This window comes from Streptomyces sp. NPDC017991 (assembly GCF_044328075.1).
Taxonomy (GTDB): Bacteria; Actinomycetota; Actinomycetes; order Streptomycetales; family Streptomycetaceae; genus Streptomyces.
The window spans coordinates 281895-338235 of the sequence record NZ_JBIRGP010000013.1 but is presented as its reverse complement, the minus strand read 5'-3'; the positions used below and the strand labels follow the sequence as shown (position 1 = coordinate 338235).

Annotated in this window: 53 protein-coding genes (2 of these 53 only partly in view); 25 read left to right on the top strand and 28 right to left on the bottom strand. The window is 70.0% G+C overall.

The features are described 5' to 3' along the window. Together ACH4DZ_RS33855 and ACH4DZ_RS33850 are read right to left on the bottom strand one after the other, a co-directional pair. A protein-coding gene (locus ACH4DZ_RS33855; protein WP_398291608.1) for a glycosyltransferase crosses the window boundary here: on the bottom strand, positions 1 to 2515 show its 5' portion. 1274 nt of this gene lie to the left of the window's left edge; the window shows 2515 of its 3789 coding nt (coding positions 1-2515); the start codon lies at positions 2513 to 2515; its stop codon lies off the left edge, out of view. A gap of 257 nt (positions 2516 to 2772) precedes the next feature. Further along, positions 2773 to 3036, bottom strand: coding sequence for a WhiB family transcriptional regulator (locus ACH4DZ_RS33850; RefSeq protein WP_107022476.1), 264 nt, complete (start codon positions 3034 to 3036; stop codon positions 2773 to 2775). A 750-nt stretch (positions 3037 to 3786) separates the two neighbouring features. Here ACH4DZ_RS33850 and ACH4DZ_RS33845 point away from each other — a divergent pair. From ACH4DZ_RS33845 to ACH4DZ_RS33830, 4 genes are all read left to right on the top strand, one after another. Then, on the top strand, positions 3787 to 4311 hold the full coding sequence (locus ACH4DZ_RS33845) for a cysteine dioxygenase (protein ID WP_398291606.1): 525 nt from the start codon (positions 3787 to 3789) through the stop codon (positions 4309 to 4311). A gap of 42 nt (positions 4312 to 4353) precedes the next feature. After that, positions 4354 to 5313, top strand: coding sequence for a 2-phospho-L-lactate transferase (cofD, locus tag ACH4DZ_RS33840; protein WP_398291604.1), 960 nt, complete (start codon positions 4354 to 4356; stop codon positions 5311 to 5313). Further along, positions 5310 to 6728, top strand: a complete 1419-nt coding sequence (locus ACH4DZ_RS33835; RefSeq protein ID WP_398291602.1) for a coenzyme F420-0:L-glutamate ligase — start codon at positions 5310 to 5312, stop codon at positions 6726 to 6728. The genes cofD and ACH4DZ_RS33835 overlap by 4 nt, the downstream gene beginning before the upstream one ends. A gap of 115 nt (positions 6729 to 6843) precedes the next feature. Then, complete coding sequence (locus ACH4DZ_RS33830) at positions 6844 to 7845, top strand: DNA-3-methyladenine glycosylase family protein (protein WP_398291600.1); 1002 nt, start codon at positions 6844 to 6846, stop codon at positions 7843 to 7845. 70 nt (positions 7846 to 7915) lie between these two features. On the opposite strand, the gene ACH4DZ_RS33825 is transcribed toward ACH4DZ_RS33830, so the two are convergent. Together ACH4DZ_RS33825 and ACH4DZ_RS33820 are read right to left on the bottom strand one after the other, a co-directional pair. Further along, entirely contained in the window at positions 7916 to 8998 is a 1083-nt protein-coding gene (locus ACH4DZ_RS33825) for a sugar phosphate nucleotidyltransferase (RefSeq protein ID WP_398291598.1), read from the bottom strand. Positions 8999 to 9163: 165 nt separating this feature from the next. Continuing rightward, positions 9164 to 10690: a peptidoglycan recognition protein gene (locus tag ACH4DZ_RS33820; RefSeq protein WP_398291596.1), complete on the bottom strand. Its 1527-nt coding sequence runs from the start codon at positions 10688 to 10690 to the stop codon at positions 9164 to 9166. Between the two features lie 110 nt (positions 10691 to 10800). Here ACH4DZ_RS33820 and ACH4DZ_RS33815 point away from each other — a divergent pair, with 110 nt between their 5' ends. The 4 genes from ACH4DZ_RS33815 to ACH4DZ_RS33800 all read left to right on the top strand — a co-directional run bounded on the left by ACH4DZ_RS33815 (position 10801) and on the right by ACH4DZ_RS33800 (position 16967). Continuing rightward, positions 10801 to 11556, top strand: coding sequence for a TIGR03089 family protein (locus ACH4DZ_RS33815; protein WP_398291594.1), 756 nt, complete (start codon positions 10801 to 10803; stop codon positions 11554 to 11556). Positions 11557 to 11866: 310 nt separating this feature from the next. Then, entirely contained in the window at positions 11867 to 13159 is a 1293-nt protein-coding gene (locus tag ACH4DZ_RS33810) for an LCP family protein (RefSeq protein WP_398291684.1), read from the top strand. 260 nt (positions 13160 to 13419) lie between these two features. After that, positions 13420 to 15165 carry an LCP family protein gene (locus ACH4DZ_RS33805; RefSeq protein WP_398291592.1) on the top strand — a complete coding sequence of 582 codons (1746 nt, stop codon included), beginning with the start codon at positions 13420 to 13422 and terminating at the stop codon, positions 15163 to 15165. A gap of 74 nt (positions 15166 to 15239) precedes the next feature. Next, positions 15240 to 16967, top strand: coding sequence for an LCP family protein (locus ACH4DZ_RS33800; RefSeq protein ID WP_398291590.1), 1728 nt, complete (start codon positions 15240 to 15242; stop codon positions 16965 to 16967). 108 nt (positions 16968 to 17075) lie between these two features. Here the strand turns inward: ACH4DZ_RS33800 and ACH4DZ_RS33795 are convergent, their stop codons facing one another. Next, complete coding sequence (locus ACH4DZ_RS33795) at positions 17076 to 18104, bottom strand: glycosyltransferase family 2 protein (RefSeq protein ID WP_398291588.1); 1029 nt, start codon at positions 18102 to 18104, stop codon at positions 17076 to 17078. 118 nt (positions 18105 to 18222) lie between these two features. Between ACH4DZ_RS33795 and ACH4DZ_RS33790 the strand changes: the two genes are divergently transcribed. Further along, complete coding sequence (locus ACH4DZ_RS33790) at positions 18223 to 19680, top strand: LCP family protein (protein ID WP_398291586.1); 1458 nt, start codon at positions 18223 to 18225, stop codon at positions 19678 to 19680. Between the two features lie 213 nt (positions 19681 to 19893). On the opposite strand, the gene ACH4DZ_RS33785 is transcribed toward ACH4DZ_RS33790, so the two are convergent. After that, positions 19894 to 20439 (bottom strand): acyl-CoA thioesterase, encoded by a 546-nt coding sequence (locus ACH4DZ_RS33785; RefSeq protein ID WP_398291584.1) that lies wholly within the window; start codon positions 20437 to 20439, stop codon positions 19894 to 19896. A gap of 118 nt (positions 20440 to 20557) precedes the next feature. Here ACH4DZ_RS33785 and ACH4DZ_RS33780 point away from each other — a divergent pair, with 118 nt between their 5' ends. From ACH4DZ_RS33780 to ACH4DZ_RS33755, 6 genes are all read left to right on the top strand, one after another. Then, a complete protein-coding gene (locus ACH4DZ_RS33780) occupies positions 20558 to 21823 on the top strand; it encodes an LCP family protein (RefSeq protein WP_398291582.1) in 1266 nt (421 codons plus the stop codon). Between the two features lie 467 nt (positions 21824 to 22290). Continuing rightward, positions 22291 to 22482 (top strand): hypothetical protein, encoded by a 192-nt coding sequence (locus ACH4DZ_RS33775; RefSeq protein WP_398291580.1) that lies wholly within the window; start codon positions 22291 to 22293, stop codon positions 22480 to 22482. After that, positions 22466 to 22990, top strand: coding sequence for a DUF6879 family protein (locus ACH4DZ_RS33770; protein WP_398291578.1), 525 nt, complete (start codon positions 22466 to 22468; stop codon positions 22988 to 22990). The genes ACH4DZ_RS33775 and ACH4DZ_RS33770 overlap by 17 nt, the downstream gene beginning before the upstream one ends. Then, complete coding sequence (locus ACH4DZ_RS33765) at positions 22987 to 23817, top strand: helix-turn-helix domain-containing protein (protein ID WP_398291576.1); 831 nt, start codon at positions 22987 to 22989, stop codon at positions 23815 to 23817. Before ACH4DZ_RS33770 ends, ACH4DZ_RS33765 begins: the two co-directional genes overlap by 4 nt. Before the next feature lie 651 nt (positions 23818 to 24468). Then, on the top strand, positions 24469 to 24711 hold the full coding sequence (locus ACH4DZ_RS33760; protein ID WP_398291574.1) for a DUF397 domain-containing protein: 243 nt from the start codon (positions 24469 to 24471) through the stop codon (positions 24709 to 24711). Between the two features lie 83 nt (positions 24712 to 24794). Continuing rightward, a complete protein-coding gene (locus ACH4DZ_RS33755) occupies positions 24795 to 25262 on the top strand; it encodes a hypothetical protein (protein ID WP_398291572.1) in 468 nt (155 codons plus the stop codon). Positions 25263 to 25314: 52 nt separating this feature from the next. Here ACH4DZ_RS33755 and ACH4DZ_RS33750 read toward each other — a convergent pair whose 3' ends face one another. From ACH4DZ_RS33750 to ACH4DZ_RS33740, 3 genes are all read right to left on the bottom strand, one after another. Beyond that, the gene (locus ACH4DZ_RS33750; RefSeq protein ID WP_398291570.1) at positions 25315 to 26376 is read right to left on the bottom strand and encodes a DUF3987 domain-containing protein; all 1062 of its coding nucleotides are present in this window, start codon (positions 26374 to 26376) and stop codon (positions 25315 to 25317) included. 454 nt (positions 26377 to 26830) lie between these two features. Further along, positions 26831 to 26983 carry a helix-turn-helix domain-containing protein gene (locus tag ACH4DZ_RS33745; RefSeq protein WP_398291682.1) on the bottom strand — a complete coding sequence of 51 codons (153 nt, stop codon included), beginning with the start codon at positions 26981 to 26983 and terminating at the stop codon, positions 26831 to 26833. Between the two features lie 84 nt (positions 26984 to 27067). Further along, entirely contained in the window at positions 27068 to 27610 is a 543-nt protein-coding gene (locus tag ACH4DZ_RS33740; RefSeq protein ID WP_398291568.1) for a hypothetical protein, read from the bottom strand. 124 nt (positions 27611 to 27734) lie between these two features. Here ACH4DZ_RS33740 and ACH4DZ_RS33735 point away from each other — a divergent pair, with 124 nt between their 5' ends. Next, entirely contained in the window at positions 27735 to 28910 is a 1176-nt protein-coding gene (locus tag ACH4DZ_RS33735; RefSeq protein WP_398291566.1) for a tyrosine-type recombinase/integrase, read from the top strand. 199 nt (positions 28911 to 29109) lie between these two features. Here ACH4DZ_RS33735 and ACH4DZ_RS33730 read toward each other — a convergent pair whose 3' ends face one another. Further along, positions 29110 to 30267, bottom strand: coding sequence for an acyl-CoA dehydrogenase (locus tag ACH4DZ_RS33730; protein ID WP_398291564.1), 1158 nt, complete (start codon positions 30265 to 30267; stop codon positions 29110 to 29112). 243 nt (positions 30268 to 30510) lie between these two features. Here ACH4DZ_RS33730 and ACH4DZ_RS33725 point away from each other — a divergent pair, with 243 nt between their 5' ends. Further along, a complete protein-coding gene (locus tag ACH4DZ_RS33725) occupies positions 30511 to 31854 on the top strand; it encodes a UDP-glucose dehydrogenase family protein (protein WP_398291562.1) in 1344 nt (447 codons plus the stop codon). Positions 31855 to 31886: 32 nt separating this feature from the next. Then, entirely contained in the window at positions 31887 to 32252 is a 366-nt protein-coding gene (locus ACH4DZ_RS33720; RefSeq protein WP_398291560.1) for a VOC family protein, read from the top strand. 1 nt (position 32253) lies between these two features. Here the strand turns inward: ACH4DZ_RS33720 and ACH4DZ_RS33715 are convergent, their stop codons facing one another. The 5 genes from ACH4DZ_RS33715 to ACH4DZ_RS33695 form a co-directional block, all read right to left on the bottom strand. Beyond that, on the bottom strand, positions 32254 to 33414 hold the full coding sequence (locus tag ACH4DZ_RS33715; protein WP_398291558.1) for a dipeptidase: 1161 nt from the start codon (positions 33412 to 33414) through the stop codon (positions 32254 to 32256). Between the two features lie 522 nt (positions 33415 to 33936). Further along, entirely contained in the window at positions 33937 to 35154 is a 1218-nt protein-coding gene (locus ACH4DZ_RS33710; RefSeq protein WP_398291680.1) for an RNA polymerase sigma factor, read from the bottom strand. A 206-nt stretch (positions 35155 to 35360) separates the two neighbouring features. Continuing rightward, complete coding sequence (locus ACH4DZ_RS33705; protein ID WP_107022241.1) at positions 35361 to 35717, bottom strand: YciI family protein; 357 nt, start codon at positions 35715 to 35717, stop codon at positions 35361 to 35363. A gap of 144 nt (positions 35718 to 35861) precedes the next feature. Then, positions 35862 to 36806, bottom strand: a complete 945-nt coding sequence (locus tag ACH4DZ_RS33700; protein ID WP_398291678.1) for an LCP family protein — start codon at positions 36804 to 36806, stop codon at positions 35862 to 35864. Positions 36807 to 37138: 332 nt separating this feature from the next. Then, positions 37139 to 38167: a LacI family DNA-binding transcriptional regulator gene (locus tag ACH4DZ_RS33695; protein ID WP_210882078.1), complete on the bottom strand. Its 1029-nt coding sequence runs from the start codon at positions 38165 to 38167 to the stop codon at positions 37139 to 37141. 163 nt (positions 38168 to 38330) lie between these two features. Between ACH4DZ_RS33695 and ACH4DZ_RS33690 the strand changes: the two genes are divergently transcribed. The 4 genes from ACH4DZ_RS33690 to ACH4DZ_RS33675 all read left to right on the top strand — a co-directional run bounded on the left by ACH4DZ_RS33690 (position 38331) and on the right by ACH4DZ_RS33675 (position 43909). Further along, positions 38331 to 39731: an ABC transporter substrate-binding protein gene (locus ACH4DZ_RS33690; RefSeq protein WP_398291556.1), complete on the top strand. Its 1401-nt coding sequence runs from the start codon at positions 38331 to 38333 to the stop codon at positions 39729 to 39731. A gap of 62 nt (positions 39732 to 39793) precedes the next feature. Beyond that, the gene (locus ACH4DZ_RS33685; RefSeq protein ID WP_398291676.1) at positions 39794 to 40675 is read left to right on the top strand and encodes a carbohydrate ABC transporter permease; all 882 of its coding nucleotides are present in this window, start codon (positions 39794 to 39796) and stop codon (positions 40673 to 40675) included. A 4-nt stretch (positions 40676 to 40679) separates the two neighbouring features. After that, positions 40680 to 41585: a carbohydrate ABC transporter permease gene (locus ACH4DZ_RS33680; protein ID WP_398291554.1), complete on the top strand. Its 906-nt coding sequence runs from the start codon at positions 40680 to 40682 to the stop codon at positions 41583 to 41585. A gap of 26 nt (positions 41586 to 41611) precedes the next feature. After that, positions 41612 to 43909, top strand: coding sequence for a glycoside hydrolase family 3 N-terminal domain-containing protein (locus ACH4DZ_RS33675; RefSeq protein WP_398291552.1), 2298 nt, complete (start codon positions 41612 to 41614; stop codon positions 43907 to 43909). Between the two features lie 69 nt (positions 43910 to 43978). Here ACH4DZ_RS33675 and ACH4DZ_RS33670 read toward each other — a convergent pair whose 3' ends face one another. From ACH4DZ_RS33670 to tsaB, 4 genes are read right to left on the bottom strand one after another with little or no spacing between them, the layout of a single operon-like run. Then, entirely contained in the window at positions 43979 to 44233 is a 255-nt protein-coding gene (locus tag ACH4DZ_RS33670; RefSeq protein ID WP_398291550.1) for a hypothetical protein, read from the bottom strand. Continuing rightward, a complete protein-coding gene (tsaD, locus tag ACH4DZ_RS33665; protein ID WP_398291548.1) occupies positions 44230 to 45357 on the bottom strand; it encodes a tRNA (adenosine(37)-N6)-threonylcarbamoyltransferase complex transferase subunit TsaD in 1128 nt (375 codons plus the stop codon). The genes ACH4DZ_RS33670 and tsaD overlap by 4 nt, the downstream gene beginning before the upstream one ends. Next, a complete protein-coding gene (gene rimI, locus ACH4DZ_RS33660; RefSeq protein ID WP_398291674.1) occupies positions 45350 to 45844 on the bottom strand; it encodes a ribosomal protein S18-alanine N-acetyltransferase in 495 nt (164 codons plus the stop codon). Before rimI ends, tsaD begins: the two co-directional genes overlap by 8 nt. A 20-nt stretch (positions 45845 to 45864) precedes the next feature. Then, positions 45865 to 46524, bottom strand: coding sequence for a tRNA (adenosine(37)-N6)-threonylcarbamoyltransferase complex dimerization subunit type 1 TsaB (tsaB, locus tag ACH4DZ_RS33655; protein WP_398291546.1), 660 nt, complete (start codon positions 46522 to 46524; stop codon positions 45865 to 45867). A gap of 127 nt (positions 46525 to 46651) precedes the next feature. On the opposite strand from tsaB, the gene ACH4DZ_RS33650 reads away from it, so the two are divergent. Beyond that, positions 46652 to 47206 (top strand): hypothetical protein, encoded by a 555-nt coding sequence (locus ACH4DZ_RS33650; RefSeq protein ID WP_398291544.1) that lies wholly within the window; start codon positions 46652 to 46654, stop codon positions 47204 to 47206. A gap of 574 nt (positions 47207 to 47780) precedes the next feature. Here ACH4DZ_RS33650 and tsaE read toward each other — a convergent pair. The 8 genes from tsaE to ACH4DZ_RS33610 form a co-directional block, all read right to left on the bottom strand. Further along, entirely contained in the window at positions 47781 to 48308 is a 528-nt protein-coding gene (gene tsaE / locus ACH4DZ_RS33645) for a tRNA (adenosine(37)-N6)-threonylcarbamoyltransferase complex ATPase subunit type 1 TsaE (protein WP_398291542.1), read from the bottom strand. Continuing rightward, on the bottom strand, positions 48274 to 49524 hold the full coding sequence (locus ACH4DZ_RS33640; protein ID WP_398291540.1) for an alpha/beta fold hydrolase: 1251 nt from the start codon (positions 49522 to 49524) through the stop codon (positions 48274 to 48276). The genes tsaE and ACH4DZ_RS33640 overlap by 35 nt, the downstream gene beginning before the upstream one ends. An 80-nt stretch (positions 49525 to 49604) precedes the next feature. Further along, positions 49605 to 50756, bottom strand: coding sequence for an alanine racemase (gene alr, locus ACH4DZ_RS33635; protein WP_398291538.1), 1152 nt, complete (start codon positions 50754 to 50756; stop codon positions 49605 to 49607). Positions 50757 to 50865: 109 nt separating this feature from the next. Beyond that, complete coding sequence (locus tag ACH4DZ_RS33630; RefSeq protein WP_398291536.1) at positions 50866 to 52299, bottom strand: NAD(P)H-hydrate dehydratase; 1434 nt, start codon at positions 52297 to 52299, stop codon at positions 50866 to 50868. A 189-nt stretch (positions 52300 to 52488) separates the two neighbouring features. Further along, positions 52489 to 52860 (bottom strand): holo-ACP synthase, encoded by a 372-nt coding sequence (locus tag ACH4DZ_RS33625; RefSeq protein ID WP_398291534.1) that lies wholly within the window; start codon positions 52858 to 52860, stop codon positions 52489 to 52491. A 9-nt stretch (positions 52861 to 52869) separates the two neighbouring features. Continuing rightward, positions 52870 to 53319, bottom strand: coding sequence for a hypothetical protein (locus ACH4DZ_RS33620; RefSeq protein WP_398291532.1), 450 nt, complete (start codon positions 53317 to 53319; stop codon positions 52870 to 52872). Then, positions 53316 to 53603 carry a hypothetical protein gene (locus ACH4DZ_RS33615; protein ID WP_398291530.1) on the bottom strand — a complete coding sequence of 96 codons (288 nt, stop codon included), beginning with the start codon at positions 53601 to 53603 and terminating at the stop codon, positions 53316 to 53318. Before ACH4DZ_RS33615 ends, ACH4DZ_RS33620 begins: the two co-directional genes overlap by 4 nt. A 61-nt stretch (positions 53604 to 53664) precedes the next feature. Continuing rightward, positions 53665 to 54087, bottom strand: coding sequence for an ATP-binding protein (locus tag ACH4DZ_RS33610; RefSeq protein WP_398291528.1), 423 nt, complete (start codon positions 54085 to 54087; stop codon positions 53665 to 53667). 235 nt (positions 54088 to 54322) lie between these two features. Here ACH4DZ_RS33610 and ACH4DZ_RS33605 point away from each other — a divergent pair, with 235 nt between their 5' ends. Further along, a complete protein-coding gene (locus ACH4DZ_RS33605) occupies positions 54323 to 55159 on the top strand; it encodes a helix-turn-helix domain-containing protein (protein WP_398291526.1) in 837 nt (278 codons plus the stop codon). Between the two features lie 8 nt (positions 55160 to 55167). Continuing rightward, positions 55168 to 55377 carry a DUF397 domain-containing protein gene (locus ACH4DZ_RS33600; protein ID WP_398291672.1) on the top strand — a complete coding sequence of 70 codons (210 nt, stop codon included), beginning with the start codon at positions 55168 to 55170 and terminating at the stop codon, positions 55375 to 55377. Here ACH4DZ_RS33600 and glmS read toward each other — a convergent pair. Next, a protein-coding gene (gene glmS / locus ACH4DZ_RS33595) for a glutamine--fructose-6-phosphate transaminase (isomerizing) (protein ID WP_398291524.1) crosses the window boundary here: on the bottom strand, positions 55338 to 56341 show its 3' portion. Its footprint extends 844 nt past the window's final position; only the last 1004 of its 1848 coding nucleotides appear in the window; its start codon lies beyond the right edge, outside the window — the gene reads right to left on this strand; its stop codon occupies positions 55338 to 55340. The two genes, ACH4DZ_RS33600 and glmS, sit on opposite strands and share 40 nt — an antisense overlap.

The following is a 56341-nucleotide window of genomic DNA, read 5'->3' as shown; positions in this document are numbered from 1 at the left end:
CGCGTCGCTCCAGGGGACCGTCCGCGCCGCGGATCATCCAGCCGGCGGCGATGAGCAGGGGCCCGGCGGCCGAGGCGAAGGCGATGAGGACGGCGACCGGCTGACGCCAGCCGAAGCTCTGCTCGGCCACGCGCGAGCGTGCCCCGTCGGCGCCGAGCGCGGCGGCGGCGAGGAAGGCGAGGCCGTAGACGAGGGTGGCGGGTCCCGCCCAGGTGGAGCCGTTCGAGAGGGCGGCGAAGACGAGCGCCACCAGGGCGGCCGTCCAGGCGGCCCAGATGCCCAGTTGCCGTTCCGCGCGCATCAGGGCGGCCACGGCGGCGCACACGATGCCGATGAGCATCAGCCCGCTGACCGTGCCGGGTCCGCCGGGGCTCGCGCCCAGCAGGTCGAGCGCGGAGGCCGCCCCCGACTCGTACTCCATGCCGGCCTCCTGGAAGAAGCCGAACGGGAGCAGGGTGAGCGACCAGGGGGCCAGGGCCAGCAGCGGGATGCCGAGCTGGACCAGGAAGCGCAGCCCGTAGGCGGCGATGTCACCGCGGCGCACGACCGCCAGGGCGACACCGAGCACCAGCGCGATGGGCCACACGATCGGCGTGAACGCGGTGGCGAGGGTCAGCAGGAGCGCGTACGCCCAGGTGGCACGCCAGCTGCCGCGGCCGGACTCCGAGGCGAGGCCGCTCGCCGCGATGCCCGCGCGCGCGATGAGGGGCAGCAGGACGGCGAGCACGGCGGTGCCGAGACGGCCGCCCGCAAGCGCGCCGGTGGCGGCGGGCAGGAAGGCGTACGCGACGGACGCCCAGGCGCGCAGCAGGCGCGACTCGACGAGCGGCCGGGAGACGAAGTAGGCGGCGAAGCCGGCCAGCGGTACCGAGCCGATCAGCAGGACGGTGACCGCGAGGCCGGCGGAGCCGAACAGCACGCTCGCGAGCATGGCGACGAGCGCGAGGTAGGGCGGCGCCGACTGCGTGCCCCCGGCTCCGACGGGGTGCCAGCCGTCCAGGTAGCGCGACCACAGTTCGGAGGAGTCCCCGGGGGCGGGCAGCAGCGCGCCGCCCGAGAGCGCACCGCCGCCGAGGAGTTCACGGCAGGCGATGAGGGTGAAGAAGAGCAGCACCACGAAGACCATCGGCCCGGGCTTGCGGGCGACGCGCTTGAGGCGGGCGAACTGCTCGACCTGGAGGAAGTCGGCGTCGTCGCCGCCCGGTCCGGACTCGACCGCGCTGCCGTGGCGTCCCGCCGCGTTCAGCTCGGGGTCGGAGCGGCCCACGAGGTTGCCGGCGGCCTGTTCGACGGTGGCCCGGACGGTGGCTCCGGGGGGCGGGAACAGCGCCCGCAGTTCGTCCTTGTCGATCTGCGGGCTGCCGCGCCTGCGCCGGCCCGCGATGATGCGCTCCGGGCGCAGCAGGGTGCCCAGGAGCCCGCGGATCTCGTCGACCGCCTGCCCGGGGACCTTGCCGACGAGGTACGCGACCGTGCGCAGCAGGGTGCCGAGCACGAGCCGCACGAGGATCCAGGGCAGGACCGCGGTGCGGGCGTTGACGAGGAGGGTGTAGGTGGCGCCCGCCTTGTCGACCTTGTGCGGGGAGGCGGAGGTGCGGCCCACGCAGTCGACGGTGCGGCGCTCGCGGGAGGACGCCTCGGCGTGCCGTACGACCGCCTCGGGGGCGACCAGGACGCGGTGGCCCGCGGACTGGGCGCGCCAGCAGAGGTCGATGTCGTCGCGCATCAGGGGCAGCCTGCGGTCGAAGCCGCCCAGCTCTTCGTAGATCTCGCGGCGGATCAGCATGCCGGCGGTGGAGACGGCCAGCACGGGAGTCACGTGGTCGTGCTGGCCCTGGTCCTGCTCGCGCCGGTCGAGGCCGGTCCAGCGGCGGCCGCTGTGGGCGATGGTCACGCCGACTTCGAGGAGTTGTCTGCGGTCGTACCAACCGCGGAGCTTGGGGCCGATGACGGCGACGTCCTTGCCGAGCTCCTGCTCGTTCTCCACGACGCGCAGCAGCTGGGCCAGGGCGTCGGGCTCCGGGGCGCAGTCGTCGTGCAGGAGCCACAGCCACTGCACGGGCTCGCCGTGCGGCAGCTCCGGCAGGTCGTACGTGTCGTCGCGCCAGGTGCGGGTGACGGGGTCCCAGCCGCTGGGGCGCTTCAGGTACGGAAGGTCGTCCGGGGTCAGCACGCCCGCGATGCGGACGGCCTCCTCGACGGCCTGGCCGAAGCCCGTGCGCCGGGCGAGGTGGAGCACCCGGTCGGCGCCGAGGGCGTCGGTGACCAGCTGCGCGGAGGCGTCCGCGCTGCCGGTGTCGGCCGCCACGGCGTTCTGCACGGGGCGCTCCTGGCCGAGCAGCCCGGACAGGGCGTCGGGCAGCCAGCGGGCACCGTCGTGCGAGACGAGCACGGCGGTGACCACGTGCCTCGGGAACTCCGGCGGGCGACCGGGGTCGGACACCATCGGGCCGGCCGGGTCGAACGCTGCGGGGGCAGTGTCGTACTGACCTGCCGAATGGCTGTGCACGGACATCGAGGTACGGGCCCCGGTTCGCTGGACTGCGGTGGACGCCTGTGCCCACGGGGGATCACGGGGCGTCTCGGACGGAGGCCCACACTAACGGCTGCACAACGGCGCGGCCCGCCGCCTGTGGACAACCCACCCGCGACGGGCCGTGCGTTACGTATCACTACGTAGGGGTGTGCGCCGTTCGATCGGAACCCGATCAGAGTGTGACCGAAGTGCGACCGGATGCGATCAGGTCACTTCTGGTCTCTGTCGAGCCACGATCAGACGGCGGCCTTCTTCAGGCGGCGCCGCTCACGCTCGGACAGACCGCCCCAGATACCGAAGCGCTCGTCGTTGGCGAGGGCGTATTCAAGGCATTCCGAGCGGACCTCACAGGCGAGGCAGACCTTCTTCGCCTCGCGGGTGGAGCCGCCCTTCTCGGGGAAAAAGGACTCGGGGTCGGTCTGCGCGCAGAGCGCCCGCTCCTGCCAGCCGATCTCCTCTTCGGCCTCGTCGACCAGCAGTTCCTGAAACAGCTCGGTCATGTGCGCCCCTCGTCCGTCTCGCGTCCCCGTGATACTGCCGCTACCGATTTCGGCTGAACGACACGAGTGAAATTACAATTGCGCTGCTCCGGCCCAGTCAAGCCGAGATCTGCTATTGGGCCCCTTATTCACTCTGCGGAACCAAGGCTATGCGGAAAGTGTTCAAATCGGCATAAACCCTGACAGCCGAAAGAGAGCCAGCGGGACACCGACTCCGCACAGGACTTGTACAGAGGAAGACGCCCAGGAGTTCGATCTCGTTCCGACACGATCGACGAAGCGAACCGGATCACACTGAGGATCACTGGGATCACACAGGGATCACGGGGTCGCGCCGAGTTTCGTGCGCCCGGTTGTGCGCCATGTGTCCCGGCAACCTCCTGCACAAACCTTTCACCTCCGAGATCGCCCGGATGAGGTGAAAGATCTCCCACATATCGGACGTCAAGTTGACAGTCCGGGTGTGAACCGGTGTGCTGGTGGGCATGCTCGCGAACTCGACATTCACCTCGACCCGCATCGCCGGGTCCCTCGGTGCTGTCCACGCTCGCTGTAGCTGTTGCTGTCGCAGCTGTTGAGCACACCGCGCTCCCGCTGCCGCCGAGTCCACTGAGACCGGCCGCTGGTCCCTCCCGCCCGTACCAGGGCCCGCCCTCACCGGGGCACACCTCACGCCCGCGATCCGGGCGGCCGGTACGTGACATCCCAGACCTCCAGCACTCTCTTCCGCCGAGGAAACCACCGCACTCCATGAACAGCGACAGCGACCTCCAGATCGCCGGCGACATCCTCGAAGTACCGCACCTCCTCCAGCCGCCGCGCGAACACCCGGCCACCGTGGCCGAGTTCGTCGGCCTCGCCCGCTCCCTCGCCGCCGACCGCTCCCAGTGGGAACACCTCGTCCGCTACGACGCCGCCTCCCGCTGGTACCACCGGCTGCGCACCGGCCCCGGCTACGAGGTGTGGCTGCTGTCCTGGGTCCCCGGGCAGGGCAGCGGGCTGCACGACCACGGCCCGTCCTCCGGTGTGCTGACCGTCCTGGAGGGGACGCTGACCGAGCGCACCGAACGAGGCACGCGCGCGCTGGCCGCGGGAACGCAGCGGGTGTTCGCGCCCGGCTACGCGCACGAGGTGGTCAACGACTCGCTCGAACCGGCCATAAGCCTGCACGTCTACCACCCCGGCCTGACGGAGATGCCGATGCTCCCCGAGTCGTACCTCCGTTCGACCGCGGGGACGCCCAACGCCCGGTGCTCGATGGCCGAGGTCTCGTAACCGGCTGACACGTTGTCGTAGCCGCCTGCAAGACTGCATGCCATGCGCATTGTGGTTCTGGCAGGCGGCATCGGCGGTGCCCGGTTCCTGCGTGGTCTCCAGCAGACCGCGCCGGACGCGGACATCACCGTCATCGGCAACACCGGGGACGACATCCACCTCTTCGGGCTGAAGGTCTGCCCGGACCTCGACACGGTGATGTACACGCTCGGCGGCGGTATCAACGAGGAACAGGGCTGGGGGCGGGCCGAGGAGACGTTCCACCTCAAGGAGGAGCTGGCGGCCTACGGGGCCGGTCCCTCCTGGTTCGGACTGGGCGACCGGGACTTCGCGACGCACATCGTGCGCACGCAGATGCTGAGCGCCGGATATCCGCTCAGCGCCGTCACCGAGGCGCTGTGCGACCGGTGGAAGCCGGGTGTCCGGCTGATCCCCATGTCCGACGACCGCGTCGAGACGCATGTGGCCGTCGAGATCGACGGCGAGCGCAAGGCCGTCCACTTCCAGGAGTACTGGGTGCGGCTGCGGGCCTCCGTGGAGGCGCACGCGGTGGTGCCCGTGGGAGCCGACCAGGCCAAGCCGGCCCCCGGGGTGCTGGAGGCCATCGCCTCCGCGGACGTGATCCTCTTCCCGCCGTCCAACCCCGTCGTGTCCATCGGCACGATCCTCGCCGTGCCGGGCATCCGGGAGGCGATCGCCGAGGCCGGGGTGCCGGTGGTCGGCCTCTCCCCCATCGTCGGGGACGCGCCCGTGCGCGGCATGGCCGACAAGGTGCTCGCGGCCGTCGGCGTCGAGTCCACCGCGGCGGCGGTCGCCGAGCACTACGGCTCCGGGCTCCTCGACGGCTGGCTGGTCGACACGGTGGACGCCGCGGTCGTCGAGCGGGTCACGGAGGCGGGCATCCGGTGCCGGGCCGTCCCGCTGATGATGACCGACCTCGACGCGACGGCCGAGATGGCCCGCGAGGCACTGACGCTGGCCGAGGAGGTGCGGGGCGCTTGAGCGACAGCGACAACGAGAATGAGAATGAGAATGAGAATGAGAATGAGAGCGGCAGCGAGAACGGCGGCAACCCCGATGCGCCCGGCTATCGCGTCTGGGCGCTGCCTGGGCTGCCCGAGGTACGGCCGGGGGACGACCTCGCCAAGCTGATCGCCAGTGCCGGTGCAGGCACCGGTGCCGGTGCCGGTGCAGGCGCCGGGCCGGGGCTCGTGGACGGGGACGTGCTGCTGGTCACGTCCAAGATCGTGTCCAAGGCCGAGGGCCGCGTCGTCGAGGCCATGGACCGCGAGGCCGCCATCGACGCCGAGACCGTACGGGTCGTGGCCCGGCGCGGTCCGCTGCGGATCGTGGAGAACCGGCAGGGGCTCGTGATGGCCGCCGCCGGGGTCGACGCCTCCAACACACCCGCCGGGACCGTACTGCTGCTGCCCGAGGACCCCGACGCCTCCGCCCGCACGATCCGGGACGGCCTGCGGGACGCGCTCGGTGTCGAGGTCGGCGTCCTCGTCACGGACACCTTCGGCCGGCCCTGGCGGACCGGGCTCACCGATGTCGCGATCGGGGCCGCCGGAGTGCGGGTGCTCGACGATCTGCGGGGCGGCACGGACGCGCACGGGAATCCGCTGGGCGCCACCGTCGTCGCCACCGCCGACGAGCTGGCCGCCGCCGGTGACCTGGTCAAGGGCAAGGCCGCCGGGCTGCCCGTCGCCGTCGTGCGCGGGCTGTCCCACGTGGTCGGCACGGACGGCGGCGCGGAGGAAGGGACACGGGGCATGGTCCGGGGCGCGCGCGACGACATGTTCCGGCTCGGCACCTCCGAGGCCGTACGGGAGGCCGTCACCCAGCGGCGTACCGTACGGGCCTTCACCGACGAGCCCGTCGACCCCGGTGCCGTACGGCGTGCGGTGGCCGCGGCGGTGACCGCGCCTGCCCCGCACCACACGACACCGTGGCGATTCGTCCTCCTGGAGACGGCCGGGGCGCGTACGCGGCTGCTGGACGCCATGCGCGATGCCTGGATCGCCGATCTGGAGCGGGACGGGAAGAGCGCGGAGTCCATCGCCAAGCGGGTGCGCCGCGGGGACGTGCTGCGCCGGGCTCCGTATCTCGTCGTGCCGTGTCTCGTCATGGACGGGTCCCACACGTACGGCGACGCCCGGCGCGACGGGGCCGAGCGGGAGATGTTCGTGGTCGCCACCGGCGCCGGGGTACAGAACTTCCTGGTCGCGCTCGCCGGGGAGCGGCTCGGTTCCGCGTGGGTGTCGTCCACGATGTTCTGCCGGGACGTCGTCCGGGACGTGCTCGCGCTGCCGGAGAACTGGGATCCCATGGGGGCCGTCGCCGTCGGGCACGCGGCGGAGGAGCCGAAGGCCCGGGCCGCACGGGATGCGGGGGCCTTCATCGAGGTGCGATGACCTGATGGCTGGTGATCGGTGACTGGTGGCTGCCGCCCAGCCCTGTGTGTGCATCAGCCCGAGCAGCCCATGCAGCACAAGCAGCTGAGCGGCTTCCTACCGAAGGAACTCATCCGTGGCCGGACGCTTCGAACAGCGGCCCACGCGTACGACCGTGCGCGGCGGGCATGTCGTCGTGCCTGCGCCCCGGTCGGCTGCGGCCGAGGAAACAGGGCGGACGCGGGAATGGGTGCCGCCGTGGCCGCTCGATCTGGGGCTCGTGCTCGGGCCGTTGCGGCGGGGGCCCGCCGATCCCACCTTCCGCGCGACGCCGGACGGATCCGTGTGGCGGGCCAGCCTCACCCCTGTCGGGCCCGGGACCCTGCGGGTGTCCGCCCGCGCGGGTGTGGTGCGGGGACAGGCGTGGGGGCCCGGGGCCGAGTGGCTGCTCGACCGGCTTCCCCAGCTGCTCGGGGAAGCCGACGATCCCGACGCCTTCGAGCCCCGGCACCGGCTGGTCGCGATGACCCGGCATCGGCGGCCCGGGCTGCGGCTGACGCGTACCGGGCTGGTCCTGGAGTCGCTGATTCCGTCGGTCCTGGAGCAGAAGGTCACCACCGACGAGGCGTACCGGGCGTGGCGGCTGCTCGTGCGGAAGTACGGCGTGCCCGCGCCCGGGCCCGTGGAAGGGCGCATGTTCGTCATGCCCGAGCCGCGGGTCTGGTCGCTGATTCCCTCGTGGGAGTGGCATCGGGCCGGCGTCGACAACAAGCGGGCGTCGACGATTCTGCGGGCCGTGCGGGTGGCTCGGCGGATGGAGGAGGCTGTGGCGTTCGCTCCGGTCGCGGCTCAGGAGCGGCTTGAGGTGGTGGCCGGGGTGGGGCCGTGGACCTCGGCGGAGGTGGTGCAGCGGAGCCATGGGGCGGCGGACGCGGTGACGGTCGGTGACCTTCATCTGCCGGGGATCGTGGGATATGCGTTGGCCGGGGACCGGGATGCGGACGACTCCGTGATGCTGGAGTTGCTGGAGCCTTACGCGGGGCAGCGGCATCGGGCTGCCCGGCTGATCCTGTTGAGCGGGCGTACGCCGGCTCGGCGGCATCCGAAGATGCCCCGCGGGGACATCGGGTTGCTGTGAGGTTCTCCCGCCCCCGCCCCTCGGTGCGCAGTTCCCCGCGCCCCTGAGGGGCGGGGCCGAAGGCGATCCGCTACTGGTCCGACGAGAAGCGGAGGGACGCCCCCGGGATGCGGGCGTCGCACCAGACGCGTACGCCGGATCGGAGTTCGTTGTCCGGGCCCACCGTCGCTCCGTCGCCGACGACCACGCCTGTGAGGACCGAGCGGGCGCCCACCCGGGCGCGGGCGCCGATCAGGGAGTCCGTGACGACCGCGCCCGGTTCGACCACGGCGTCCGCCAGGATCGCGCTGCCGGAGACGCGCGCCCCCTCGCCCACGGTCGCGCCGCTGCCGACGACCGTGCCACCGGTGAGTTTGGCGCCCGGCGCGACGGTGGCCTCCGGCAGGACCAGGCGGTCCCCGCAGCGGCCCGGGACGGCCGGGGACGGCGCCCTGCCGAGGACCAGGTCGGCGGAGCCGCGGACGAAGGCCTGGGGAGTGCCCAGGTCCAGCCAGTACGTGGAGTCGACCATGCCCTGGAGGTGGGCCCCGGCGGCCAGCAGGTCCGGGAAGGTCTCCCGTTCGACCGATACGGGACGGCCGACGGGGATCGAGTCGATGACCGACCGGCGGAAGACGTACGCGCCCGCGTTGATCTGGTCGGTGACGATCTCCTCGGGGGTCTGGGGTTTTTCGAGGAACGCCTGTACGCGGCCCGAGGCGTCGGTCGGGACCAGCCCGTACGCCCGCGGGTCCGTCACCCGTGTCAGGTGCAGCGAGACGTCCGCGCCCGAGGACCGGTGGGTGTCGACCAGGGCCGGGATGTCCAGGCCGGTCAGGATGTCCCCGTTGAAGATCAGTACGGGGTCGTCGGGGGCGGATCGCAGATGGGAGGCCACGTTCCGGATCGCGCCGCCGGTGTCGAGGGGTTCGTCCTCGGTGACGTACTCGATGTGGAGTCCCAGCGACGAGCCGTCGCCGAAGTAGGGCTCGAAGACCTCGGCCAGGTAGGACGTGGCGAGCACTATGTGCTCGACCCCCGCCGCTCTCGCCCGTGCCAGCTGGTGCGTGAGGAACGGTACGCCCGCCGCCGGAACCATCGGTTTCGGCGTGTGCACCGTGAGGGGGCGCAGCCGTGTGCCCTTGCCGCCGACCAGGAGGATCGCTTCTGTCACCTGTCGTCTCTGCTTCCTGCTGGGGCCGGTCGAACGGTCATTCGACCGGCCAGTGTATGCAGACCGTCGCGATGGCTGTGGGGCACCTCTGGAAGGTGGCCGTGGGGAGCCGCCGGGTTCGGGCGACCGGGCTTGCCGGGCCTCACCGTTCCCACCGGCCGGACGTCATCGCCCCTGGTAGCGGGCCGAAGTGGCACGGGCTTTGCCGAGCTTCGCGTAGAGCCGCCCGCCCGGGCATGCGGTGGCGAATCCGTCCCGGTGACCGGAGATTACATTGAGTCGTACGTTCTTTCCTTTTCGGTACAGATTTCCGCCTCCCGACTTGAGATAGGTCTTGCCGCGCGGGTTCGCCCCGTAGAGGCCGAGCTTCCATGCCGTGAGCTTCGCGACGGCCTTGACCGAGGCGGCGGGCGGGTTCGCGGTGCCGAAACTTCCGAGGACGGCGATCCCCATGCTCTTGCTGTTGAAACCGAGCGTGTGTGCGCCCATCACCGGCTTGGCCACGCCACCGGCCCTGCCCTCGTAGATGTTTCCGCACTTGTCGACGAGGAAGTTGTAGCCGATGTCGCGCCAGCCACTGCTCTTCACGTGGTAGCGGTAGATACTGCGGATGACTGAAGGCGCTTGCGCACAGCGGTAGTTGTTGCCCGAGGCGCTGTGGTGGACGAAGACGGCCTTCACGGTCTTCGTGTAGCTGAAGTTCGACTCCCGCAGCCCCTCGTCGGCGCCCCAGCCCCGGCGGGTGACGATGCGCGGACGGGCGCCGATGTACGGCTTCGCACGCTGGTTCGCGTTCGCGGCGACGGTGTCCGCCGTACCCCCGGCACCAGTGGCAGTACCCGTCGTAACCGTCGCGTCCGTCTCCTCGCCACGGGTCGCCAGCAGGTCGGCCCGGGTCTCCTTCCGGCTCAGGGCCGGGATCTCGGTGGCACCGATGGGCGCGAGCTCGGCGTTGACGGCGGAGGCCGCCGCCGCGGACTCGGCGGTCAGGACGCCGGGGGGCGGGGCGTTCAGTTCGGGGCCCTGGGGCGGGGGTTCCGCGCCGGGGTCGACCAGTTCGACGTGCAGGCCCTTGGGGAGGGGCTCGGCGGTGAGGGCTCTTCCGTCGGCGCCCGCCCGGCCGTCGGCCTCGCCCTGGACCCTGACCTCCACACCGTCCGAGTCGCCCACCCACAGGGGTGCCGTGGCGCCCCGTACCCGGCCGGAGGCGCGCTCCGCGGTGTCCGGGTCGGCCGCGTGCTCGTGGTTGTGGGTGTCCACGTCCTGCCAGGCGGACCACTTCAGGGTGCCGGTCGCGCGGGTACGGACCTGGACCCGGCCGTGGAGTTCGCTGTCCGGGTCGTCCCATACGACGCCCACGAGGGAGAAGTGCCGGACGTCCCGGCGGGCCAGTCCCTGGGCCGGGGCGAGCGCCGGCGGCGGCACGGTGCGGTCTCCCGGGGACGGGGACGAGGGCGAGGAGGAGGGCGAGGAGGAGGGCGGGGTGCTGGGAGTGAGAGGGGTGAGCGGGAGGGACTGGGTGCTGCCGGGGGTCGTGCCGCCCGGGGTCGAATTGCCGGTGGTCCGTCTCTCGGCCGCCGAGGGCGTGGCCGCGGCATCCGAGGACAGGGTCAGCGGGAGGGCCAGGGCGGCCGCACAGGTGACGGCGATCGAGGAAGCTAGATGTCCGCGCATGCCCCTGATCCTGGACATAGTCAGACTTATCTGTCCATCCGGGATGTGACGGACCGTCGGTCGTACTCCGCCGAACCGGTGCCCCTGACTCCCCCGCCCGGGCGGTCGCCCGCGTACGCTTGCGTCCCGTGACCGCCATCGACCGCACCCCTGCCGACCTGCTGCGATCCGCGCTCGCCGCGGATCCCGCGCGCCCCCTGGTGACCTTCTACGACGACGCCACGGGCGAACGTGTCGAACTGTCCGTGGCCACCTTCGCCAATTGGGTGGCCAAGACCGCCAATCTGCTCCAGGGCGAACTGGGCGCCGAGCCCGGCGAGCGGGTGGCGCTGCTGCTGCCCGCGCACTGGCAGTCGGCGGTGTGGCTGCTCGCGTGTTCCTCGGTGGGTGTCGTGGCGCAGGTCGGGGGTGACGCGGGGGACGCCGATCATGTGGTCGCCGGGCCCGGGCAGTTCGAGGCCGGGCTCGCCTGCTCCGGGGAGCGGGTGGCGCTGTCGCTCGCGCCGCTGGGGCGCCGCTTCGCGCAGGTGCCGGCGGGATACGCCGACTACGCGGTCGAGGTGCCCGGGCAGGGGGACGTGTTCCGGCCGTACGGGCCGGTGGACCCGGAGTCCGCCGCGCTGGTCGTCGCCGGGGCGGAGCTTTCGGGGGCGGAGGTGGTCGAGCGGGCCCGGGGGGACGCGGGGGCGCTCGATCTGACGGGGCCCGGGGGGCGGTTGTTGTCCGCGTTGTCCTATGACACGTGGGAGGGGTTGAGCGCCGGGCTGTACGCCCCGCTGGGTGCCGGGGGGTCCGTGGTGCTGTGCCGGAACCTCGACCGGCTCGGGGAGGACGCGCTCGCGAAGCGCATCGAGAGTGAACGGGTCACGTCGACGGCCCGCTGAGGCGTTTCCTCGCCCTCGCCGCCCCTAACCCGCCCCCAGTCTCGGCTTCGTTCGACCGGGGGGACCCCCATCGTCACCGCATGGGGGCTTCGCCCCCTCGCCCCCCTTCGCGCAGTTCCCCGCGCCCCTGGGTGCCTAGTTTTGGGCACGCCCTCACTCGCCCGCATCCCCCGTTCGGCCCACCACCCGAGGCCCCCCGCCCCCAAAGCGCGTCATGGTCGTAGGGGGCACGGCACGGCCAGTGGGAGGAGGCGTCAGCGTGGTGAGCCGGACCGGTGGGACGCGTGGTGACGGGGCGGTCGGGCCCGGCATGGGCTCCGCCGCCACCGGAACCGGTGTCGCCCGGCGCCGCAGACGGTGGCTGCGGTGGACGGGAATCGGCGTCGCCGTGACCCTCGTCGGCGCCGCGGGAGCCGGCTGGGCGGTGTACGAGAAGCTGAACGCCAACATCACCTCGGACGACGACACGGCCGCCGAACTCGCCCGTTACGAGCGGGAGCGGCCCACCGCACTGGTACGCGCCGCGCAGAACATCCTGCTGATCGGGTCGGACTCGCGGTCCGGGGACGGGAACCGCAAGTACGGCAGGGACTCCGGCACCGAGCGTTCGGACACCACGATCCTGCTGCACCTCGCGGCGAACCGGCGCAGCGCGACCGCCGTCTCGCTCCCCCGCGACCTCATGGTCGACATACCGAGCTGCCGGGGTCCGGACGGCGCCCGCGCCGCGCCCGTGTTCTCGATGTTCAACTACGCCTTCCAGAGCGGCGGTCCGGCCTGCACGATCCGTACCGTCGAGAAGCTGACCGGCGTGCGCGTGGACCATCACATGGTGGTGGACTTCCACGGGTTCAAGGACATGGTCGAGGCGGTCGACGGCGTCGAGGTGTGCCTGAAGGAGCCGATCGACGACCCCGCCGCGAAACTGCGGCTGCCCGCGGGCAAGGTGCGGCTCGACGGCGAGCAGGCCCTCGGTTACGTGCGGGCCCGCAAGACCATCGGCGACGGCAGCGACACCGACCGTATGGACCGCCAGCAGCGTTTCCTGGGCGCGCTCGTCAACAAGGTGCGCAGCAATGACGTACTGCTGAATCCCGCGAAGCTCTATCCCGTGCTGGACGCGGCGACGTCGTCCCTCACGACCGACCCCGGACTGGCGAATCTGCGGGGGCTGTACGACCTGGTGCGCGGTATGCGCAACATCCCCACCGAACGGGTGCAGTTCCTTACCGTGCCGAGGGAGTCGTACGCCCTCGACGCCAATCGCGACCAGCTCGTGGAACCCGAGGCGGAGAAACTCTTCGAGCGGCTGCGCAGGGACGCGCCGTTGGAGGTCGCGAAGGAGGTTCCGGAGGATTCCGGGGCGAAGAGGAGCACTCCGGAGCCCGTCGACAGCCAGGACAGGCGGGGTTATTCATACGACTTCGAGCGCTATCGACCGGATGGTGGGGGCCAGGAGGAGGCTCCCGGATCCGGGTCGGGCGCGGACGACGGCAAATCGGGCGGAAAGCGGGCCGACAGGACCTCGGTGACGCCGGACCCCGCACCGACTCCCGCGCCGACTTTCCGGGGCAACACGGCCGCCGAGGACGTGTGCGGTTAATGCCCGAACAGCCCTCCGAGTAAAGGGCATACCAAGAGCGGGAACGTACGTTCAAAGAATTGGGCGGATTGCCCGGTTGTAGGGACGTGGAATGCGTCACCGTCGTCGCTCGACGCCGATCCGGCCGGATAGTGTGAGCGATCCGGTGCACCCGGCCCGAGGTATGTCCTGGGAGCCGCGCACTGGTTGGACCGACTGACCGAGCGTCTTTCTGAGGGGGAAAAGACGCCGCGTGGCCCCGACGGAGGACTCAAGCAACCGTGGACGCGCAAGGCCGTGGGCGGGCGGACGATATCGACCCCGCAGACCAGTGGGTACTCAACCCGAACACAGGCGACTACGAACTGCGACTGCAGAGTTCCGCACCGCAGTCGGCGGTCCCGGGTCCCCGTTCCCGCAGAACGGCGGGCGCCGCCGCGCCACCGCGCGGGCGCACCGCTCCGGGCCGGGAGCGGAAGGGGACACCGGAGGAGGCACCGGCGGAACCCGCGGTGCCCGGCCCGCGCAGACGGCGTGCGCCCGAGGGCCCGCCGCCCGGGCGGCGCAAGGGCCGGCCCAAGAAGTCGCGGGGCAAGAAGATACTGCTCTGGACGGGCGGCACGATGGCCTTCCTGCTCGTCGGTACGAGTGCCGCCGGGTACCTCTACTGGAGGCATCTAAACGGCAACATCACGTCCGTCTCCGACGACGGCGCGGGTACCGGCGGCTTCAGCAAGGACCGGGCGATCAACGTCCTGGTGGTGGGCACGGACAAACGCACCGGCGACGGGAACGACGGCTACGGCGACTCGGACAGCCCCGGTCACGCCGACACCACGGTGTTGCTGCATGTGTCCAAGGACCGTACGAACGCCACCGCGATGAGCATCCCGCGTGACCTGATCACCGACATCCCGGACTGTCCGACGGAGCAGGAGGACGGCTCCACCAAGGTCATCCCGGGCACGCTGGCCACGCGTTTCAACGAGAGCCTGGGCCAGGAGGGCCGGACGCCGAGCTGCACGATGCGGACCGTCACCGCGCTCACCGGCGTCAAGATGGACCACTTCATGATCGCCGACTTCAACGCGGTCAAGACACTGACCACGGCGGTCGGCGGTGTCGACGTCTGTCTCGCCAAGGACATCGACGACCCGGACTCCAAGCTCAAGCTGTCCAAGGGCGAGCACAGCATCCAGGGCGAGACCGCGCTCGCCTACGTCCGCACCCGCCACTCCGTGGGCTTCGGCGGCGACCTCAGCCGGATCGAGCTCCAGCAGCAGTTCCTCAGCGCCCTGATGCGCAAGCTGAAGTCGAACGACACGCTCACCAGCCCCACCAAGCTGCTCAAGCTGGCGGAGGCGGGTACCGAGGCGCTGACCGTCGACTCGAAGATCAGCAGCATCACCAAGCTCCGCGACCTGGGCACCGAGCTGGGCAAGTTCCCCACCAAGAACCTGTCCTTCACCACCGTGCCGGTGGCCGACAACCCCGCCGAGAAGGTCAAGGCCACGGTGGTCCTCCAGGAGGCCAAGGCCAAGGAGATGTTCGCCCTGATCAAGGACGACGTCTCGCTCACCGCGGTCAAGCAGGAGAAGAAGAAGGAGAAGGCCGCCGAGGCCGCCCGCCTCAAGGGCAGCAAGGCCGACCCCGCCGATGTCCGCGTGCGGGTCCTCAACGGCGGCGCGGTCGCCGGTTCCGCGCAGGAGACCCTCAACTGGCTGCAGCTCGAAGAGGGCATCACGAAGTCCGAGAACGCGGGCAACGCCGGGGCGGCGCTGAAGAAGACAACCGTCGAGTACGCTCCCGACCAGGCCGATCAGGCACGCAGGCTCGCCGGTCTCATGGGCCTGTCCGGATCGGCCATGAAGCCGGGCAAGAGCGTGACCAACTCCCAGGGTCTCCCTGCGATCACGCTGACCCTCGGTGAGGACTTCAAGGGGGCCGGGGTCTCTCTGACCACTCCGTCGACGGCGCCGGAGGACGTCGAGAAGTCCACGGCGGACAAGGTCGAGTGCGCCAAGTGACCTAACAGGTCCGTCCTACGTCTGACAGGGCGTAGGACGGACCTGTGTCAGGCGCAGGGTGGGGAGGCAGGAACATGGCGCAGAGCAGTGTGCGTGGGGAGGGGGCTCGCCCACGCGACTCGCACGCGGGGGAACGAAGCCGGAGTGACGGTTCCTCGGATACGGGTGAATCGAGCGGCGGCGACTCCACGCAGGCGCGGCAGGTACCGGCGGCGCGGACCGCGCCGGGCGGGAACGGCGGCGACGACGGCGGGGACGGCGGCAGACGGGCGAGCCGGCGGGGCGGCAAACCCCGGCGCATACTCCGGTGGTTCGCGCTGGTCCTGGCGGTACTGATACTCGGGACGGCCGGCGCCGGATACCTCTACTACCGCCATCTGAACGGCAACATAGCCAAGGGCAAGCGCAACAACGGTGAGTCGGACGTCAAGAGGACGGAGCCCAACGCGGCCGGTCAGACGCCGCTGAACATCCTGTTGCTCGGCTCCGACAGCCGCAACTCGAAAGAGAACGTGAAGCTCGGCGGCAGCAAGGACCAGGTGGGCAGCAAGCCGCTGGCCGACGTCCAGATGCTGGTTCATGTCTCCGCGGACCGCAAGAGCGCCTCCGTCGTGAGCATCCCGCGGGACACCCGGGTGAAGATCCCCGAGTGCGAGGATCCCGAGACCGGGGAGAAGTACCCCGAGACGAACAACATCATCAACATGTCGCTGCAGCGCGGCGGGGCCGGCTGCACGCTGGCCACCTGGCAGAACCTCACGGGTGTCTACATCGACCACTGGATGATGGTCGACTTCGGCGGCGTGGTGAAGATGGCGGACGCCATCGGCGGCGTCGAGGTCTGTGTGCGGCAGAACGTGTGGGACCGCTCGCTGCCGGGCGTCTCCGGCGGTTCCGGTCTGAAGCTGAAGGCGGGCAGCCACAAGATCAAGGGGAAGCAGGCCCTGCAGTGGCTGCGCACCCGGCACGCCTTCGAGAGCGACCTGGGCCGCGCCAAGGCCCAGCACATGTACATGAACTCGATGATCCGCACGCTGAAGGGCCAGAACGCCTTCACCGACAGCGGCAGGCTGATGGGGCTGGCCGAGGCGGCCACCGACTCCCTTGAGGTCTCCGAGGAGATCGGCACGGTCAAGAAGCTGTACGACCTGGCGATGAAGCTCAAGTCCGTGCCGATGGACCGGTTCACCATGACGACCATGCCCACGGTGCCGGACCCGCTGGACCCCAACCACCTGGTTCCCAAGCCCGCGGACGCGGACAAGGTGTGGTCGATGGTCCGGGGCGACGTGTCCTTCGACAAGGGCGGCAAGAGCGGCAAGGGCGAGAGCGGCGCGTCCGCGAGCCCGACGGCGACCGGGCCGGCGGCGGCACCCGCGGAGGGGCTGGCCGTCACGGTCGTCAACGGCACGGCCGGCGACGACAGCGAGCTGGCGCCGGTGGGCAGCCGGGCTACGGCGATCGCGGGCGCCCTGCAGGGCAAGGGGTTCGCCAGGGCCACCGCGAACGCGCAGGCCGATCCCAGCTCGCGGACGCAGGTCACGTACCCGAAGAGCTCGGGGGCGCAGGGCAGGGCGAACGCGCTGTCCGTGGCCGAGGCCGTCGGTGTGCCGAGCAGTCAGGTACGCGCCACGGCCGACGCCGTCACCACCACCCTGACCGTCGGCAGTGACTGGCGGGAGGGCACGTCCTATCCGAAGCAGGACACTCCCGACGCGGGTGACCTGCCCGCGAGCGCGGACGCCCTCAACGGCTCCGAGAAGGACGCCTGCATGCCCGTGTACAAGCCGTACCAGTACTGAGCTCAGTACTGGGTCCGGTACCGAGTTCGGCGCCGGAGCGGCGAGGGGCCGGGACCACTGTCACGACGACAGCGGTTCCGGCCCCTCGGCAGTTCGGGTTCCCGGCGCTCAGGTCTCGCTCAGTACCGCGGGACGGCGGGACGCGATGACCTTCTTGGCCAGCGCCTTGGGGCTGGTGAGGAAGCCCCAGCCCCACGACATGTGCATGGTCGCCAACGCCACCGGGATCCGCAGCCGTGCCTTCAGACTGAGTCCCTTGCCCGCGGGCAGCGAGCCGGCCGCGATCGCGACCAGGTAGCCGAGGGGGACCAGGAAGCCCCAGGGGGTCACCGCCGCGCCCACCACGAGGCCGAGGATGATCGCGACGACCGCCGTCGGCGGCGCCAGGTAGCGCAGGTTGATGGAGCCGGAGTGGTAGCGCGCCACGACATGGCGCCAACGGCCGTAGTCCTTGTACTGCTTGGCCAGGGCCTGCATCGAGGGGCGCGGACGGTACGAGACCCGCAGCTCGGGCGAGAACCAGATCAGGCCGCCCGCCTCCCTGATCCGGAAGTTCAGCTCCCAGTCCTGGGCGCGGACGAACTCCTCGTTGTAGCCGCCCTGTTGCTCCAGCGCCGCCCGCCGGAAGACACCGAGGTAGACCGTGTCCGCGGGACCCGCCTGGCCGCCCGTGTGGAAGGCCGCGTTGCCCACGCCGATCTTCGAGGTCATGGCGGCGGCGACCGCGTGCTCCCAGTCGTTCTCGCCCTCGGCGTGCATGATGCCGCCGACGTTCTGCGCGCCGGTCTCCTCCAGGAGCCGCACGGCGGTCGCGATGTAGTTCGGCGAGAGCATGCCGTGCCCGTCGACGCGGACGACGATCGGGTGGCGGGACGCCTTGATCGCGGCGTTCAGCGCGGCGGGGGTGCGGCCGGTCGGGTTCGGGACCGTGTGCACCCGGGGGTCCTCGCGTACGAGTTCGGCCGCGATCTCCTCCGTACGGTCCGTGGAGGGACCGATGGCGATCACGACCTCCATCTCGCCCGCGTACTGCTGGGCGAGGATCGCTTGGACGGCTCCGCGCAGATGCCGTTCCTCGTTGAGGACGGGCATGATCACGGATACGGCGGGAAGCTGCACGGCGGGTTCGGCGTTCATCGCGGATTACGTTACCGCGAACGGGGGACACCGACGCGCGCCGCCCGGTCCCTGCACCGGGCAGCAGATCGTATGGGCCTACGGTGCTCACGGACCCCCACACCCGGCCGACGCGGAGGTGTCCGCCTTGCCCACCCCGCCCAGCTCCCCCGCTCCTCCCCCGCGACAGCGCCCGGTACGGCAGCCCGTACGGGCCGGCCGGCCGCAGTGGGCCACGCGGGTGGCGACCGCGCTGTCCGTGGCGGTGCTCGCGGCGGCCGGCGTCGGACACGCGGTGGTCACCGGTCTCGACTCCGACATCCACCGGATCGACCCCTTCAAGGACATGAAGAACCGGCCCGCCCGCGGCCACGGCATGAACGTGCTCCTGGTCGGCACCGACGGCCGGGACCGGATCACCGCGCGGGAGAGGGAGGAGTACCGGCTCGGCGGCGCCCCCTGCCACTGCACGGACACGGTCATGATCGTGCACCTGTCCGAGGACCGGCGGCGGGCCAGCGTGGTGAGCCTGCCGCGCGACTCGTACGCCGAGACGCCCGCGCACATCGACCGGACCACCGGCGACCGGCACAAGGCGCACCCGGTCAAGCTGAACGCGGCGTACGCGGAGGGCGGGCCGCAGCTGACCGTGCGCACGGTCGAGAAGATGACCGACGTGAAGATCGACCACTATCTGGAGGTCGACTTCATCAGCTTCATGAAGACCGTGGACGTGCTGGGCGGGGTGCGGATCTGCACGGTCCGTCCGCTCAAGGACACGGTCACCGGTCTCGACCTCGGGACCGGCACGCACGATCTGAACGGCGGACAGGCACTGCAGTACGTGCGTTCGCGGCACGTGGACGGGGCCTCCGACCTCGGCCGGATGCAGCGTCAGCAGCGGTTCCTGGCAGCGCTGATCGCGCGGGCCACGTCGTCCGGGGTGCTGCTCAACCCGATCAGGTTCCGCGACGTGACGCAGTCCGTGCTCGGTTCCGTGCGGGCGGACAAGGGCTTCGGGACGAACGAACTCATCGCCCTGGGGCGGGCGATGCGGGGCTTCTCGCCGTCGTCCTCGGAGTTCACGACCGTGCCGATCGGGCAGATGGGGTACGCCGTGAAGGGCATCGGCTCGACGCTGAAGTGGGACGCGAAGAAGGCGGGGCGGCTCTTCGGGACCCTGCGCGACGACAAGCCGCTCGCTCCGCACCGGGTGCGGTCCAAGGTGCACGGCGTCGAGGTGGCTCCGCAGCAGATCCGGGTGCAGGTCGAGAACGGGACCATGACCTCCGGGCTGGGGCGGCGGGTCGACAGTGGGCTGGCCGGGACGGGGTTCCGTACGACGCGGGCGCCGGTGAACGCGCAGGACCGGACGTTGCGGCGGACCGTCGTGCGGTACGACCCCCGCTGGGACCGGTCCGCGAAGTCGCTCGCGGCGGCGCTGCCGGGCAGTGAGCTGCACGCGGTCACCGGGCAGGGGCCGGTGATGAAGGTGCTCGCGGGGGCGGACTTCTCGGGGGTCCGCAAGGTCCGGGCGGACGATCCGGGGCGGGGGGAGTTCGACACGGTCACCGGCGACGAGGTGATCTGCCCGTAGCCGGACACCACCGGGTAGCACCCGCCCCTAAAGGGGCGCGGGGAACTGCGCGGCCAGCCACGGTGGACCCGCGGGTGCAGGACGGCCTGCTTTCAGGGGCGCGGGGAACGGCGCAATCTCTCTGGGGGCGCGGGGAACGGCGCAGTCATTTGGGGGCGCGGGGAACGGCGCAGTCTTTTGGGGTGGCTCCGCCGGGCCGCAGGCGGGGGTGGGCTAGTCCAGGCCCTCCGCCGCGCGGCGCTCGCGCAGGTCCAGAATGGCCCGACGGCGGGCCAGACGATGCCGGCGCCGGATCTGCGCCTCCTGGTACCGCCGCTCGTCCCGCTCGGTCTCCGGACACACAGGCGGCACCCGCCGCGGCTTCCCGTCCGCGTCCACCGCCGCGAAGACGAGATACGCCGACCCCACCTGCTGCGGCGGCGTCGACTCGTTCCACCGCTCGGCGAGCACCCGGACACCGACCTCCATGGACGTCCGCCCGGTCCAGTTGACCTGCGCCTTCACATGGACCAGGTCACCCACGCGTACGGGTTCCAGGAACGCCATCTCGTCCATGGACGCGGTGACGGCGGGCCCGCCCGAGTGCCGCCCCGCCACAGCCCCCGCCGCGTCGTCGACCAGCTTCATGATCACTCCACCGTGCACCGTCCCCAGGAGGTTGGTGTCGTTGTGGCTCATGATGTGGCTGAGGGTGGTCCGGGACGCCGAAGTCGGCTTGCCCGGAATATCGGATTCCGGGTTGGTGGCCTGGTCTGTCATGTCGCCACCCTATGCCGGGGCGCGCGGGACCCGCTTTGCATCAGCTTGGCAACAGCCCTGATCCGATTTTCCGAAGACCCTTGTATGCCACACCCTCGGGCACTGCACACTGGGTCGCATGAACGATTGGCCCCAGGGATGGTCCGGAAACAACGGCGGCGACCGCCAAGGCCGTGGCAGCGCGAGCGCCCAGCCCGAGGGTGCCCGCGTGATGCGACAGGTGCAGCGCGGCCCGGGCGGCGCCCCGCACTCCTCGGCGCCTCCCCAGGGGGTCCCGCCGCAGCAGTCGTACACCGACGGTCACGGTGACAACGGCTACGGCGGATACAACACGGGGCAGGTCTACGGGGGCGGCGGCGGTACGCAGGGCCCCGACGGCGGACCCGGCCGCCCCGCGCCGAACTGGCGCCGGCGGATCAAGTGGATCTCGATCACCGTGGTCACGCTGTTCGTCGTGGTCTCCGTCGGCACGTACTTCTGGGCCGACTCCAAGCTCAACCGGGACGTCGACCTGTCGAAGGTCATCGACCGTCCCGACGCGGGCGAGGGCACGAACTACCTGATCGTCGGCTCCGACAGCCGCGAGGGCATGTCCGCCGAGGAGAAGAAGAAGCTCCACACGGGCTCCGCCGACGGCAAGCGCACGGACTCGATGATGATCCTGCACGTCGGTGACAACGGGAACACGATGGTCTCCCTGCCCCGCGACTCGAACGTGACAATCCCCACCTTCAAGGGCTCCGAGTCCGGCAAGACCTTCCAGGGCACCGGCCGCCAGGTGAAGCTGAACGCGGCGTACGCGGAGGACGGCCCCGAGCTGCTCGTACGGACCGTCGAGGCCAACACGGGACTGCGCATCGACCACTACGCGGAGATCGGCTTCGCCGGCTTCGCGAAGATCGTCGACTCCGTCGGCGGCGTGGAGATCGAGATCCCCAAGGGCGGCATGAAGGACACCAAGTCCGGCGCCGACTTCGAGGCGGGCAAGCAGACCCTCAACGGCGAGCAGTCCCTGGCCTTCGTCCGCACCCGGTACGCGCTCGCGGGCAGCGACCTGGACCGTACGAAGAACCAGCAGAAGTTCCTCTCGGCGCTCGCCAACCAGACGGCGACCCCCTCCACGGTCCTCAACCCCTTCAAGCTGTACCCGACCCTGAGCTCCGGCCTCGACACCCTCACCGTCGACAAGGACATGTCCCTGTGGGACCTCGGCTCGATGTTCCTGGCCATGAAGGGCGTCACCAGCGGCGACGGCAAGTCCATGAACATGCCGATCTCGGGCAACACCGGCAACGGCAACCTCCAGTGGGACACCGCCAAGGTCAAGCAGCTGGTCGAGCAGCTGAAGAACGACGAGAAGGTCACGGTGACGAGCAGCCGGTAGGCAGTACCGGTCCCCGCCGTCACGGCATGCGAGAGGCCCCCGGAACCAGTGGTTCGGTTCCGGGGGCCTCTCGCATGCCGCGCAAGGTGCCTTACGGCAGGTGTCCTACAGCAGGTGTCCTACGGCAGGTGTCCTACGGCAGGTTGCGGGCCATCACGATCCGCTGGACCTGGTTGGTGCCCTCATAGATCTACGTGCTTCACGACTCATACGGCTCTGACCTGCACAGACACCCCTCTTGATAGGGCCCCTCCCCAGCATTTCCCCATGATCGTCAAAAGTCTGCCCAGGTCGGCGCGGTACTGGCGACAGCCTCCCCGACCGGACGGAGGAGCGGCAGGCTTCGGGGAGGTTACGCGGTTTCCCGTTCCGTCAACCGTGATCGCTTGACCCGCGCGGCCTGGCCTCGGGAGCATCAACCCAGATGCTGGGAACTGGCAGCAGCATGGGAGAGGGGAACCCGGACTATGAAAGTCACCAAGCTGGTCAGCACGTGCGACATCAAGGACTGTCCGACGATCTACGCGACGGATCGCGGCACGCTCTTGGTCCAGGGCGAGACTCCGGCGGACCACGGGCTTCGGATTCCCGCTCATGAAACCCTGGTCGAGATCCCGTTGGAACTGATCCAGAAGGCCATCCGTGACAACCTCATCTAGGACTCTCGGCAACCTCTTCGACGTGTTCGAGCGTGAGGCATTCCGACTGGAAACCCTGGACGACTACAGCCAATCCGGGAACGTTGACGCGTATCACGCGTTCCTGGCCGGAGAGTCGCAGCCGGACGACTACAACGCGGGCTGGGTCGAAGAACTCCGCTCACACACCGACAAGGGGAAGCGGGTCTACCGGGTGCACATTCTGTCCCGCCCGCTCACGGACTACCTTAAGTTCGAACTCGGCTGGGGCTACCAGAAGAACACAGCCGGGGGCGAGGAGTTCTTCATCCTGGACATCACCCACAAACCCAACCCCTTGCAGAACGTTCCGGATTTCTGGTTCTTCGACTCCGATTCCGTGGCCGTGATGAACTACGACGGAACGGGGAAGTATCTGGGTTCGGAAGTACTTTCTCCGAAACGAACGGCGGAATTCAGGCGGTATCGTGACGCGGCACTCGCGCACGCGGAACCGTTCGCCGAGTGGTGGGCTAAGCACGGGACGTGAACAGAGCACAGCTTGGAGCCGCGCTGCGGGCGCTGCGAGTGGCATCCGGTAAGGAAGCCAAAGCGGTAGCCCGTAGCGCTCTCATGTCCCCGTCCAAGCTGTCCAAGATCGAGAATGCGAAGCTGGCACCCAGTTCGACAGACGTAGAGCGCATTCTGACCGCCATCGGCGTCTCGGACCAGGTCAAGGCGGAGTACTCAGAGGCCGCACGCGCATCGGCGACAGAGGCGACAGCGTGGCGCCTGCTCAAGCGGATCGGGGTCCACAAAGGCCAGCAGGCTGCCAAGGCCCTGGAAGCCCAGATGTCGACGCTGCGACTGTTTCAGCCCGCACTGGTGCCGGGTCTGCTCCAGACTCCGGAGTACATCCGGGCCATTCTGCAACGCCATAACCTGAGTGAAGATGCGCTCACTCGGACGATCAATGGTCGACTTGAACGGCAAGCAATCCTCTACGACAACACGAAATCACTGCAGTTTATCATCACGGAACCCGTTCTTCACTGGCGAATCGTGTCGCCACAGATGATGGCTGCACAGCTTGACCGCATCGTCTCCATTTCGCGACTCTCCCACGTGGACATTCGCATAGTTCCCCTGAAAGTTCAGCAACGAGATATTGCGAATCACGCGTTCGTAATCCGCGACGACCGCATGGTGACGGTGGAAACGGTTCACGCGGAGGTCGTCGTCACTGATCCACGGGACGTGGGTCTTTACGTCGACAAATTTGATGGATTTCAACGAATAGCACTGACCGGCGAAGATATGCGGAATCTGATTGAAGACATCCGCGACGATTTTTTGCGGGAACAGGAAACAGGCTAGAGACTCAACCGTGGCCCGCAGAAAATAGGCGCCATGGTGAGCGACAGCAGGGCACACGGGACCGGAGCGGCTGATCATCTGGGCAGCAGTGAGGCCCGACAGTTCCTCTCCCGTCTCTCCGGAGCATTCGGCGTCGGCGGCGTACTCACGATGCACAGGAGCACCCCCGGCCCCGAGGGCGCCGACCTGGCGCCCGGTTCGGCCTTGCGCTGGCCCCGCTGCGAGTGCGGAAGCGCGAAGTGCCCTGACTACAAACCCCCACCGAACCGCCCGACAGAGGGACTGAGCACCCGAGTTGCTGAGTCCAACGCGCGGAGCCGTAGGGGTGGGCTGTGAGCATCAGAGCGACCATGCGTCACGTGATGCACCGGATCACTGAGCATCCCGACACGGGCGTCACCTTCGAGGCCGAGTGCCTGCACTGCAAGTGGAAGGCGACACCTTCCGATGACTCGGCATCCGTTGACGTGGAGTGCCTAAGCCATACCGGCCGGTCTGGGCACGCGAGTTTCCGGCGCATTCGTACGTCGTTCGCGATGGTCGTTCGCGCCGAGTAGAGCCCCTACCGCATGTGCGGGGGTGTGAACTTCCGTCCGACATGGGCGGCGGCGGTCACTCATGACCGCGATCAGTTGAGAGGAAGGTGCAGTAATGCAGAACGGAATTGATCTGTACGCACTCGACATCAGCGGGGCCTCATTCGTGAAGGCGTGCGGGGGGGGGGGGGGGAACACCCACCCGGACGGCGAGTCGTGCGTGACCTTGGCCCGGATCGGTGATGGCCTCTGGGCGGTCGGTGACAGCAAGCGGCCTCAGGCGCAACCGCTGCGGTTCACCACGGAGGAACTGGACGCGGCCGGTATCGACCCGGCGCACTTCGGCCTCACTATCTGATCCTCCCCTCCCGTCAGTCGGGCCGGGTCCATCCCCCGTCCCTGGGTCCGGCCCGGCTGGCACCTCTCGAACGGGAACGATTCGTGCACCACCACGGCTATCTGTGGACCGGCCCGAAAGAGCGCTTCGACCAGGAAGCACTACGACGGCCCGTGCATCCTGAGCCGCCCCCGGCCGGAAGTAGGCCGGAACTGATTCAGCGGTACCGCGAGGTAGCCGCCGAGTTCCCCACTTCGGATCTGCCGCCATTGGAAACGGCGTACTGGCTTATCAAGCCGCGTTCCTTAGTTCGTGGTACCTGGGATGAGGCCAAGGAAGCAGCGGCCTGGTTCGGGGAACAGTTGGCCGAGTACGCGCACCGGTTCGCCGCCGAGAGGGACCGCGACACCACCCACCTGGCCACGCTGGTCAACTCCGTTGCTGAGCGGCTGGAATCGGGGGCGGATGTGTCGTTCGGCTTCTACCTCGAACGCCCCTCGTATCTGTCCCTGGCAGTGGTGGCCTGCTCCCCGAATCGCGCTAATCCTGAACTGGCCTGCCCAGTCGCATGATCAAAGCAACAAAGAAGCCCCGGCCACCGGCCGGGGCTGTTTCTTTGGTTGGTCAGAGCAGTGCGCGGAAGGGGTTGGAGTCGGCGGGCGGTTCCGGGCGCTTCGGTTCCGCCGCAGGCTCGGAAGCCTGCTTGGGCGCCGGGCGGTAAGCATCGAGGCGAACGACTCGCGCGCGGTTCTGCTCACGCTCCGCGCTGGCCGGCCGGGCCTCTGCGTGACGGGAAGTGTCCCGCTTCTGGTCGCTGCCCGTGCTGGCCGGGTGCGGCACGGAGTCACCGAAAGCGTCACCGCGGAGTGAGAAAATGGTGGCTGGTCGGCCGGTCTTGCCCGCCCGTTCCACGGTCACCGCGATTCCGGTCAGTTCCTTGACCTCCGCGGCAGTCGCCCCCACATACGGGAGTACCTGAGAGGACGTAGCGCGTCCGCCGTGCATTTCGATCCGGGCCCGCACCTTGTCCTCAAGGCTGAGCGGCTGACGCTTCACCTTCGGAGAGGTAGCCCCCTTCGTGATCCGGACGGCGTCCTGGACGGACCGGCGAACCAGAGTGAAGGCAGCCGACAGCATCTCTCCCGTAATGGTCTCGGAGCACTCGGAGGCGGCCAGGCAGGCAGCGACCCTGAGCGTCTGCTCTGCGGTCCGTTCAATGAACACGGCCTGCCCCTCGGGCAGGATCTCGCCCAAGATGCGCGCATACCGGCGCACGATCCGCCACAGCGGCCGGGCATCCTCCGCAAGCTTGATCACGCGCTGCCGGGCAGTGGCCCAACCGTAGGCGTCGGAGAGGTCCCGCCCGTCCACCTCGGGCGGGCTCACCCGGTCGTCATCCAGCAGAGGCACCGACCCCAGCAGGAACGGAAGAATGCGGCTGTAAGAGCCGCCCGCCGCTTCCGACTCACCCACATACTTCGCCCAGTCAGAGGGCGTGACGTGACAGTGCAGAACCATGGCGGGGTCGCGTACTTCCTGCGCCTCTTCCTTGGTGGTGTTCCGCAGCGTTGCGCCATCCCACGCGCTCCGTAGCTTGGTCGTGAACGACGCATCCCGCTTCACTCTGCGCAGTACCTCTGACCACTCTTCCTCACACACGAAACTGCGGACGTCCATCCGGCCCATCGGCAGGACTCTGGGGATAGCTCCGGCGTGCCACCACGTAGCCGGAACCGTGGCGCGCGCCCTCCCCATCTGCTGCGGAGAGCAGAGAAAGCAACTCGCCACAGTGGTCCGGCTCATCCGCTCCGGGGCGCTGCTGCATGACGGATTGCAATTCTCGGTAGCTCAACTCCGGATCGTAGGTGGGAAGGGTCGCCACGATGGGGGCCCAGCCCAAAGGAACCATCCCGGTTTGCGCTGCCACTTCGCTCGAACTCCGTTTCCGCCTGCTCCGGCCAGAAGCCCGGCCACCCCTCGCATACCTCTTCGTCAGCCGCCTCCAGCAGCGCAGTCGCCCACCGCTCCAACTCGGTCTGTCCCGGCTCGTCCACGGGCGGGATTGTCTTGGTCACGTAGCCCTCTCAGCAAACAAAAAGCCCCCGAATCAACCTCGGGGGCGTGCGCCTAGTTCAGTTCTTCACTTCTGGTTGTCCAACCACTTTTCCAGGTCGGCCGGTCGGCAGCGGAGGGACTGACCCACCTTCCGGAACGGAATTTCCTCTCGCTGCCAATTGCCGTACACCCACGACCGGGGCTTGTTCAAGTACTCGGCCACGCTGTCCACAGTCATCAGCTTGTTCATCCGTCCTCCAGGAAAAGAAAACCCCCGAGTCGCCTCGGGGGTAGTTGGATGTGCGGTTCGGGAAGAGTCTTACTAACCGTCCGCGCTCACCATGGCGTCCAGCACTGCCTTGGACTTCTCAGTCAGTTCGCCTCCGGCCTTACCGGCAAGCGTGCTCAGAAACCCGTCCCGACGCGCTTTCTTCAAGTGGTCCTTGACCGTCTCGGGGCGACGCTTGATTAGCCGGGCCAACCACGGAACAGGGGCAGGGGCACCACTGTCGGCCATCCCTGTGTACGTGGCAGCAAGCATCGCCAAGTACCGCTCGGATACCCCCTCATTGGCCAGGAGCAGACCGGCTGCCTCTCCAGACTCGTCGAGCCTCGTCGCAACGTTCTCCAACGTGCGCTGAGCCTGCGGGGCCATCTTGGCCACGTTCATTGCTGCCGCGATGTCCAGCCTGCGGAGCACGGTGGTGGAGATACCCCGAACCGCGTCACGAGGGGGCGCGTCGTCGGCGGGCTCCACGGTCATGCGCTGCGGTCCCCCGGTCACCGGCCCAGTCGGCCACCACATCCGGACCACCCAGCTTCCTTGCTGCTGAGTGATCTCGAACCCGCTCTCATCTGCTTCCATACCTCTCACTGTAGCACCACACAGGGTGGTCCACCCTGTGTTGACAGCCCAGGGTGGTCATGACGCAAACTTGGCACCGGGCCCCGCTGGTGGGGTTCAGAGATCAGAAGGGGCGGGCACGCCAGTGGCAAGGTCTTGGGTAGCGAGATCGAAGGACGACCCGAAGAAGTGGACGGCTTTTTGGTACGACCCTGACGGCAAGCAGCGGCAAAAGTCGTTCGAGACAAAGAAGCGGGCCGAGGACCAGCGCAAGCGCAAGGAACAGGAACTCGACGCTGGGACCTACCTCGACGACCGGTTGGGCAAGCAGCCCGTGACGGCTGTCTGGGAGCAGTGGACAAATCAAAGGAAGCTGGAGAACAGCACCAAGAAGCAGTACCGGTCCATCCAGAAGACAACCCTTGAACCATTCTTCAAGGCCCGTTCCATCGTGTCCCTGAAGGTCGCTGACATTGAGCAGTGGCTCTTGTGGATGGAGCAGGACCGGAAGCTGTCGGCTCGCACACGGCGTCAGCGGTTCTCGTTCTTCTCCGGGATGATGGACTGGGCCGTCGTCAACGAGATCATCGGCCGGAACCCGTGCAAGAAGGTCAAGGGTGCCGGGAGCCGCGCCAAGGAGATCAGGGAGCACAAGAGCACCGCACGCCGACTCACGACGCGGGAAGTCCTGGCGATGCTGGATGCCGCTCCTCCGCGATACCGCGCGATGCTATGGCTCATGGCCGGGTGCGGCCTGCGACTGGGTGAAGCCATGGCGGTGTCCCGCGATCAGATCGACTTCAAGGCCGAGACGCTTCGCATCGACTTCCAGATTGCGGAGGACGGAGATACCGAATCGGGGAAGAACAGCGCCATCCAGCGTCGGCACATCAAGGCTCGTGACGAAGGGGAGCCAGGACGAACCGTCCCCCTGCCACCTAACGTCGCCTTCGAGCTTCGACGGCACATCAGAAACCACGGCCTATGGGGGACGGAACGACTCCTCTTCCCCAACGTGACGCGGACCGGGTACCTCTACGCGTCGTACTTCTACCCGAAGATCTGGATGGAGGCTCTGGGCAAGGGCCAGGTGAAGTACTGCAAGGCTCACTCACTCCGGCACTACTACGGGTCGCGGCTGCTGTACGCCGGAGTCCCCGAGAACGACGTGGCCGACTGGATGGGCCACAGCAGCACGGACGTACTGAGGGAGTACTACCACTACATCTTCGAAGGGGCCGAGCAGCGTGGCCGGGCCGCCATCGCAACGATGTTGACGCCCGGCGCGGACGACCCCACGGAGGCGTCAGAGGTTGCCTGATCGACGTACGACAACAGCCCCCGGCATCGCGCCGGGGGCTGCATTGTTTGTGCAGGTCAGTAGCCGTTTTCAACCCGGCATCTACCCAGGATTCCCCCAGTGTGACGCCCAGGAACGGCCCTGATCGGGCCGCAACGGCCAGAAGGCCAGAGACGCCCCATCAAGCCCTTGAAACAGCCTCTGAACTGCAAGAATCCTGCTACGGCAGGTTCCTCGCCATGACGATCCGCTGGACCTGATTCGTGCCCTCATAAATCTGCGTGATCTTGGCGTCGCGCATCATGCGCTCGACCGGGTAGTCACGGGTGTAGCCGTAGCCGCCGAGGAGCTGGACGGCATCGGTGGTGACCTCCATGGCGACGTCGGAGGCGAAGCATTTGGCCGCGGCCCCCTGGAAGGTGAGGTCCTTGTCGCCGCGCTCGGACTTGGCCGCCGCCGCGTACGTGAGCTGGCGGGCGGCCTCGATCTTCATGGCCATGTCGGCGAGCATGAACTGGATGCCCTGGAAGTCGCCGATCGGCTTGCCGAACTGCTTGCGCTCCTGGACGTACCCCTTGGCGTAGTCGAGCGCGCCCTGCGCGATGCCGAGCGCCTGCGCGGCGATCGTGATGCGGGTGTGGTCCAGAGTCTTCATCGCGGTGGCGAAGCCCGTGCCCTCCTCGCCGATCATGCGGTCGGCCGGGATGCGGACGTTGTCGAGGTAGACCTCGCGCGTCGGGCTGCCCTTGATGCCGAGCTTGCGCTCGGGGGCGCCGAAGGAGACACCCTCGTCGGACTTCTCCACGACGAACGCCGAGATGCCCTTCGAGCGCTTGGTGGGGTCGGTCACGGCCATCACCGTGTAGTACTCCGACTCGCCGGCGTTGGTGATCCAGCGCTTCACGCCGTTCAGGACGTAGAAGTCGCCGTCCCGGACCGCCCGCGTCTTCATACCGGCCGCGTCCGAACCGGCGTCCGGCTCGGAGAGACAGTACGAGAACATGCCGTCGCCCTTGGCCAGCGGCGTCATGTACTTCTTCTTCAGGTCCTCGGAACCCGAGAGGATGACGGGCAGCGAGCCGAGCTTGTTCACCGCGGGGATCAGGGACGAGGACGCGCAGACCCGCGCCACCTCCTCGATCACGATGACCGTGGCCAGCGCGTCCGCGCCGGTGCCGCCGTACGACTCCGGTACGTGCACCGCGTGCAGGTCGGCCGCGACCAGCGCGTCCAGGGCCTCCTGGGGGAAGCGGGCCTCCTCGTCCACGGCCGCGGCATGCGGCGCGATCTTCGCCTCGGCCAGTGAGCGGATCGCGTCCCGGAGCATGTCGTGCTCCTCGGACGGGCGGTACAGGTCGAAATCAGCCGATCCGGCCAAGGTGTCTCACGCTCCAAAGATGCAGTGACGCTGTGACGCTGACGCTAACTACCGTTAAGTAACCCGTTGCGTAACCCAGATTTTAGGGGTCCGGACATGCCAGTGATACGTGAGTTTGGCGACAGGCGCCGATGCGAGGGGAATCCTGCCCGGTGCGGGGCTCGAACACGCCCCGACTATGCTCGGTCGGCGCATGCGCGGCACACCGCGGCGCACCTGTGACGGCTACCTCCTGGAGCATCCATGGCCCTCAAGATCACCGTGATCGGTACCGGCTATCTCGGCGCCACGCATGCCGCCGCCATGGCCGAGCTCGGTTTCGAGGTGCTGGGCCTGGACGTGGTGCCCGAGAAGATCGAGATGCTCCAGCGGGGCGAGGTCCCGATGTACGAGCCCGGTCTTGAGGAGCTGCTGCGCAAGCATGTCGTCGGTATCGAGGGGTCCAGCGGGCGGCTGCGGTTCACCATGGACTTCGCCGAGGTCGCGGAGTTCGGTGACGTCCACTTCGTCTGTGTGAACACCCCGCAGAAGCACGGCGAGTACGCCTGCGACATGTCGTACGTCGACTCCGCCTTCGCCTCGCTGGCGCCCCACCTCACCGGGCCCGCCCTGGTCGTCGGCAAGTCCACCGTGCCCGTCGGGTCGGCGGACCGGCTGGCCCGCACGCTCACCGGGCTGGCCCCGGCGGGCGAGGAGGTCGAGCTGGCCTGGAACCCGGAGTTCCTGCGCGAGGGCTTCGCCGTCCAGGACACCCTGCACCCCGACCGGATCGTCGCCGGAATCCGCAGCGAGCGCGCCGAGAAGCTGCTGCGCGAGGTGTACGCGACGCCGCTGTCCGAGGGCACGCCCTTCGTGGTGACCGACTTCCCGACCGCCGAGCTGGTGAAGACCGCCGCGAACTCCTTCCTCGCCACCAAGATCTCCTTCATCAACGCGATGGCCGAGGTCTGCGAGGCCGGCGGCGGTGATGTCGTGAAGCTCGCCGAGGCGATCGGGCACGACGACCGGATCGGGAAGAAGTTCCTGCGCGCGGGCATCGGCTTCGGCGGCGGCTGTCTGCCGAAGGACATCCGCGCTTTCATGGCCCGCGCGGGCGAGCTGGGCGCCGACCAGGCGCTCACCTTCCTGCGCGAGATCGACTCCATCAACATGCGGCGGCGCGGCCAGATGGTGGAGATGACGCGCGAGGCGCTGGGCGGCAGTTCCTTCCTCGGCAAGCGGATCGCGGTGCTCGGCGCGACGTTCAAGCCCGACTCGGACGACGTCCGGGACTCCCCGGCGCTGAACGTCGCGGGCCAGATCCACCTCCAGGGCGGCCAGGTCACCGTCTACGACCCCAAGGGCATGGACAACGCGCGCCGCCTCTTCCCCACCCTCGGGTACGCCGAGACGGCCGTGGACGCCGTCCGCGGGGCGCACGCCGTCCTGCACCTCACCGAGTGGCGCGAGTTCCGCGAGCTGGACCCGGCGGCGCTGGGCGAGGTCGCCACGGACCGGGTGGTGCTGGACGGCCGCAACGCGCTCGACCCGGCCGTGTGGCGGGCGGCGGGCTGGACGTACCGCGCGATGGGCCGCCCGACGGCCTGAAAGCCTCAACCACCTGTCCCGAGGAGAAGATCATGGCTCTCGCGAAGCTGGGCTCCGTCGTCCTGGACTGTCCCGACCCGCACGCGCTCGCCGCGTTCTACGCCGGTCTCCTCGGCGGCACGATCGAGGACAACGGCGACTGGCTCGACCTGCGGCTGCCGGAGCCGGCGGGCGGGACGCTGGCGTTCCAGGCCGCCCCCGGACACGTACCGCCGGAGTGGCCCTCGCCCCGGGCCTCGCAGCAGTTCCATCTGGACCTGACGGTTGAGGACCTGGACGCGGCGGAGGCGGAGGTCCTTGCCCTGGGCGCCAAGGTGCTGGACGCGGCGGACCGCACGCGCACCTGGCGGACGTACGCGGACCCGGCGGGCCATCCGTTCTGCCTCTGTACCGGCTGAGCTAACCGTCGAGTTCGGCGATCCGCGCCATGGACGGCTCGCGGCGCTGCCGGGCGGCGCGGGAGGTGAAGTCCGCGCTGCGCAGGACGCGTTGGACGTTGCCCCAGGTGAGCAGGGCCAGATCGGTCTCGGACCAGCCGCGGCCGAGGAGTTCGGCGATCAGCCGCGGATAGCCCGAGGCGTCGGACAGGTCCTGCGGGTGCGCGGCCCCGGAGTCGTACGTCCCCGAGAGACCGACGCACTCGGGCCCCGCGAGTTCCCGTACGTGGTCCAGGTGGTCGGCGACGTCCCGGACCGTGGGGCCCGTCTGCTCGGCGGTCAGCGGGACCAGGCACAGGCCCTGGGTGGCGCCGAGTTCGGCGAGCACGTCGTCGGGGAGGTTCGCCGGGTGCGGGCGCAGGGCGCGGGCGGCGGAGCGGGTGCACAGCACCGGGGCCTTGGAGATGGTGAGGGCTCGGCGGACGGTGGCGTCCGAGGCACCGGAGAGGTCGGCGAGCACGCCCAGGCGGTTCATCTCGCGCACGACCTCCTCGCCGAACCGGGTCAGCCCGTTCTCGCCGGCCCAGGACGCGCCGGAGAGGGTGAGGACGCGCAGGCCGAGGGCGTGCAGCGCGCGCAGGATGCCCAGGGAGTCGTCCAGGGCGGCCGCGCCCGCCGGACCGAGCAGCACGGCGACCCGCCCGCAGTTCCTGGCGTCCGTGACCTGGGCCGCGCTGTGGGCCATCCGCAGGCCTTCCGGATGGGCCGCGACCACGGTCTTCACGAGATCGAGCTGCTCCAGTGTCGCGCCCACGGCCCGTTCGCCCACGAGGCCTCCGGGCAGATGCAGCGACCAGAACAACGCTCCCACGTGTCCCTCGCGGAGCCGGGGCAGGTCCGTGTCGACCGCGCTCTCGCCGAGTTCGAGGTCGTACCAGGACAGGCGCCGCAGGGCCCAGGGCAGACCGCTGTAGCCGTCCGCGACGGGGTGGTCGGCGAGGAGGGTGTGTGCGCGGGCCAGGGGGTCGGCGCCGCTCTCGCTCTCGCTCTCGCCGGCGAGTGCGGGGGCGGCTGCGGCCTCGGCGGCACGCGGCTCGAACCCGCCGCTTCGTGGCTCGGGATGATCCAGGTCCAGTTCCCCGACCTCTGCGGTGGAGTGCAGTTCGTCCTGCAGATCAGCCATATGAGGCTCCGGGGTCCGGTGGTACCGACAGGTGGCTCCACCGTGCCACGGGACGCGCCCGGCTTCACGGCGAAAGAGCCGTTCGGGCGACGCCCACGCCCCACCGGGCAGGGGTTTGCGGCTGCGGGCCCGGTGGGGGCTTGTCGCGCAGTTCCCCGCGCCCCTGGGGGCGGGCACCGGCCGTCTTGTGGCCGCGGGCACGTCGTGGCTGAGCGCGCAGTTCCCCGCGCCCCTAAAAGACGCCCGGCCTCCCCCACGCCCGCCCGACGCACGTGGCCAGCCCCCACCCCTAAGGGGCGCGGGGAACGGCGCGACAAGCCCCCACCGGCCCGCAGCCATAAGACGGCCGGTGCCCCCCCAGGGGCGCGGGGAACTGCGCGACCAGCCCCCACCAACCCGCAGCCGAAAGACGGGCCGGTCTCCCCCAGGGGCGCGGGGAACTGCGCGACCAGCCCCCACCGGGCCGCAGGTGCAGACCGGTCGTCCCAGGCAGGGGTGCCGGGATACGCGCCCCGAGCGGAGCTACCCGCACTCCTCCGCCCGCGCCAGCAAGAACGACCGCTCCCGCTCGTTACGAGCGAGCCCGGCCGCCCGGGCGAACTCCCCCGCCGCCTCCGCCGTACGACCGAGCCGCACCAGCAGATCCCCCCGAACACTCGGCAGCAAGTGGTACTCACGCAACGCCGGCTCACCCACGAGCGCGTCCACCAGGGCCAGCGCCACCCCCGGCCCCTCGGCCATCGACACGGCAACGGCCCGGTTCAGCTCGACGACCGGCGACGGCGCCCGCACGGCGAGCATCCCGTACAGCGTGACGATCCGCCCCCAGTCGGTCTCCGCGTACGTGAGCGCGTGCGCGTGACACGCGGCGATCGCGGCCTGCAGCACGTACGGCCCCGGCCCGCCCCCCGAAGACACCGCCTCCGCCCGGCCCAGCGCGGCGAACCCCCGCCGGATGAGCACCCGGTTCCACCGGGCCCGGCTCTGGTCCTTGAGCAGCACGGGCTCCCCCGCGGGCCCGGTCCGCGCGGCCGACCGCGACGCCTGCAACTCCAACAGCGCGGCCAGCCCGTGCACTTCGGGCTCCTTGGGCAGCAGCTCGGCCAGCACACGCGCGAGCCGCAGCGCGTCCTCGCAGAGCGCGGGCCGAAGCCAGTCGTCCCCGGCCGTGGCCGCGTACCCCTCGTTGAAGATCAGGTAGATGACCTCCAGTACGGAGCCGAGCCGCGCCTCGCGTTCGGGCCCGTACGGCACCTCGAAGGGAACGCCCTTCGCGGCGAGTGTCCGTTTGGCGCGCACGATGCGCTGGGCGAGGGTCTTCTCCGGGGTGAGGAAGGCACGGGCGATCTCGGCGGTGGTCAGTCCGCCGAGCAGCCGCAGGGTGAGGGCGATCCGGGCCTCGGCGGACAGCACGGGATGACAGGCCGTGAAGACCAGCCGCAGCAGGTCGTCGTCGATGTCGTCCGGGTCGGCGGGCTCGTCGAGATGGCTCTGCGCCCCGGACGTCTCCAGGTCACGCCCCATCTCCGCCAGCTTGCGCGCATACCGCTCGCGCCGGCGTACGAGGTCGATCGCCCGGTGCTTGGCGGTGGCCGTGAGCCAGGCCCCGGGGTTGTCCGGTACCCCGTCCCTCGGCCACTGCTCCAGCGCCGCGACCAGCGCGTCCTGTGCCAGCTCCTCCGCGATCGCGACGTCCCGCACGATGCGTGCGACCCCGGCGATGATGCGGGGCGACTCCATCCGGAAGACGGTCTCGATGGTGCGGTCGGGATCCTGGGCGGGGGTATCTGGCGTCACGCTCCACCATCAGACACCCCCGGACCCGTACGGCCAAGCCCGAGCCCAAGCCAGAACCCGAGCCCAGGACCAGGCCCGAGGCCATGCCCGCGGCCAAGCCCAGGCCTGCGGCCAAGCCCAAGGCCGAAGCCAAGGGCCACCCGTCGCGCTCAGCCTTCGACGATCTCCCGCACCTCGCAGGTCACCGTCCAGTGGGCCTCGTGGATCTGCAGGAACCGCTTGGTCCACTCGACCGCCTCGGCCCTGTCCTTGGCCTGGAGCATCGCGTACCCGCCGACGACCTCCTTGGCCTCGGTGAACGGCCCGTCGGTGACGGACAGTTCGCCGCCCTCCCAGCGCACCCGGGTGCCCTGCGCGGTCGGCGTCAGCCCGGAGGTGTCCAGCAGTACGCCGGCCTTCGTCATCTCCTCGATCAGCTCGCCCATCCGCTCCATGAGCGCGTCGCTCGGACCCTCGGCGGGGGCGTTCTGCTCGTCGATACGGATCATCGACAGGTAACGCGGCATGGTGACTCCCTGAGTCCTCGGCACGGAGCCGGGGCTGATCCCCGTCTCTTCTCGCCTCTCACCCATGCGTCGAACGACCGACGCCGGGATCGACACACCCACCGAACTTCATCGGAGTCTCTTCAGCCACCTCAGCCGATCCGGTCACTTCAGTGACTCCCACAGCTTTCCCGCCTCCGGCTCCTCCGCCACCACCCGGTTGGGGTTGGACGGCGCGGGGACCACCGGCATCGTCACGGTCTCGGTGTAGGTGGAGGAAAGGGACTTCAGGCTCTGGCCGAGGCCCATGAGTTCGGTCAGGGAGTTCAGGCCCGTGTCCGTGGTGAGGCTGCCGGTGAGCGCGTCGGCGACGCCGTACAGCCGGGTGGGACTGGTGAGGAGGTTGCTGGCGGAGACCTGGTCGAGGAGCCCCTTCACCAGTTTCTGCTGGAGACCTATCCGGCCGAGGTCGCTGCCGTCGCCTATGCCGTGCCGGGTACGGGCCAGGGCCAGCGCGTCCGCGCCGTCGAGGTGGTGGGTGCCCGCCTCCAGTTCGAGGTGGCTGTCCTCGTCGGAGATGTCGTCGTCGGTCGTCACCGTGACCCCGCCCAGCGCGTCCACCAGATCGGCGAAGCCGGCGAAGTCGATCTCGATGTAGTGGTCCATGCGGACGTCCGTCATGGTCTCCACCGTCTTGACCGCACAGACGGGCCCGCCGACCGAGTACGCGCTGTTGAACATCACGCCGTACGCCTCCGCCGTCGAACCGCCCGAGTCCAGCGGGCAGGAGGGGCGGGTGACGAGGGTGTCGCGCGGGATGCTCACCACGGTCGCCTCCGAGCGGCCCTCGTCGACATGGATGATCATCGCCGTGTCGGAGCGGGCGCCCTCACTGCTGCCGCCGCCGAGCGCCTTGTTGCGCTTGCCGCTGCGCGAGTCCGAGCCGAGGACCAGGATGTTGAGCGCGCCGCTGGGCAGCGGGGTGGCGGACTCGGGGCCCGTCGGGGTGGTCACGGCCCTGGCCGGGCGGTTGTCGCCGAGCACGCTGTCGATGTCGACGCTCTTGATGTTGTGGTTCAGATGCCAGTACACCCACGCGGCCCCGGCCATCGAGCCGACGAGTACGCAACTGAGGGCGATGCCCGTCACCTTGAACAGCCTCGACCGGCCGGACCACCACGACCGTCCCCCGACGCCACCGCCGCCGTCACCATCAGCGCCGCCACCGCCGCCGGGCGGTATCGCGGCGTCCTCGCCCCCGGACCCGTCTTCTCCGCTCACGCCCACACTCCCGGTCACAGGAAGAACATAAGTCCGAATTATTTCAACAAGGAACCACTTCCCGGCTTTCCTTCGGAAACTCTCAGGTTTTGTTGAGTTTTCTCAGATCCGTCTTCGAAACTTTCGACGCTCCGGCACCGCTCACGGTGACGTGGCATCGATCACGCCGACGGCGGCGCCGTACTGCTCCTGACCACCAGGCTCGTCGCCAGTTCCACCCTCGTGGCGGTCGAGGGCCGTTCCGAGCGGCCGAGGTCCAGTACGAGCCGGGCCGCCGCCTCGGCCATCTCCGTGAGCGGCTGGCGCACGGTGGTGAGGGGCGGGCCGACCCAGCGGGCCACCGGCAGGTCGTCGAAGCCGACGATGCTGAGGTCCTCCGGTACGCGCAGGCCCAGCTCGCGGGCGGCCTCGTACAGCCCGAGGGCCTGGAGGTCGTTGCCCGCGAAGACGGCCGTCGGACGGTCCGGCAGCTTCAGCAGTTCGAGCCCGGCGCGGTAGCCGCTGTCGTGGTGGAAGTCGCCGGTGCGCACCAGCGCCGGGTCGACCGGCAGCCCGGCCGTGTCCAGCGCCGCCCGGTACCCGTCGAGCCGGGCCCGGCTGCACATCATCCGTGAGGGCCCGCTGATCACGCCGATGCGCCGGTGGCCGAGGTCGGCCAGATGCCGGGTCGCGGCGAGCCCGCCCTGCCAGTTGGTGGCGCCGACGGACGGCACGTCGTCACCGGGGTCGCCGGCCGGGTCGACCACCACGAACGGGATGGAACGGCTGGTCAGCAGCGCCCGCTGGGACTCGTCGAGCCCGTTGAGGACGAGCACGACACCGTGCGGGCGGCGGGCGGCGACCTGGTCGGCCCAGGTGCGCCCGGGGGTGAGCCGCCCCGCGCTCTCCGAGAGGACGACGCTCAGCCCCTCGTCCCGCGCCACGTTCTCCACGCCCCGGATGACCTCCATCGCCCACGCGCTCTCCAGTTCGTGGAAGACGAGGTCGATGAGCGGCGACCGGGACGCCTCGGCCCGGCGGCGCCGGTAGCCGTGGTTGCGCAGCAGTTCCTCGACCCGGGTGCGGGTCGAGGGGGCCACATCGGCGCGGCCGTTGAGCACCTTCGAAACAGTCGGGGCCGAGACTCCCGCCTCGCGGGCGATCTCGGCGAGCGTCGCTGACTGGGCTACGGCGGGATTCGGGCGAGTCATGAACGGGATCGTATCCCTGCGCAACCTCTTGACGAAGCCCTTCGACCGCCATACGTTCCCGGAACATTCGAAGTACCACCCGAAACATTCGTGCATGTTCGATGCGTATTCGTGCCGCAAGCACGCTGGTCAGCGGACGAGCCGGACAAGAAGAGGTGCTGTCATGGAGTCGATCAACGGGCGGTCCAACAGCGGGCGGCCCTCGGGCGAGGGCCCGAGCAGAAGTACGGGCGGCAGCACGGGCGGCAGCCTGAGCAGCCGCGCGTTCAGCAGGCGCTGGGTCCTGGGTGCCGGCGCCACCACCCTGCTCACCACCGGCCTCACCGCCTGCGGCTCCGACAGCGACTCCGGCGGGGGCGGCGGCACCCTCACCGCCTTCGTGTACGGGGACGACGCGGTGAAGGTCCAGCAGGCGGCCGTGGACCGCTTCAACAAGTCCACCGGGGCCAAGAAGGCCAAGGGCAAGGTGAAGCTGGAGAGGATCCCGGGCGCGGAGTACCCGGCCAAGCTGCGTACCGCGATGGGCTCCCCGAGCGCCCCCGACATCTTCTTCAACTGGGGCGGCGGGTCCATCAAGGACTACCAGGAGGCGAAGCAGGTCGTCGATCTGACCGACACCATCGAGAACGACCCGGCCCTCAAGTCGGGCTTCCTGCCCGCGGTGCTGGCGGCCGGCGGGCTCGGCGGGCGCCACTACGGGATACCGATGCGCGGCATGCAGCCGGTCATCCTCTTCTACAACAAGGCCCTCTTCGCCGAGCACAAGCTCCAACCGCCCACCACCTGGGCCCAGTTGCAGGACATCAACGGCAAGCTGAAGAAGGCGGGGATCACCCCGTTCGCGCTCGGCGGCGCCGACACCTGGACCGAGCTGATGTGGCTGGAGTACCTCGTCGACCGCATCGGCGGCCCGGAGGTCTTCGCGAAGATCCAGGAGGGCGACGCGTCCGGCTGGGGCGACCCGGCGGTCCTGAAGGCCGCCGAGACGGTCAAGGAACTCATCGACGACGGCGCCTTCGGCTCGAAGTTCAGCTCGGTCGCGTACACCAACGGCGGTGCCCCCGCGGTCTTCGCCAAGGGCAAGGCGGCGATGCACCTGATGGGTTCGTGGGAGTACTCGACGCAGCTCGGCAAGTTCCCCTCCTTCGCGAGGAACAACCTCGGCTGGTGCGCGTTCCCCACGGTCGAGGGGGGCACCGGCGACATCCGCAACGTCGTCGGCAACCCCACCAACTACTGGTCGGTCAACACCCGGGCGGGGAACAAGGACGCCGCGATCGCGTTCCTCAAGGACTGCGCCTCCGAGACGTACGCCAAGGCGCTGATCGCCAACGGCGACATCCCGACGACCGCGAACGCGGCCAAGTTCCTGGACGCCTCGCCCAATCCGGAGTTCGCGAAGTTCCAGTACGAGATGGTCGAGAAGGCGCCCGCCTTCACGCTCTCCTGGGACCAGGCGGTCGGCTCGAAGACCGCGACCCCGATGCTCACCGAGATCAACAAGCTGTTCGTGGGGAAGTCCTCGCCGAGCGAGTTCGTGTCGGCGCTCAAGGAGCTGAAGTGAGCGCACCCACCCCCACCAAGGCCCCGGTGGGAAGCCCGGTCGCGGAGCACGGCGGGCCCGGGGTGTCCCGGAGGCCGCGGAAGCGGTCCGGGGCCGCCACGGCCGGCCGGCCGCACGCCGCCTGGGCGCTGCCCGGCGTCCTGTTCTTCGGCTTCTTCGCCGTGGTCCCGATGGGCCTGGCCGTCTACCTCTCCTTCACCAGCTGGGACGGTCTCGGCGACCCGCGGCCCGTGGGCCTGGACAACTGGCGGAAGCTGATCGACGACGACCGGATGATGCAGTCCCTGTGGCTCACGGTCCTGCTGACGGCGGTGAGCTGGGCCTTCCAGACGGTGATCGCGCTGCTGCTCGGCGTCTGGGCGGCGGGCCGCCAGCGCAACCGGGCGGTGCTGTCCGCGATCTTCTTCGTCCCGTTCCTGCTGTCCTCGACGGCGATCGCGCTGCTCTTCTACGCCCTGCTCGACCCGAACTTCGGCATCATCCGGGAGAACATCCTCGGCTCCTCAAGCGGCGCGTTCCTCGCGATCGTCTTCGTCGGCGGCTGGCAGTTCATCCCCTTCCACACGCTGATCTACCAGGGCGGCGCCCGCCAGATACCCGAGGTCCTGTACCAGGCCGCGGCGATCGACGGGGCGGGCCGCTACCGCCAGTTCTTCTCGATCACGCTCCCGCAGCTGCGCCACACCGTCACGACGTCCACGGTCCTGATGGTCGTCGGCTCGCTCACGTACTTCGAGACCGTGCTGATCCTCACCAAGGGCGGCCCCGGCACCGACACCGCGATCCTGCCGTACCTGATGTACGAGGCGGGCTTCAAGAGCTACGACTTCGGTTACGCGAGCGCCATCGCGTCCTTCCTGGTGCTGGTCGCCACCGGCCTGTCCCTGATCCTCGTGCGGCTGACCGGCTTCGGCGGCATGCGCAGTACCCGCGAAGGGATGTGACGGAGTGTCACACGACACCTTGCCGCGTCCGCGTCCCGTGAAGACCGAGGACCACCCCGCGGGACCGCCGCCGGGCAGGCGCCGCCGGCACTGGACGAAGCGAGCCAACCCCGTCGCCGGGCTCGGCTCGGTCGTCTGGCTCGTGATCGTGATCATCCCGATCTACGCGATGGTCTCGGCCTCCCTCACCAGTCAGGACAAGGCGCTCACCGGCAACCCGCTGAGCCCGCCGACAGACCCGACACTCGACAACTACAACACCGTGCTGAACAGCGGGTTCGGCCACCTGCTCGCCAACACGGCGATCGTGGCCGCCGCGGTCGTGGGTATCGTCCTGGCCCTCTGCGTCCCGCTCGCGTACGTCGCCGTCCGCACCCGCGACCGCTGGTCGGGGATGGCCTTCCGGCTGTTCCTCCTGGGAGTCGCGATCCCGGCCCAGGCGGTCGTGGTCCCCCTCTACCTCCTGATCGCCAAACTCGACCTGTACGACAGCCTGCTGGCGGTCATCCTGCCGACGGCGGCCTTCGCGATGCCGGTCTCCGTCCTCGTCCTCGTGGGCACCCTGCGGGACGTCTCCGAGGAGCTGTACGAGGCGATGGCCCTGGACGGCGCCTCACCGCAGCGGATGCTGTTCCAGCTGGCGATCCCGATGGCCAAGGGCGGTATCAGCACGGTCGTCATCTACGCGGCGCTGCAGGCCTGGAACGGCTTCCTCTTCCCGCTGATCTTCACCCAGTCCGACGAGCCGCGCGTCCTGACCCTCGGCCTCTTCAACTACGTCAGCCAGTTCGGCGTCAACATCCCCGCCCTGCTGGCCTCGGTCGTCCTCTCCGGCGTCCCGATCTTCGCCGTCTACCTGGTGGCCCGCCGCGCGCTGGTCGGCGGCCTGATGGGCGTGGGCGGAAAGTGAACCCACTCGACTCTGACAGGAGTTCCATGACCAACGCCCCGTGGCGTGATCCCGCCCTGCCCGCCGAGGAACGGGTCGACGACCTGCTCGCCCGGATGACCCTGGAGGAGAAGACCGCCCAGCTGTACGGCGTGTGGGTGGGAGCCGCCACGGACGGCGACGGAGTCGCCCCGCACCAGGACGAGATGACCTCGGACTTCGACTGGGACGAGCTGATCACCCACGGCCTGGGCCAGCTCACCCGCTCGTTCGGTACGGCCCCCGTGGACCCCGCGCTGGGCGCGCAGGCCCTGGCCCGCGCCCAGCGCCGGATCAGCGGGGCGGGCCGCTTCGGCATCCCGGCGGTCGCCCACGAGGAGTGCCTGGCGGGCTTCACGGCCTGGGGCGCCACCGCGTATCCGGTGCCGCTCGCCTGGGGCGCCTCGTTCGACGCGGCGCTGGTCGAGGAGATGGCCCACCGGATCGGCCGGGACCTCGCCTCCGTCGGCGTCCACCAGGGCCTCGCCCCGGTCCTGGACGTCGTACGGGACCCGCGGTGGGGCAGGGTCGAGGAGACGATCGGCGAGGACCCGTACCTCGTCGGCACGATCGGGGCGGCCTACGTCCGCGGGCTTGAGTCCGCGGGAATAGTCGCCACGCTCAAGCACTTCGCGGGGTACGCGTCCTCTGCGGGCGCCCGCAACCTCGCTCCCGTACGGGCGGGTGTGCGCGAGTTCGCCGACATCACCCTGCCGCCGTTCGAGTTCGCGCTGCGCGAGGGCGGGGCCCGTTCGGTGATGGCCGCGTACACGGACACGGACGGCGTGCCCGCCTCCGCGGACCCGTACCTGCTGACCGAACTCCTGCGTGAGCAGTGGGGGTTCACCGGCACGGTCGTCAGCGACTACTTCGGCGTCGGCTTCCTGAAGACCCTGCACCGGGTCGCGGGCACCGAGGCCGAGGCCGCCCACGCGGCCCTCGCGGCGGGCGTGGACGTCGAACTGCCGACGGTCCACTGCAACGGCGACCCGCTGGTGGAGGCGGTACGGGCCGGTGACGTCCCCGAGTCCCTGGTGGACCGGGCGGCGGCCAGGGTCCTGCGCCAGAAGTGCGAGTTGGGCCTGCTGGACGAGGACTGGTCCCCGGAGCCGACCGGCCCCATCGACCTCGACTCGACGGCGAACCGCGTCCTGGCCCGCCGCCTGGCCGAGGAGTCCGTGGTCCTGCTCTCCAACCCGGAGGGCCTGCTCCCGCTGGCCCCCGACACCCGGATCTCCGTGGTCGGCCCGCGGGCGGCCGACGCGCTGGCGATGCTGGGCTGCTACTCGTTCCCGTCCCATGTGGGCATCAACCACCCGGCCCTGCCGATGGGCATCGAGATCCCCACGCTCCTGGAGTCCCTGCGCACGGAACTGCCCGACGCGAAGATCACGTTCACCGAGGGCTGCGACACGACCGACCCGGACACTTCCGGCTTCGAGGAGGCCGTCGCGCGCTCCACCGAGGCGGACGTCTGCGTGGCGGTGCTCGGCGACCGGGCGGGACTCTTCGGCCGGGGCACGTCGGGCGAGGGCTGCGATGTGGCGGACCTTCAACTACCTGGAGTCCAGGCCCAGTTGCTCGACGCACTGACCGCCGCCGACACCCCGGTCGTGCTGATCCTGCTCACCGGCCGGCCGTACGCGCTGGGCCGCTGGCACGACCGGCTGGCCGCCACGGTCCAGGCGTTCTTCCCGGGCGAGGAGGGCGGCCCGGCGGTGGCGGGCATCCTGTCGGGCCGCGTGAACCCCTCGGGCCGGCTGCCCGTGAGCATCCCCCAGACCCCCGGCGGCCAGCCGTGGACCTACCTCCAGCCCCCGCTGGGCCTGGCGGGCGAGGTCAGCAACCTGGACCCGACCCCGCTCCACCCCTTCGGCCACGGCCTGGGCTACACGGACTTCACGTGGGAGAACACGGCGGACCGGCACGCGGAGATCACCACGGACGAGGGGCACGACGTCTCGGTCACCGTCCGCAACACGGGCCCGCGGGAGGGCACGGAGATCGTCCAGCTGTACCTGCACGACCCGGTGGCGTCCGTGACCCGCCCCGACGTACGCCTGATCGGCTACCACCGCCTGACCCTGGCCCCCGGAGAGGCCCGCCGGGTCACTTTCCACTTCCACCCGGACCTGTCGGCCTTCACGAACCGCACGGGCCGACGCGTGGTCGAACCGGGCGCCCTGGAACTCCGGGTGTCCAAGTCCAGCACAACAGCCATCCACACAACGCACCTGACCCTGACAGGCCCAGAACGCCACCTGCCTGCAACCCGCCAACTGACATGCAGGACAACGGCCGTTTAGGGGCGCGGGGAACGGCGCGACAAGCCCCCACCGACCCGCACCCGACGAACGCCCGCCGGAGGCAATCCGTCAACGGTCGACGGACTCGAACCGCCACCGATGAACGGCCCGGGCAACCAGCCCGACAGCCGGCTCCGGAAGCTCAGGGAGCGCGTCGTCATACGCGGCATCCCACCACGTGATGACAAGCACCCGCTCCCCCGGAGCCCGCAGGACCTCCCGCCGCAGGGGCCGCGCCGGGAGGTCCTGCGCCCGCACCCACGCGAGCAGCTCCTCCCCCCGCCCCTCGGCGGCCCGCGCCTCCCACATCAACGCCACACTCATGAGTACAGATTGCCCTTGCTGACCTCATGAACATGATCATGCGAGTGGGCATGAGCGTGATCATGATCATGAGCGCGGGAGCGCCCCGGCACATGCGGATCGGTCACGGGCAGGGACGAGTCCGCCGACAGATCCCAGTCGGACGCGTCCCGCCCCCGAGCCACCATCTCCGCCCCCAGCGCGGCCACCATCGCCCCGTTGTCCGTGCACAACTTCGGCCGCGGCACCCGCAACGTGATCCCCGCGGCCTCGCACCGCTCCTGCGCCAGCACCCGCAACCGCGAGTTCGCCGCCACGCCGCCACCGATCATCAGGTGGTCGACGCCTTCGTCACGACAGGCCCGTACGGCCTTGCGCGTCAGCACGTCCACCACGGCCTCCTGGAAGGACGCGGCCACGTCCCGCACGGGCACGTCCTCACCGGCCGCCCGCTTCGCCTCGATCCACCGGGCCACGGCGGTCTTCAGCCCGGAGAAGGAGAAGTCGTACGCGGCGTCACGCGGCCCGGTGAGCCCGCGCGGGAAGGCGATGGCCCGCGGGTCCCCCTCCTTCGCGTACCGGTCGATGACGGGCCCACCCGGGAATCCGAGATTCAGCACGCGGGCGATCTTGTCGAAGGCCTCCCCCGCCGCGTCGTCGATGGTCGCGCCCATCGGCCGTACGTCACTCGTGATGTCCGAGGACAGCAGCAGCGAGGAGTGGCCGCCGGAGACGAGCAGCGCCATCGTCGGCTCGGGCAGCGGGCCGTGCTCCAGCTGGTCCACACAGATGTGGGACGCCAGGTGGTTCACCCCGTACAACGGCTTCCCCAGCGCGTACGCGTACGCCTTCGCCGCCGAGACCCCGACGAGCAGCGCGCCCGCGAGCCCGGGCCCGGCGGTGACGGAGACGCCGTCGAGGTCGCGCGCGCTGACCCCGGCCTCCTTCAGCGCCCGCTCGATGGTCGGCACCATCGCCTCCAGGTGCGCGCGGGAGGCGACCTCGGGCACGACCCCGCCGAAGCGCGCGTGCTCGTCGACGCTGGAGGCGATCGCGTCCGCGAGGAGGGTCGTACCGCGGACGATGCCGACGCCGGTCTCGTCGCAGGAGGTCTCGATGCCGAGGACGAGTGGTTCGTCAGCCATTGATCTCGGTTCCCTCGGTTCCTTGTACGGAGGTTGACGGGTCGTTGAGGCGCATCACGAGGGCGTCCACGTTCCCCGGCTGGTAGTAGCCGCGCCGGAAGCCGATCGGCTCGAAGCCGAAGCGCTCGTAGAGCTTCTGGGCGCGGATGTTGTCGACCCGGCATTCGAGCAGCACCTCGGCGCACTCGAAGGCGGTCGCGGCCCGCAGCAGTTCGGTCAGGATCAGCGCGCCGAGCCCGGTGCCCCAGTGTTCGCGGGCGACGGCGATGGTCTGTACGTCACCGGTGTCACCGGCGGCGGCCAGCCCCCCGTACCCGACGATCACCCCACCGTCCTCGGCCTCGACCTCGGCCACGACGTACCGCCGGGTCGCCTCAGGTCCTCGCGCGTGGGCCAGGTCGGACCAGAACATGCCCCGTGACCAGGCGTCCTCGGGGAAGAGGTCCTTCTCCAGTTCCAGTACGGGCTCGATGTCCCACCAGCGCATCTCGCGCAGCACCGCGGTCGTCACTTGGGGGTGACCACCTTGTAGTTCTTGGGCACCTGGGCGTCGGGCCGGCGCAGATAGAGGGGCCGGGGCGCTTCCAGTTCCTCGCCGGCCGCCAGCCGCTCCGCCGCCAGGGACGCGAGCGAGGCCGCCGACACGTGCTCGGGCTCGCGGGCGTCCGGGAAGGTGTCGGGGTAGAGCAGCGCGCCCGCGCCAACGGCGGGCAGAGCGCCGATGTCGAGTTCGCCGGGCCTGTCCACGGCGGGTTCGGTGAGCCGCGTACGGGAGTCGGCGTACCGCGCCCAGTAGACCTCTTTACGCCGGGCGTCGGTGGCGACGACGAAGGGTCCCTCGATCCCCGCCTCGCCCCCGGCTGCGTACGCGAGGCCGTCGAGGGTGCACAGGCCGTACACGGGGACGCCGAGCGCGAGCCCGAACGTGTCGGCAGTCATCAGCCCGACTCTGAGCCCGGTGTACGGGCCGGGGCCCACGCCGACGACGATGCCGGTGACGGCGTCGAGCCGCAGCCCGGCTTCGGTGAGTACCCGGTCGACGGCCGGCAGGAGCAGTTCCCCGTGCCGACGCGCGTCCACCTTGCTGTGGGCGGCGACGACGGACGTGCCGTCGTGCAGCGCGGCGGTGACGGCGGGGGTGGCGGTATCCAGAGCGAGCAAGAGCACGCGAACAGCCTACGGCGCCCGGACCCGGCGCACGGCCGCCTCAATCCGGCGGGTGCCTCCTGCTAACGTCACATCGTCACAACACGGACAAATACCGTACAAGATCGTGCGAGAGGTGGGCATTCAGGTGGTTCGGAGCAGCTCGGGAATCGTGGCCGGGCTCACCGCGACGGCGCTCGCCGTGATCGGCTTTCTCACCTACCAGGCGTCGGCGTACGCGCCGGCCGACCTGTCCGCCCCGCGGGCCGCCGAGTCCTCGTCGGCCACGGCGTCCAAGGCTCCCCGGGACAGGAACCACCCCACCGACCTGCCCGGTGGCTCGGGCACCGGTCAGCGGGTCGTGTACTCGCTGGACGACGACCGGGTGTGGCTGGTCGACAAGGGCGACCGGGTCAGGCTCACGTTCCGGGTCAGCCCCGGGACGGTTGATCCGCTGCCCGCCCGGTACGTCGTCACGTCACGCTCCGGGACGATCGTCGGCTCCGACGGCGTGGCCGTCGAACACGTCGTCCGCTTCGCCAGCCTGGACGGCATCGCGATCGGCTTCAGCGCGGCGGTGGACGGGTCGGTGACGCCACCCGACCCCGCGCGGAAACTGGGCGCGATCCGCGAGCCGCGGGGTGCGGGCGCGGCGATGTGGGACTTCGCCACGATCGGCACAAGGATCACGGTAATCAACTAACCGAATCCCCCACCGGCATACCCACCCACCCACCCCAGAGGTAAACGCAACCTCCAGGGACGCCCCCCAGGGGCGCGGGGAACGGCGCAATCGTTTCGCCTTTAGGGGCGCGGGGAACTGCGCAATCGTTTCGGGGGCGCAGCCCCCAAGGGGCGCGGGGAACGGCGCAGTCTTTTGGCTTTCAGGGGCGCGGGGAACTGCGCGACCAGCCACGACGCACCCGCACCCACAGACGCACCTAGGCCACCCGCCGCCGCTCATCCCGCCCAGCCGCCACAGGCACAGGCGCAGACACCGGCGCAGGCGGAGCCGGCGGCACAGACACAGCCCGCACAAGCCCCCCCACCGCAAGCAACTCCCCCACAGACACCGAGACCCCACCGTTCCTGGAAGGAACACGTTCCGACGTAGGCATCGCGGCCTCCTGAAAAGCTCCGGGAGCAGACATGGTTAGGTAGACCTAACCAACTCCTCCGCCCATGTGAACACGCCGAAGCCCCCCGCCGCAACATCTTCCCGACGCCCTGTCGGAATGTTGGGGCGAACGTACAAACCGAACCCCGCCCTCAGAGCCTCAGCCGGAGAGCACACCCAGATCCACCGAACCCCACCGCTCCCCCACCCCGGTCACGGCAACATGCCGCACCTCGTCCGTGGTGTCCCCCACGGCCCGGTGGATCAGCAGATGCAGCCGGTCGTCCGTCAGCTCCTCGACCTTCCCCTCGCCCCACTCCACGACGATCACGGAGTCGGACAGCGACACGTCGAGATCGAGGTCCTCCATCTCGTCGAGCCCGCCGCCCAGGCGGTACGCGTCCACGTGGACGAGCGGCGGCCCGTCCCCGAGCGGGGGATGCACACGGGCGATCACGAACGTCGGCGAGGTGACCGCGCCCCGGACCCCGAGCCCCTCCCCGAGCCCGCGGGTCAGCGTGGTCTTGCCCGCGCCCAGTTCGCCGGTGAGCATCACGAGGTCGCCGGCCCGCAGGAGCTCGGCGAGCCCGCGGCCCAACTCCTTCATCTGTTCGGGTGAGTTGACGACGATCTCCGCGGTCACGACACCGGGTTCAGCCGGGTTGCGCGGTGCTGCTGGTGCTTCCATAGCCACCAACGGTAGCCCCTGCGGGCACGGCGCCGACGCGGGTGAGCAGGTCCGCGAGCCGGTCTATGACGACCTCCGGATGCTCCAGCATCACGAGGTGCCCGGCGTCCGGCACGAGCACCAGCTCGGCGTCCGGCAGCAGATCGGCGATGGACTCGCTGTGCTCGCTCGGCGTCACGAGGTCCTTGACCCCGGCCAGTACGAGCACGGGCAGATCGGCGAAGTACGCGAGCGCCTCGGTCTTGTCGTGGTCGGTGAAGGCCGGGTAGAACTCGGCGACCACATCGATCGGCGTGGCCTCGATCAGCCGCTCCGCGAACCGCGCGACCGCCGGATCGATGTCCCGGGACGCGAACGAGTACCGCTTGATGATCCCCGCGAACAGGTCAGCGGTGGCCCGCCGCCCGCGCTCCACCAGTTCGGCCCGCTGCCCGAGCGCCTTCAGCACTCCGGGCAGGATCCGCCGCACCGCGTTGACGCCCGCGACCGGCAGCCCGAAGTTGACCTCGCCGAGCCGCCCGGACGACGTACCGATGAGCGCCACGCCGACGACGCGGTCGCGGATCAGGCCGGGGTACTGGTCGGCCAGGGCCATCATCGTCATGCCGCCCATCGAGTGGCCGACGAGCACGAGCGGTCCCTCGGGCGCCGCCGCGTCGATGACGGCCTTCAGGTCCCGGCCCAGCTGGTCGATCGTGACCGGCTCGTCGTCCCGGGCCTGGGCCACGCCCCGTCCGGAGCGGCCGTGGCTGCGCTGGTCCCAGTGGACGGTCCGTACGACTCCGCGCAGCGCGGCGCGCTGGAAGTGCCAGGAGTCCTGGCTGAGGCAGTAGCCGTGGCTGAAGACGACGGTGACCGGGGCGGGCGCCTTGCGGCCGAAGAGCCGGCGGCGGCGCGGCGCCAGCGCGGTGTCGGTCTCCACCTCGTCGACCTCGTAGTACAGCTCGGTGCCGTCGTCCGCGGCGGCCTTGCCCGGCGTACCGCGCAGCGCCCCGTACGGACCGGCCGAGTCGAGGGCGAGCCGCGCCTTCCTGCGCATGCCGCGGCCGACCGTGAGCCGCTCTATGGCGACCCCGGCGGCGGCGCCCGCGGCGACCACGCCTATCGCGGCGCCAGCGACGCCTGCCCTGCGCCAGTTCGCGGGCCCGGCCGCGGAGACCGCCGAGGCCGCGGCCGTGGCCGCTTCCACCGCTGCCTCCGCGCTGCTCTCGCTCACGAACCGCTCCTCTTCCTCGTCTTCTCCGGGTGCCGTGCCGTGCCGTGCCGTGTTCCGCATTCATGCGGATACCCCGCTTGTTACTCGTTCACGTAGTCATTCACGTGGACGCGGGGTACGCGGGTTCCGATGCGGGTGACGATCTCGTACGCGATCGTGCCCGCGGCCCGGGCCCAGTCCTCGGCGGTCGGCTCGCCGTGGTCGCCGGGCCCAAAGAGGACCGCCCGCTCGCCGACCGGCGGTTCGTCCCCGCCGAGGTCGACCACGAACTGGTCCATCGCGACCCGTCCCGCGACCGTCCGCCACTTGCCGCCCACCAGGACGGGCCCGGTGCCGGAGGCGTGGCGCGGGATGCCGTCCGCGTACCCGACGGGCACGAGGCCGAGGGTCGTGTCGCCCGCGGTGACGTAGTGGTGTCCGTAGCTGACGCCGTGGCCCGGCGGCACGTGCTTCACCAGCGCGAGCGACGCCCAGAGCGTCATCACGGGGCGCAGCCCGAGGTCGGCGGAGGTGCCCAGCTCGGGGCTGGGCGAGATGCCGTACGTGGCGATCCCGGTCCGTACGAGGTCGAAGTGGGACTCGGGCAGGGTGAGCGTGGCGGGCGAGTTGGCGATGTGCCGCACCTCCGGGCGCAGCCCCGCTTGCTCCGCGTGTGCCAGCATCTCGCGGAAGAGGGTGAGCTGGGCCGCGATGGAGGGATGCCCCGGCTCGTCGGCGCAGGCGAAGTGCGACCACAGACCGGTGACGGTGACCAGGCCCTCGTCCTCGGCCCGCCGTGCCTCGGCGACCAGTTCGGCCCAGTCGGCGGGCTGGCAGCCGTTGCGCCCGAGACCGGTGTCGGCCTTGAGCTGGACGCGGGCGGTGCGGCCGGCCGCGCGCGCGGCTTCCACCGCCTCACGAAGGGCCCACATCCCACTGATCCCCAGGTCCAGGCCGGCCTCGACGGCCTCCCGCCACGGCCCGCCCGGCGTCCACAGCCAGCACATGATCCGCCCCGGCAGCCCGGCCGCGCGCAGAGCCAGGGCCTCCTCCGGAGTGGCCGTGCCCAGCCAGGTCGCCCCCGCGTCCAGGGCCGCGCGGGCGCACGGCACGGCCCCGTGCCCGTACGCGTCGGACTTGACCACCGCCATGAGGGCGGCGGCCGGCGCCTGGGCGCGCAGGGTCCGCACGTTGGCCCGCAGGGCGGCCAGGTCGATCTCGGCGCGGGCACGCGCGGGTGCTGTCTCAGTCATCGCCGACCAGTGTCTCAGAGGGGTCGTCCTGCGATGCGGGGGCGCCGGGCCTGGTCAGCTCAGCCGCGCGGCAGGGTCGCCCGGTGCGGCGCACGCCCGCGCGCGCCGCTCAGTGGGCGACATCCCGCCAGGCCTCGCGCACCGCCTCGGCCACATCGTGCGCCCCCACGGGCGCGCCGTCCGCGGCGAGCCGCCCGGCCAGTCCGTGGAGGTACGCGCCCACGCTGCCGGCGTCCAGCGCGTCGAGCCCGGCGGCGAGCAGCGAACCGGTCAGCCCGGACAGCACGTCGCCGCTGCCTGCGGTGGCGAGCCAGCCGGTCCCGGTGGAGTTCACCCGCACGGGCCCGCCGCCCGGGGAGGCGACGAGGGTCGTGGACCCCTTCAGCAAGACGGTGGCTCCGTACCGCTCGGCGAGTTCCCTCACGGACGCCAGCCGCGCGCCCTCGACCTCCTCGCGCGGGACACCGAGCAGCGCGGCGGCCTCTCCGGCGTGCGGGGTGAGCAGGGTGGGCGCCCGCCGGGCCCGTACGGCGTCACGGTCGGCGAGCCGCAGCCCGTCGGCGTCGATGAGCACGGGTACGTCCGCCTTGAGCACGGCCGCCACGACGTCGCCGTCGTCCCCTGCGCCGGGGCCGACGACCCACGCCTGTACGCGCCCGGCCTGCTCCGGCGACCCGGTGGACACGAGCGTCTCGGGGAAGCGTGCGATGACCGCGTCTCCCGCGGGCCCGACGTACCGTACGGCGCCGGCGCCACCCCGCAGGGCCCCGGAGACGGCCAGCACGGCCGCGCCCGGATAACGGGAGGACCCGGCGGCGATCCCCACGACCCCTCGCCGGTACTTGTCGCTCTCGGCGCCGGGCACGGGCAGCAGTGCGGCGACATCGGCGTGCTGGAGCGCTTGCAGCTCGGCCTCGCCGGGGAGCGCCAGCCCGATATCCACAAGCCGTACGGACCCGGCGTACTCCCGTGCGGGGTCCACGAGCAGCCCCGGCTTGTGGGTCCCGAAGGTGACGGTCAGATCGGCGTGTACGGCGGCTCCGCGGACCTCGCCGGTGTCGGCCTCGACACCGCTGGGCAGGTCGACGGCGACGACGGCGGCGTGGATCTCGCCCAGCACGTCGAGGAGCTTGGCGGCGTCGGGGCGCAGTCCGCCCTTCCCTCCGATCCCGACGATGCCGTCGACGACGAGATCGGCGCGCCGGAGTGGCTCTTCCGCGGCCTCCGCCCCTCGCACGACCCTCCCCCCGGCGCGGCGCAGGGCGGCGAGGCCGCCGGGGTGGGTGCGGTCGGGGGCGAGCAGGACGGCTACGACCCCGGCGCCCCGCTTCGCGAGCCGGGCACCGGCGTAGAGGGCGTCGCCCCCGTTGTCCCCACTGCCGACGAGCAGCACGACCCGCCGCCCGTAGACCCGCCCCAACACCTCGGCACACGCGACGGCGAGCCCGGCCACGGCCCGCTGCATCAACACGCCATCGGGAAGCCGAGCCATCAGCTCCTGCTCGGCAACCCTGACCGTCTCCACGCTGTACGCAGTACGCATGTCCCGAGTGTCCCCCACGTCCTGCTAGTCGGCTGCGGGCTGCACGTGGCCAAGCGCACGGTTCCCCGCGCAGTCTTCTGTCTTTTTTAGGGGCGCGGGGAACGGCGCAATCTTTTGCCTTCAGCGGCGCGGAGAACGGCGCGACCAGCCACAACGCACCCGCAGGCTCCGAACACACCCCCGCGACCATCACCCCTCGGCGATCACCACGGCCGAGGCCACCCCCGCGTCATGGCTGAGCGAGACGTGCCAGGACCGCACCCCGAGCTCCGCCGCACGAGCGGCCACCGTCCCTGTCACCCGAAGCCGCGGCTGCCCACTCTCCTCGACACAGACCTCGGCGTCGGTCCAGCGCAGCCCCCCAGGCGCACCGAGCGCCTTGGCAAGCGCCTCCTTCGCCGCGAAGCGAGCGGCAAGGGAGGCAACCCCCCGCCGCTCCCCACTGGGCAACAGCAACTCACTCTCCAGAAACAGCCGTTCGGCCATCCCGGGCGTCCGCTCCACCGAAGCCGCGAACCGGTCGATCTCAGCCACGTCGATCCCGACGCCGATGATGCTCATCCAGGCACCCTATTCCTGGTGAAGCTCCGCACCGGCCCCGAACAGGTCCTCCACACGCTCGACCGTTCCGGCTCGGTCGAGCCAGTCGCGGAGGCGAGCGAGGTCTGTACAGGTGGTGATGCGGTCGCGGACATCACCGGAGATGGAGAACCGCCGTACTTCCAGCACGGCCAGCGTTCCCTTGGCCAGCTCCTCCGCCAGGCCTTCGGCATATCTGGAGGCCCACGACTCGGCGTAACCCGGCGGCCACTTCTCGATCTCTCCCCGCAGATAGGCGATCTCCCAGGGAGACAGCCCCTTTCGCTTGAGGATCTCCTTGAACCTACTGTGGAGTTCGGCCATGCCCTTCTCGGGCTGGAGCCCAAAGGCCATGCCCGCCACGAGCGACATGGAAATGCCTGAGACTTCCTCTTGCAGCTCCGGGCTCAGGCTCTGCCGATCGTCTTGCAGTTCCGTCAACTCTCAGGCCTGTTCTGGACTGGTCCCGGGCCCTCCGGGTCCTCGGCGAACAGGTCCTCGACCGCTGTAGCTGTCAGGGAACGGTCGAACCACAAGGCGAGGATGTCAAGGTCAGCGCACGAGGTGATGCGCTCCCTCGCTGCCTCGGGGACGGGCATGCCGCGCCTCTCCAGAACGCGCAGGATCAGCGAGGCACGGTCATCGGCGCGGCCTTCGGCCCTGCCTTCGAGGTAGGCCGTCTCGCGGACCGTCCCCCGACCGGGGAAGTAGCTGACGAACGACATGTCTTTCCTCCATTTGTCTCCGGCTGGGGTCTTCCCCAGGTTGACGAGCGGCGCCGAACGTTCACGCCGCCGAAGTCAGCTCGCACCACACGTACTTGCCCCCGTTGCCGTTGCTGGTCAGTGGATGCCAGCCCCACGCGTCGGCGCAGGACTTGACCAGGGCCAGCCCGCGTCCCTCCTCCGACAGGTCCAGCTCGTCGCCCAGCAGGCCCGGCGATTCCGGCGGGTTGGGGTCCGCGTCCCAGACGCCGATGCGCAGCACACCGGCCGACCAGCGCACGCGGAGGGCGGCGGGCCCTTTGGTGTGGCGTACGGCGTTGGAGATCAGCTCCGTGGCGAGAAGTTCGGCGACGTCGACGTGACGGATCAGGCCGTGCATGGTGAGGATCAAGCGGAGGGTACGGCGGCTGACCGTGACGGCCCGGGGGTCGTTGGGGATATAGAGGGAGTACTCACAGGGCGCGTCGGTCTCGATTTCGGGCATGCGTCAGCTCCGGTTCGGTGGTGGGGTTTCGGAGGTCTGCGGCTGATCGCGGGCGGTGGGCATGCCTCAGCCGTCCCGGCAGGACGGAGCGGTGCGCTTCCGGAGCCCCGGGATGTCGCAGAGTGTGCGTCGCGTCACCGAACGTAGACCTTAGATTTAAGCTTTAGCAACTGGATCGCGTAATCTGACTCCGAACGAGTCACAACGGCAGGCGCGTTGAGTCAGGGAGCAGCCGATGGGCGCAAGGCGCGAACCAACAGCACGACAGATGCGCTTGGCGGTCGAGCTGCGCAGGCTCCGCGAGGCGGCAGGACTCAGCGCCCGCGAAGCGGGAGCACTGCTCGGCGTGAACTCCGTCCAGATCAGCCAGATCGAACTTGGCACTTCAGGAGTGAGCGAGAAACGACTCCGCCGCCTCGCATCCCACTACGCGTGCACGGACACGGAGTTCATCGACGCCCTGGTCGCGATGGCCACGGACCGGACACGCGGTTGGTGGGAGGAGTACAGGGGCCTACTGCCCACGTCGTTCCTGGATCTCGCCGAACTGGAGGACTACGCCACCTTTCTGCACGAGGTGGCAGTCCTGTACGTACCGGGCCTTCTACAGACGGAGAGCTATGCCCGCGCGGTCTTTTCAGCCCGAGTTCCCGAACTCGCACATGATGAGCTTGAGTTGCGCGTCCAGCACAGGCTGAGGCGCCAGCAGACCACCATTCCTTACGAGCTTGTGATCCACGAGGCGGCTCTACGCATCAGGGTCAGCGACCGCGCCGCCAACCGGGCGCAACTCGACAAACTCTTGGCTCTCTCTGAAGCGGACAACATCACCGTGCGCGTCATCCCCTTCGACTTGGACGACTTCGCCAGAGCCGCCAGCACGATGACGTACGCAGGTGGATCCGTCCCCAAACTGGACACTGTCGTACGGGACGTGCCCCTAGGCTCAGCCTTCATCGACTCCGAGGCGCAACTCAGTGCCTTTCGAATGCGCTTCCGTAAGGTGGAAGATGCATCGCTCGACCCCGAACGGTCGCGCGACTTCATCAGTCAACTCGCGAAAGAGCTGTGAGGCACCCCGTGGACAACTGGCGGAAGTCGTCCTACTCAGGCCCTGACGACGGCAACAACTGCGTAGAGATAGCAAACTCCCCCACCCACACAGCCGTCCGCGACTCCAAAACCCCGGCCAGGGCAACCCTCACCTTCCCGGCCGGAGCCTTCGCCGCCTTCATCGGAGCGCTGGCGGATCACTCCACCGTCACGGACTTCGCCAAGTTCCGCGGCTGATCCACCTCGTTGCCCCGCGCGGTCGCCAGTTCACAGGCGAACACCTGCAAGGGAACGGTCGCCACCAGCGGCTGCAGCAGCACAGGCGTGGCCGGGATCCGGATCAGGTGGTCCGCGTAGGGGACCACCGTCTCGTCGCCCTCCTCCGCGATCACGATCGTCCGCGCCCCCCGCGCCCGGATCTCCTGGATGTTGGAGACGATCTTGTCGTGGAGCACCGACCGTCCCCGTGGCGACGGCACCACCACGACCACGGGCAGGTCCTCCTCGATCAGGGCGATCGGCCCATGCTTCAGCTCACCCGCCGCGAAGCCCTCGGCATGCATGTAGGCGAGTTCTTTGAGCTTCAGCGCGCCCTCCAGGGCGACCGGATACCCCACGTGCCGCCCCAGGAACAGCACGGTGTTCTTCGCGGCCAACGACCGCGCGAGCTCCCGTACCGGCTCCATCGTCTCCAGGACGCGTTCGACGTCCTCCGCGATCCGGGACAGGTCGCGTACGACCGCCCGGATCTCGTCGCCCCACTTCGTGCCCCGCACCTGCCCCAGATACAGCGCGACCAGGTAACAGGCCACGAGCTGCGTCAGGAACGCCTTCGTCGAGGCGACGGCCACCTCCGGCCCCGCGTGCGTGTAGAGGACGGCGTCCGACTCGCGCGGGATCGTCGAACCGTTCGTGTTGCAGACGGCCAGGACCTTCGCCCCCTGCTCCCGCGCGTGCCGCAGCGCCATCAGCGTGTCCATGGTCTCCCCGGACTGCGAGATGGCGATCACCAGCGTCCGCGCGTCCAGGATCGGGTCCCGGTACCGGAACTCGCTCGCCAGCTCCACCTCGCACGGGATCCGCGTCCAGTGCTCGATGGCGTACTTGGCGATGAGCCCGGCGTGGAAGGCGGTCCCGCAGGCCACCACCACGACCTTGTCGACCTCCCGCAGGGTCCCGGGCGCGATCCGCACCTCGTCGA

What these genes read in the sequence shown, in the direction of transcription:
- ACH4DZ_RS33850 (WP_107022476.1), bottom strand. Translation starts at nt 3,036, where the DNA reads ATGACCGAGCTGTTTCAGGAACTGCTGGTCGACGAGGCCGAAGAGGAG.
- ACH4DZ_RS33845 (WP_398291606.1), top strand. Translation starts at nt 3,787, where the DNA reads ATGAACAGCGACAGCGACCTCCAGATCGCCGGCGACATCCTCGAAGTA.
- cofD (WP_398291604.1), top strand. Translation starts at nt 4,354, where the DNA reads ATGCGCATTGTGGTTCTGGCAGGCGGCATCGGCGGTGCCCGGTTCCTG.
- ACH4DZ_RS33820 (WP_398291596.1), bottom strand. Translation starts at nt 10,690, where the DNA reads ATGTCCAGGATCAGGGGCATGCGCGGACATCTAGCTTCCTCGATCGCC.
- ACH4DZ_RS33810 (WP_398291684.1), top strand. Translation starts at nt 11,867, where the DNA reads ATGGGCTCCGCCGCCACCGGAACCGGTGTCGCCCGGCGCCGCAGACGG.
- ACH4DZ_RS33800 (WP_398291590.1), top strand. Translation starts at nt 15,240, where the DNA reads ATGGCGCAGAGCAGTGTGCGTGGGGAGGGGGCTCGCCCACGCGACTCG.
- ACH4DZ_RS33795 (WP_398291588.1), bottom strand. Translation starts at nt 18,104, where the DNA reads ATGAACGCCGAACCCGCCGTGCAGCTTCCCGCCGTATCCGTGATCATG.
- ACH4DZ_RS33785 (WP_398291584.1), bottom strand. Translation starts at nt 20,439, where the DNA reads ATGACAGACCAGGCCACCAACCCGGAATCCGATATTCCGGGCAAGCCG.
- ACH4DZ_RS33780 (WP_398291582.1), top strand. Translation starts at nt 20,558, where the DNA reads ATGAACGATTGGCCCCAGGGATGGTCCGGAAACAACGGCGGCGACCGC.
- ACH4DZ_RS33775 (WP_398291580.1), top strand. Translation starts at nt 22,291, where the DNA reads ATGAAAGTCACCAAGCTGGTCAGCACGTGCGACATCAAGGACTGTCCG.
- ACH4DZ_RS33760 (WP_398291574.1), top strand. Translation starts at nt 24,469, where the DNA reads ATGCAGAACGGAATTGATCTGTACGCACTCGACATCAGCGGGGCCTCA.
- ACH4DZ_RS33750 (WP_398291570.1), bottom strand. Translation starts at nt 26,376, where the DNA reads ATGGGCCGGATGGACGTCCGCAGTTTCGTGTGTGAGGAAGAGTGGTCA.
- ACH4DZ_RS33745 (WP_398291682.1), bottom strand. Translation starts at nt 26,983, where the DNA reads ATGACTGTGGACAGCGTGGCCGAGTACTTGAACAAGCCCCGGTCGTGG.
- ACH4DZ_RS33740 (WP_398291568.1), bottom strand. Translation starts at nt 27,610, where the DNA reads ATGGAAGCAGATGAGAGCGGGTTCGAGATCACTCAGCAGCAAGGAAGC.
- ACH4DZ_RS33725 (WP_398291562.1), top strand. Translation starts at nt 30,511, where the DNA reads ATGGCCCTCAAGATCACCGTGATCGGTACCGGCTATCTCGGCGCCACG.
- ACH4DZ_RS33720 (WP_398291560.1), top strand. Translation starts at nt 31,887, where the DNA reads ATGGCTCTCGCGAAGCTGGGCTCCGTCGTCCTGGACTGTCCCGACCCG.
- ACH4DZ_RS33715 (WP_398291558.1), bottom strand. Translation starts at nt 33,414, where the DNA reads ATGGCTGATCTGCAGGACGAACTGCACTCCACCGCAGAGGTCGGGGAA.
- ACH4DZ_RS33710 (WP_398291680.1), bottom strand. Translation starts at nt 35,154, where the DNA reads ATGGAGTCGCCCCGCATCATCGCCGGGGTCGCACGCATCGTGCGGGAC.
- ACH4DZ_RS33705 (WP_107022241.1), bottom strand. Translation starts at nt 35,717, where the DNA reads ATGCCGCGTTACCTGTCGATGATCCGTATCGACGAGCAGAACGCCCCC.
- ACH4DZ_RS33700 (WP_398291678.1), bottom strand. Translation starts at nt 36,806, where the DNA reads ATGGCCGGGGCCGCGTGGGTGTACTGGCATCTGAACCACAACATCAAG.
- ACH4DZ_RS33695 (WP_210882078.1), bottom strand. Translation starts at nt 38,167, where the DNA reads ATGACTCGCCCGAATCCCGCCGTAGCCCAGTCAGCGACGCTCGCCGAG.
- ACH4DZ_RS33690 (WP_398291556.1), top strand. Translation starts at nt 38,331, where the DNA reads ATGGAGTCGATCAACGGGCGGTCCAACAGCGGGCGGCCCTCGGGCGAG.
- ACH4DZ_RS33675 (WP_398291552.1), top strand. Translation starts at nt 41,612, where the DNA reads ATGACCAACGCCCCGTGGCGTGATCCCGCCCTGCCCGCCGAGGAACGG.
- ACH4DZ_RS33670 (WP_398291550.1), bottom strand. Translation starts at nt 44,233, where the DNA reads ATGAGTGTGGCGTTGATGTGGGAGGCGCGGGCCGCCGAGGGGCGGGGG.
- tsaD (WP_398291548.1), bottom strand. Translation starts at nt 45,357, where the DNA reads ATGGCTGACGAACCACTCGTCCTCGGCATCGAGACCTCCTGCGACGAG.
- rimI (WP_398291674.1), bottom strand. Translation starts at nt 45,844, where the DNA reads ATGCGCTGGTGGGACATCGAGCCCGTACTGGAACTGGAGAAGGACCTC.
- tsaE (WP_398291542.1), bottom strand. Translation starts at nt 48,308, where the DNA reads ATGGAAGCACCAGCAGCACCGCGCAACCCGGCTGAACCCGGTGTCGTG.
- alr (WP_398291538.1), bottom strand. Translation starts at nt 50,756, where the DNA reads ATGACTGAGACAGCACCCGCGCGTGCCCGCGCCGAGATCGACCTGGCC.
- ACH4DZ_RS33630 (WP_398291536.1), bottom strand. Translation starts at nt 52,299, where the DNA reads ATGCGTACTGCGTACAGCGTGGAGACGGTCAGGGTTGCCGAGCAGGAG.
- ACH4DZ_RS33625 (WP_398291534.1), bottom strand. Translation starts at nt 52,860, where the DNA reads ATGAGCATCATCGGCGTCGGGATCGACGTGGCTGAGATCGACCGGTTC.
- ACH4DZ_RS33615 (WP_398291530.1), bottom strand. Translation starts at nt 53,603, where the DNA reads ATGTCGTTCGTCAGCTACTTCCCCGGTCGGGGGACGGTCCGCGAGACG.
- ACH4DZ_RS33610 (WP_398291528.1), bottom strand. Translation starts at nt 54,087, where the DNA reads ATGCCCGAAATCGAGACCGACGCGCCCTGTGAGTACTCCCTCTATATC.
- ACH4DZ_RS33605 (WP_398291526.1), top strand. Translation starts at nt 54,323, where the DNA reads ATGGGCGCAAGGCGCGAACCAACAGCACGACAGATGCGCTTGGCGGTC.